Annotated in this window: 60 protein-coding genes and 1 tRNA gene (2 of these 61 running past the window's edge); 19 read left to right on the top strand and 42 right to left on the bottom strand. The window is 50.6% G+C overall.

The genetic code is table 11. The annotated features are described in order from the left end of the window. The 4 genes from FYJ51_RS02680 to FYJ51_RS02665 form a co-directional block, all read right to left on the bottom strand. Positions 1-312, bottom strand: the beginning of a protein-coding gene (locus FYJ51_RS02680) for a hypothetical protein (RefSeq protein ID WP_154502897.1). 684 nt of this gene lie to the left of the window's left edge; the window shows 312 of its 996 coding nt (coding positions 1-312); the start codon lies at positions 310-312; its stop codon lies off the left edge, out of view. Continuing rightward, positions 312-1,046 (bottom strand): class B sortase, encoded by a 735-nt coding sequence (locus tag FYJ51_RS02675; RefSeq protein WP_154502894.1) that lies wholly within the window; start codon positions 1,044-1,046, stop codon positions 312-314. Before FYJ51_RS02675 ends, FYJ51_RS02680 begins: the two co-directional genes overlap by 1 nt. Next, on the bottom strand, positions 1,043-6,862 hold the full coding sequence (locus tag FYJ51_RS02670) for a Cys-Gln thioester bond-forming surface protein (RefSeq protein WP_154502891.1): 5,820 nt from the start codon (positions 6,860-6,862) through the stop codon (positions 1,043-1,045). Before FYJ51_RS02670 ends, FYJ51_RS02675 begins: the two co-directional genes overlap by 4 nt. A 130-nt stretch (positions 6,863-6,992) precedes the next feature. Then, entirely contained in the window at positions 6,993-7,670 is a 678-nt protein-coding gene (locus tag FYJ51_RS02665; RefSeq protein WP_135358162.1) for a membrane lipoprotein lipid attachment site-containing protein, read from the bottom strand. 97 nt (positions 7,671-7,767) lie between these two features. On the opposite strand from FYJ51_RS02665, the gene FYJ51_RS02660 reads away from it, so the two are divergent. Then, positions 7,768-8,331 (top strand): TetR/AcrR family transcriptional regulator, encoded by a 564-nt coding sequence (locus FYJ51_RS02660; RefSeq protein WP_205946136.1) that lies wholly within the window; start codon positions 7,768-7,770, stop codon positions 8,329-8,331. Positions 8,332-8,816: 485 nt separating this feature from the next. On the opposite strand, the gene FYJ51_RS02655 is transcribed toward FYJ51_RS02660, so the two are convergent. From FYJ51_RS02655 to FYJ51_RS02640, 4 genes are all read right to left on the bottom strand, one after another. Further along, the gene (locus FYJ51_RS02655; RefSeq protein WP_105303146.1) at positions 8,817-9,038 is read right to left on the bottom strand and encodes a hypothetical protein; all 222 of its coding nucleotides are present in this window, start codon (positions 9,036-9,038) and stop codon (positions 8,817-8,819) included. 923 nt (positions 9,039-9,961) lie between these two features. Continuing rightward, positions 9,962-10,831: a hypothetical protein gene (locus tag FYJ51_RS13680; protein ID WP_154502885.1), complete on the bottom strand. Its 870-nt coding sequence runs from the start codon at positions 10,829-10,831 to the stop codon at positions 9,962-9,964. A 33-nt stretch (positions 10,832-10,864) separates the two neighbouring features. Next, complete coding sequence (locus FYJ51_RS02645) at positions 10,865-11,326, bottom strand: hypothetical protein (protein WP_154502882.1); 462 nt, start codon at positions 11,324-11,326, stop codon at positions 10,865-10,867. After that, entirely contained in the window at positions 11,308-11,796 is a 489-nt protein-coding gene (locus tag FYJ51_RS02640; RefSeq protein ID WP_154502879.1) for a DEAD/DEAH box helicase family protein, read from the bottom strand. The genes FYJ51_RS02645 and FYJ51_RS02640 overlap by 19 nt, the downstream gene beginning before the upstream one ends. A 40-nt stretch (positions 11,797-11,836) precedes the next feature. On the opposite strand from FYJ51_RS02640, the gene FYJ51_RS02635 reads away from it, so the two are divergent. The 5 genes from FYJ51_RS02635 (at position 11,837) to FYJ51_RS02620 (ending at position 17,278) form a co-directional block, all read left to right on the top strand. After that, entirely contained in the window at positions 11,837-13,132 is a 1,296-nt protein-coding gene (locus FYJ51_RS02635) for a YfcC family protein (protein WP_205946134.1), read from the top strand. Between the two features lie 176 nt (positions 13,133-13,308). Further along, positions 13,309-13,728 carry a cupin domain-containing protein gene (locus tag FYJ51_RS13460; RefSeq protein ID WP_205946133.1) on the top strand — a complete coding sequence of 140 codons (420 nt, stop codon included), beginning with the start codon at positions 13,309-13,311 and terminating at the stop codon, positions 13,726-13,728. Beyond that, positions 13,671-14,630, top strand: a complete 960-nt coding sequence (locus FYJ51_RS02630) for a helix-turn-helix domain-containing protein (RefSeq protein ID WP_205946132.1) — start codon at positions 13,671-13,673, stop codon at positions 14,628-14,630. The genes FYJ51_RS13460 and FYJ51_RS02630 overlap by 58 nt, the downstream gene beginning before the upstream one ends. 25 nt (positions 14,631-14,655) lie before the next feature. Then, a complete protein-coding gene (locus FYJ51_RS02625) occupies positions 14,656-16,569 on the top strand; it encodes a phenylalanine--tRNA ligase beta subunit-related protein (protein ID WP_154502876.1) in 1,914 nt (637 codons plus the stop codon). 7 nt (positions 16,570-16,576) lie between these two features. Continuing rightward, positions 16,577-17,278, top strand: a complete 702-nt coding sequence (locus FYJ51_RS02620; protein WP_235897201.1) for a B3/B4 domain-containing protein — start codon at positions 16,577-16,579, stop codon at positions 17,276-17,278. Here the strand turns inward: FYJ51_RS02620 and FYJ51_RS13915 are convergent. The 12 genes from FYJ51_RS13915 to FYJ51_RS02560 all read right to left on the bottom strand — a co-directional run bounded on the left by FYJ51_RS13915 (position 17,197) and on the right by FYJ51_RS02560 (position 27,297). After that, entirely contained in the window at positions 17,197-17,808 is a 612-nt protein-coding gene (locus FYJ51_RS13915; RefSeq protein WP_154502873.1) for a helix-turn-helix domain-containing protein, read from the bottom strand. The genes FYJ51_RS02620 and FYJ51_RS13915 overlap by 82 nt on opposite strands. Positions 17,809-18,058: 250 nt before the next feature. Next, positions 18,059-18,466, bottom strand: a complete 408-nt coding sequence (gene rpsI / locus FYJ51_RS02610; RefSeq protein ID WP_105303138.1) for a 30S ribosomal protein S9 — start codon at positions 18,464-18,466, stop codon at positions 18,059-18,061. Positions 18,467-18,483: 17 nt separating this feature from the next. Then, a complete protein-coding gene (rplM, locus tag FYJ51_RS02605) occupies positions 18,484-18,921 on the bottom strand; it encodes a 50S ribosomal protein L13 (RefSeq protein WP_105304866.1) in 438 nt (145 codons plus the stop codon). 185 nt (positions 18,922-19,106) lie between these two features. Continuing rightward, positions 19,107-19,700, bottom strand: coding sequence for a hypothetical protein (locus FYJ51_RS02600; RefSeq protein WP_105303137.1), 594 nt, complete (start codon positions 19,698-19,700; stop codon positions 19,107-19,109). After that, the gene (truA, locus tag FYJ51_RS02595; RefSeq protein WP_154502870.1) at positions 19,669-20,673 is read right to left on the bottom strand and encodes a tRNA pseudouridine(38-40) synthase TruA; all 1,005 of its coding nucleotides are present in this window, start codon (positions 20,671-20,673) and stop codon (positions 19,669-19,671) included. Before truA ends, FYJ51_RS02600 begins: the two co-directional genes overlap by 32 nt. Continuing rightward, the gene (locus FYJ51_RS02590; protein ID WP_105303135.1) at positions 20,670-21,470 is read right to left on the bottom strand and encodes an energy-coupling factor transporter transmembrane component T family protein; all 801 of its coding nucleotides are present in this window, start codon (positions 21,468-21,470) and stop codon (positions 20,670-20,672) included. The genes truA and FYJ51_RS02590 overlap by 4 nt, the downstream gene beginning before the upstream one ends. After that, complete coding sequence (locus FYJ51_RS02585; RefSeq protein ID WP_277084517.1) at positions 21,463-22,323, bottom strand: energy-coupling factor transporter ATPase; 861 nt, start codon at positions 22,321-22,323, stop codon at positions 21,463-21,465. The genes FYJ51_RS02590 and FYJ51_RS02585 overlap by 8 nt, the downstream gene beginning before the upstream one ends. Then, positions 22,299-23,126, bottom strand: coding sequence for an energy-coupling factor transporter ATPase (locus FYJ51_RS02580; protein ID WP_154502867.1), 828 nt, complete (start codon positions 23,124-23,126; stop codon positions 22,299-22,301). Before FYJ51_RS02580 ends, FYJ51_RS02585 begins: the two co-directional genes overlap by 25 nt. Positions 23,127-23,224: 98 nt before the next feature. Further along, positions 23,225-23,767: a hypothetical protein gene (locus FYJ51_RS02575; RefSeq protein WP_154502864.1), complete on the bottom strand. Its 543-nt coding sequence runs from the start codon at positions 23,765-23,767 to the stop codon at positions 23,225-23,227. Positions 23,768-23,834: 67 nt separating this feature from the next. Then, positions 23,835-24,818, bottom strand: coding sequence for an aspartate-semialdehyde dehydrogenase (locus FYJ51_RS02570; protein WP_154502861.1), 984 nt, complete (start codon positions 24,816-24,818; stop codon positions 23,835-23,837). Then, a complete protein-coding gene (locus tag FYJ51_RS02565) occupies positions 24,818-26,152 on the bottom strand; it encodes an aspartate kinase (RefSeq protein WP_105303130.1) in 1,335 nt (444 codons plus the stop codon). Before FYJ51_RS02565 ends, FYJ51_RS02570 begins: the two co-directional genes overlap by 1 nt. After that, the gene (locus FYJ51_RS02560; RefSeq protein WP_205946130.1) at positions 26,149-27,297 is read right to left on the bottom strand and encodes a homoserine dehydrogenase; all 1,149 of its coding nucleotides are present in this window, start codon (positions 27,295-27,297) and stop codon (positions 26,149-26,151) included. Before FYJ51_RS02560 ends, FYJ51_RS02565 begins: the two co-directional genes overlap by 4 nt. 104 nt (positions 27,298-27,401) lie before the next feature. Here FYJ51_RS02560 and thrC point away from each other — a divergent pair, with 104 nt between their 5' ends. The 4 genes from thrC to FYJ51_RS02540 are packed head-to-tail and all read left to right on the top strand — an operon-like array spanning position 27,402 to position 30,692. Next, positions 27,402-28,883 carry a threonine synthase gene (thrC, locus tag FYJ51_RS02555; RefSeq protein WP_154502855.1) on the top strand — a complete coding sequence of 494 codons (1,482 nt, stop codon included), beginning with the start codon at positions 27,402-27,404 and terminating at the stop codon, positions 28,881-28,883. Continuing rightward, positions 28,876-29,754, top strand: a complete 879-nt coding sequence (gene thrB / locus FYJ51_RS02550; protein WP_105303127.1) for a homoserine kinase — start codon at positions 28,876-28,878, stop codon at positions 29,752-29,754. The genes thrC and thrB overlap by 8 nt, the downstream gene beginning before the upstream one ends. Beyond that, on the top strand, positions 29,736-30,176 hold the full coding sequence (locus FYJ51_RS02545) for an ACT domain-containing protein (RefSeq protein ID WP_154502852.1): 441 nt from the start codon (positions 29,736-29,738) through the stop codon (positions 30,174-30,176). The genes thrB and FYJ51_RS02545 overlap by 19 nt, the downstream gene beginning before the upstream one ends. Before the next feature lie 42 nt (positions 30,177-30,218). Further along, a complete protein-coding gene (locus tag FYJ51_RS02540) occupies positions 30,219-30,692 on the top strand; it encodes a peptidylprolyl isomerase (protein WP_154502849.1) in 474 nt (157 codons plus the stop codon). Positions 30,693-30,795: 103 nt separating this feature from the next. On the opposite strand, the gene FYJ51_RS02535 is transcribed toward FYJ51_RS02540, so the two are convergent. The 7 genes from FYJ51_RS02535 to FYJ51_RS02505 all read right to left on the bottom strand — a co-directional run bounded on the left by FYJ51_RS02535 (position 30,796) and on the right by FYJ51_RS02505 (position 39,548). Further along, positions 30,796-32,463: an ABC transporter permease gene (locus FYJ51_RS02535; RefSeq protein WP_235897200.1), complete on the bottom strand. Its 1,668-nt coding sequence runs from the start codon at positions 32,461-32,463 to the stop codon at positions 30,796-30,798. Between the two features lie 5 nt (positions 32,464-32,468). Beyond that, positions 32,469-33,599 carry an ABC transporter ATP-binding protein gene (locus tag FYJ51_RS02530; RefSeq protein WP_105303124.1) on the bottom strand — a complete coding sequence of 377 codons (1,131 nt, stop codon included), beginning with the start codon at positions 33,597-33,599 and terminating at the stop codon, positions 32,469-32,471. 31 nt (positions 33,600-33,630) lie between these two features. Continuing rightward, complete coding sequence (locus tag FYJ51_RS02525; RefSeq protein ID WP_154502846.1) at positions 33,631-34,710, bottom strand: extracellular solute-binding protein; 1,080 nt, start codon at positions 34,708-34,710, stop codon at positions 33,631-33,633. A 182-nt stretch (positions 34,711-34,892) separates the two neighbouring features. Then, positions 34,893-36,239: an NADP-specific glutamate dehydrogenase gene (gene gdhA, locus FYJ51_RS02520; RefSeq protein ID WP_154502843.1), complete on the bottom strand. Its 1,347-nt coding sequence runs from the start codon at positions 36,237-36,239 to the stop codon at positions 34,893-34,895. Positions 36,240-36,242: 3 nt separating this feature from the next. Beyond that, complete coding sequence (locus FYJ51_RS02515; protein WP_154502840.1) at positions 36,243-36,623, bottom strand: DUF4186 domain-containing protein; 381 nt, start codon at positions 36,621-36,623, stop codon at positions 36,243-36,245. Beyond that, positions 36,607-38,283: an acyl-CoA dehydratase activase gene (locus FYJ51_RS02510; protein WP_154502837.1), complete on the bottom strand. Its 1,677-nt coding sequence runs from the start codon at positions 38,281-38,283 to the stop codon at positions 36,607-36,609. Before FYJ51_RS02510 ends, FYJ51_RS02515 begins: the two co-directional genes overlap by 17 nt. Continuing rightward, entirely contained in the window at positions 38,280-39,548 is a 1,269-nt protein-coding gene (locus FYJ51_RS02505) for a 2-hydroxyacyl-CoA dehydratase subunit D (protein WP_154502834.1), read from the bottom strand. Before FYJ51_RS02505 ends, FYJ51_RS02510 begins: the two co-directional genes overlap by 4 nt. A 105-nt stretch (positions 39,549-39,653) precedes the next feature. Between FYJ51_RS02505 and FYJ51_RS02500 the strand changes: the two genes are divergently transcribed. Continuing rightward, positions 39,654-40,139, top strand: coding sequence for a hypothetical protein (locus FYJ51_RS02500; RefSeq protein ID WP_154502831.1), 486 nt, complete (start codon positions 39,654-39,656; stop codon positions 40,137-40,139). Positions 40,140-40,141: 2 nt separating this feature from the next. After that, positions 40,142-40,573 (top strand): TM2 domain-containing protein, encoded by a 432-nt coding sequence (locus tag FYJ51_RS02495; protein ID WP_154502828.1) that lies wholly within the window; start codon positions 40,142-40,144, stop codon positions 40,571-40,573. Positions 40,574-40,606: 33 nt separating this feature from the next. On the opposite strand, the gene FYJ51_RS02490 is transcribed toward FYJ51_RS02495, so the two are convergent. Genes FYJ51_RS02490 through FYJ51_RS02480 form a run of 3 tightly spaced genes read right to left on the bottom strand, consistent with a single transcriptional unit; the run spans position 40,607 to position 42,103 of the window. Beyond that, positions 40,607-41,095: a CinA family protein gene (locus FYJ51_RS02490; RefSeq protein WP_205946129.1), complete on the bottom strand. Its 489-nt coding sequence runs from the start codon at positions 41,093-41,095 to the stop codon at positions 40,607-40,609. 5 nt (positions 41,096-41,100) lie between these two features. After that, positions 41,101-41,691 carry a hypothetical protein gene (locus FYJ51_RS02485; protein ID WP_154502822.1) on the bottom strand — a complete coding sequence of 197 codons (591 nt, stop codon included), beginning with the start codon at positions 41,689-41,691 and terminating at the stop codon, positions 41,101-41,103. Between the two features lies 1 nt (position 41,692). Beyond that, a complete protein-coding gene (locus tag FYJ51_RS02480) occupies positions 41,693-42,103 on the bottom strand; it encodes a hypothetical protein (RefSeq protein ID WP_154502819.1) in 411 nt (136 codons plus the stop codon). A 116-nt stretch (positions 42,104-42,219) separates the two neighbouring features. Here FYJ51_RS02480 and FYJ51_RS02475 point away from each other — a divergent pair. After that, positions 42,220-42,293: transfer RNA gene (locus FYJ51_RS02475), tRNA-His, on the top strand. Between the two features lie 97 nt (positions 42,294-42,390). On the opposite strand, the gene FYJ51_RS02470 is transcribed toward FYJ51_RS02475, so the two are convergent. From FYJ51_RS02470 to cpaB, 3 genes are all read right to left on the bottom strand, one after another. Continuing rightward, on the bottom strand, positions 42,391-43,557 hold the full coding sequence (locus FYJ51_RS02470; protein WP_154502816.1) for a phosphoglycerate dehydrogenase: 1,167 nt from the start codon (positions 43,555-43,557) through the stop codon (positions 42,391-42,393). Between the two features lie 81 nt (positions 43,558-43,638). After that, positions 43,639-44,724, bottom strand: a complete 1,086-nt coding sequence (gene serC, locus FYJ51_RS02465) for a 3-phosphoserine/phosphohydroxythreonine transaminase (RefSeq protein WP_154502813.1) — start codon at positions 44,722-44,724, stop codon at positions 43,639-43,641. Positions 44,725-44,787: 63 nt separating this feature from the next. Further along, positions 44,788-45,552 (bottom strand): Flp pilus assembly protein CpaB, encoded by a 765-nt coding sequence (gene cpaB, locus FYJ51_RS02460; RefSeq protein WP_154502810.1) that lies wholly within the window; start codon positions 45,550-45,552, stop codon positions 44,788-44,790. A 194-nt stretch (positions 45,553-45,746) separates the two neighbouring features. Here cpaB and FYJ51_RS02455 point away from each other — a divergent pair, with 194 nt between their 5' ends. Further along, on the top strand, positions 45,747-46,076 hold the full coding sequence (locus FYJ51_RS02455) for a nitroreductase family protein (protein WP_154502807.1): 330 nt from the start codon (positions 45,747-45,749) through the stop codon (positions 46,074-46,076). A 373-nt stretch (positions 46,077-46,449) separates the two neighbouring features. On the opposite strand, the gene FYJ51_RS02445 is transcribed toward FYJ51_RS02455, so the two are convergent. The 7 genes from FYJ51_RS02445 to FYJ51_RS02415 are packed head-to-tail and all read right to left on the bottom strand — an operon-like array spanning position 46,450 to position 51,530. Continuing rightward, positions 46,450-46,731: an RnfABCDGE type electron transport complex subunit B gene (locus FYJ51_RS02445; protein ID WP_105303062.1), complete on the bottom strand. Its 282-nt coding sequence runs from the start codon at positions 46,729-46,731 to the stop codon at positions 46,450-46,452. Between the two features lie 2 nt (positions 46,732-46,733). Further along, positions 46,734-46,919 (bottom strand): hypothetical protein, encoded by a 186-nt coding sequence (locus FYJ51_RS02440; protein WP_154502804.1) that lies wholly within the window; start codon positions 46,917-46,919, stop codon positions 46,734-46,736. Between the two features lie 5 nt (positions 46,920-46,924). After that, positions 46,925-47,497, bottom strand: a complete 573-nt coding sequence (locus FYJ51_RS02435; RefSeq protein ID WP_105303060.1) for an electron transport complex protein RnfA — start codon at positions 47,495-47,497, stop codon at positions 46,925-46,927. A gap of 1 nt (position 47,498) precedes the next feature. Continuing rightward, entirely contained in the window at positions 47,499-48,209 is a 711-nt protein-coding gene (gene rsxE / locus FYJ51_RS02430) for an electron transport complex subunit RsxE (RefSeq protein WP_105303059.1), read from the bottom strand. 10 nt (positions 48,210-48,219) lie between these two features. Further along, complete coding sequence (locus FYJ51_RS02425) at positions 48,220-48,732, bottom strand: FMN-binding protein (RefSeq protein WP_105303058.1); 513 nt, start codon at positions 48,730-48,732, stop codon at positions 48,220-48,222. Positions 48,733-48,746: 14 nt separating this feature from the next. Then, a complete protein-coding gene (locus FYJ51_RS02420) occupies positions 48,747-50,246 on the bottom strand; it encodes an RnfABCDGE type electron transport complex subunit D (RefSeq protein ID WP_154502801.1) in 1,500 nt (499 codons plus the stop codon). 15 nt (positions 50,247-50,261) lie between these two features. Continuing rightward, positions 50,262-51,530 carry an RnfABCDGE type electron transport complex subunit C gene (locus tag FYJ51_RS02415; RefSeq protein WP_235897199.1) on the bottom strand — a complete coding sequence of 423 codons (1,269 nt, stop codon included), beginning with the start codon at positions 51,528-51,530 and terminating at the stop codon, positions 50,262-50,264. A 137-nt stretch (positions 51,531-51,667) separates the two neighbouring features. Here FYJ51_RS02415 and FYJ51_RS02410 point away from each other — a divergent pair, with 137 nt between their 5' ends. The 3 genes from FYJ51_RS02410 to FYJ51_RS02400 are packed head-to-tail and all read left to right on the top strand — an operon-like array spanning position 51,668 to position 54,413. Then, the gene (locus tag FYJ51_RS02410; protein ID WP_277084533.1) at positions 51,668-52,789 is read left to right on the top strand and encodes an FAD:protein FMN transferase; all 1,122 of its coding nucleotides are present in this window, start codon (positions 51,668-51,670) and stop codon (positions 52,787-52,789) included. Further along, positions 52,780-53,613: a putative manganese transporter gene (locus FYJ51_RS02405; protein WP_154502794.1), complete on the top strand. Its 834-nt coding sequence runs from the start codon at positions 52,780-52,782 to the stop codon at positions 53,611-53,613. The genes FYJ51_RS02410 and FYJ51_RS02405 overlap by 10 nt, the downstream gene beginning before the upstream one ends. 8 nt (positions 53,614-53,621) lie before the next feature. Further along, positions 53,622-54,413, top strand: a complete 792-nt coding sequence (locus FYJ51_RS02400) for an inositol monophosphatase family protein (protein WP_105303053.1) — start codon at positions 53,622-53,624, stop codon at positions 54,411-54,413. Between the two features lie 10 nt (positions 54,414-54,423). Here FYJ51_RS02400 and FYJ51_RS02395 read toward each other — a convergent pair whose 3' ends face one another. Continuing rightward, positions 54,424-54,672, bottom strand: coding sequence for a hypothetical protein (locus FYJ51_RS02395; RefSeq protein ID WP_135358152.1), 249 nt, complete (start codon positions 54,670-54,672; stop codon positions 54,424-54,426). A 503-nt stretch (positions 54,673-55,175) separates the two neighbouring features. On the opposite strand from FYJ51_RS02395, the gene FYJ51_RS13455 reads away from it, so the two are divergent. After that, a complete protein-coding gene (locus FYJ51_RS13455; protein WP_205946128.1) occupies positions 55,176-55,988 on the top strand; it encodes a hypothetical protein in 813 nt (270 codons plus the stop codon). Further along, positions 55,933-56,526: an IS200/IS605 family accessory protein TnpB-related protein gene (locus FYJ51_RS02390; RefSeq protein ID WP_205946127.1), complete on the top strand. Its 594-nt coding sequence runs from the start codon at positions 55,933-55,935 to the stop codon at positions 56,524-56,526. Before FYJ51_RS13455 ends, FYJ51_RS02390 begins: the two co-directional genes overlap by 56 nt. Before the next feature lie 229 nt (positions 56,527-56,755). On the opposite strand, the gene FYJ51_RS02385 is transcribed toward FYJ51_RS02390, so the two are convergent. Continuing rightward, positions 56,756-57,177, bottom strand: partial view of an MATE family efflux transporter gene (locus FYJ51_RS02385; protein WP_154502788.1) — the 3' portion only. 949 nt of this gene lie beyond the right edge of the window; only the last 422 of its 1,371 coding nucleotides appear in the window; the start codon falls outside the window, past its right edge; its stop codon occupies positions 56,756-56,758.

Raw genomic sequence — 57,177 nt, 5'->3', positions numbered from 1 at the left:
ACCAGCAGACCCGATCGCTGCCAGCATCTTGAACGGAATCTTCCGTTTCTTCTTTTCAGGAATCTCAGGAATCGCATTCTCTTCATCTGCGAAGATCTCGTGCATTTCCCTTGCCGGAATCCAGCTGACCGCAGCCTTCTGAATCAGCTTGCTGTCTTTGCCCGCTTCCAGAGCCAGCCGGATCTCCTGCATCTGCAGATAGTTGAACTCATGGCGTGCATACAAGCCGATCTGTTCTTCACTGAGCCCGTCTTTCCGCCCTTTCTCGATTTCTTCCTGCTGCAGGCAGGTAAATGCACGTTCTTCGCCCATCAGTCCCTCACAGCCGCCTGCAGCACATAACGGACATCTGCTCCGTTCAGATTGCAGGTCACCAGCGTCACAATGCCAAGCCCTTCATCCATGACTCCATCCCGCTTCTGAATCAGATACGGAACGGTATTCAGGAACATCTCTTTCCGCTGTTCTTCCATCGGCATGCCGGCATCCGCCCAGCCAAGATACACAGACTCTTCATCCAGGTCATACTCTCCAAACGAGACAACCACACAGTTCTTCTTGCCTGATTCTTCCGTCAGTGTGAACTCCGGATGCCGTTCAAAGTAGTTCTGATCCGCAAACTTCTTCAGAAACGTGAAGTTCCAGTCCTTCGTCTTGGACGCATGCCCGTAGATCACGAGATTATCCGGTTCATACGTCATCGCATCCGTGAACACACTTCCCATCGTGTCATATTCACCATACAGGTTATGCTTCATCACCGATGCATCTTCCTTCACCGTCACAACCGGAATCGTCCGGACTGCCTCATCATCCCGGAACTCCAGCACATACTTCACATCCGGATTGATCTTCTGCCAGTCCCTCAGCGATTTCGGTTCTGCCTCCGCTTCCGCAGCAGTGACATATTCCTCTGCTCTGGTAACCGGAAGATTCATCGCTTCCGATACCGTTTCCTCAGCATCCGGCAGCACATTTCCTGACAGGATTCCGGCAGCGACTGCCATCACTACCTTCACCCAGGGGCGCAATGTTCTTTTCCTCATTCGGTTCCCATCTTTCTTCGCTTCAGAACCCGGCGGACCGTTGTCGTCGTCTTTGCGTTTGTACGATGATTCACCACCGTATCCTCATTCGTCTCGGAAGTAGGCACGATGACCGTACATGCATCACCGATCATGTAGCCAAGCGGAGAACGCGTCTCGCAGATCCGGATCCGATGTCCATATCTGAGATCCGCAAACGAAACCATGCCTTTTTCTACCTTCCGCAGTTCTGTTTTTCCATCTGCCTCCACCACATACGTTCCTTCTGCCAGCCCTGTGAATACAGCTCTTCCATCCGCATCGGTATATGTTCTGGCGGCAATCTTCTGCGGATCATTCTGCGGATGGACTGTCACTTCTATTCCAGCCTTTCCGCTTTCAGCATCCGTTCTCTTGTTCTCAGAAGACAGATACCAAGAATTTCCGGACTGATCAGAAAGCGTCACGCCGCTGATGACTCCGTTCTTCCGGATCACTTCTTTCACCGTCAATGTCTCTTCTGCATTCCATTCCATCGCTCCGGACGTCTCTTTCTCAATACGGAACCGCTGTCCATGCAGAGAACAGATCCCATTCTGCGGATCTTCAGCCAGCCAGGTTTCAGTCCCATACCGGAACGTCTTTCCCTTCTCTGCCTTTGCGACAATCTCATAAGACGGAAGCGGAGCCGTATGGCGGATCATCGCTCTGACGGTGCTTCCTTCTTTCAGCGACAAAAACTCCGGACGATTCATCAGCTCCTCAAACGTAACCGGAACTGTTTCTCTTTTCATCGTTCTGCGGATGACAATACCTCCGCTGATCGCCTCTCCAAGATCAATCTCGCCTCTGCTTATCTGATCCGAAGACTTTCCGATCGAGATCGGAATTGCAGCGCTGTCTCTTGGATCCGCTGCCGTCGCACGCACGATTCTGCGTCTGTTTGAAGCATTGCCGAACAGATCTTCAGCCGCTTCTGTTTCTGCAGACAGAATCCGGTAGAAGCGGAGAATGGACCGCGGCTGCTTTTCAGCAATCCGGAATACCGCACCTGTCTTCAGCTCTTCTGCCTGTCTTGTCAGATCGCTGTACAGAAATGGTGCCGAAGCCCCGACTCCCTGCTTCGGAATCACAATCGTTCCTGCCCAGGTCTCTCCCTGCTGTTCTTCCAGGATCACTTCAGTTTCCTTCACATCCCTGATCCGATAGGTATGAAGCTTTCCATCCGGTCTGGAAGGCCATACTGGAATCAGATCTCCCGCTTTCGTTTCCGGCGGAAGGTCGGCAAGCGAAAACAGACTATCTGTCTTTTCCTCTGCCCCATCTGCATACGTGATATCCGTCGCATGGAACCATGCATTATCCAGCAGTGTGCGCTGATTATCCTGATCTTCCTTGTAGACCCGGATGCTCAGTCTTCTCAGCCGATTCGTCCAGACTGAGTGCAGTTCATCTTTTTCTGAGGAAACCTCCAGATTCAGAATCTGGACCGGATCCATACTTCCGTATTCATATCCCTTCGGACACTTAGTCTCAACCGCAAGATACGTTCTGCCCCACTTGAGTCCCTCAATACGCAATCTGCCTATCATCTGCTCTGCAGGCAGTACCGTGAATGATTTCTTCTCATTCTTGAGGGACACATACCAGTAAGTCCCCGGCGCAAAGTCAGAAAGATCTGCTGCCCCGTACACATCCGTCGTCCGCTCTCCCGCCTTGTTCTTCAGATTCTCATCGCTGAAGAATTCAAGCTCCACTCCCGGAATCGGTGCCTGATGGCGGGAAGAATCCAGAATCCGCACATACTGATGTCCCGTCTTTCCGGAAAACAGCGGCAGTGCATCCAGATCCTGCTCCTCCTGATCATTGCAGAACAGAATCCGTGTTCTGCTGAGTACGGTTCCATCCTGCTTCATTGATACCAGGATCGCTGTGCCGGTTCCTTCGGAACGGATCGTCTCGTTCTCTGCATTCAGATACACATTCGTATCTGCCTGTTCCAGTTTCCACCTATCAGCAGGACCAAACTCCTTCAGCAGATAGTCTGTGCCAGCCCTGCGTACATGCATGCGTTCTGTTTCGTGAACTGTTCCTTCCTGCTTTTCCTCGATGGTATAGCTCTTATGGTTCTCCAGATCCGTGAGCCTTGCGATTCTTCCGGTTCCGTGTTTGGAAGAAATAGATACCAGCTTCATCCAGCGGCCTTTCAGCTCATAGACATCGCCAGTCACCAGTTCCAGGGGCAGCTGCTTCACTTCCTCGAGATACAGATCCTCTCCTCCCTCTTTTCCGGAAGTGATTCTTCTGGTTTCTCCTTTATCTTTGAGGACAATCTCCTGTTCTGAAATATCTGCAATCTCCCAGATCCGATCATCCAGGCAGAGATGATTTCCCTTCTGCTTTTCCTGATGCAATGCATGTTCCAGATCCTGCCAGACATACGCATCCGGTTTCTTCACACGCAGGCGGATCGGATCTTCACCATGAATACGTGCCGTCTGATTCTGATCAGAAATCACTTCAGAAAAACAATGATAAGTATGTCCCGAATCATCAGAAATCACCTGTTCGAGATTCGTTCCATTCTCTTCCGAAGAAATCGTCCACGTTTTCCCATTCACCTGAAGGCTGGTCTTTCCGATCAGATCCTCTGCCTTCATCGGCGCATCTTTCTCATAGAGATACGAAACCCGGAACGGCGCTGTCTCCTCCACCAGATAGGAAATCTCATCTTTGGCAATGACATCCCCGCTCTTCAGCATTCTCTGATAGGGAATCGAGAATGTATTACCTTCTGCAGCATTCTCCGGCTTGAGATCAGCGTAATGCAGCGGCAGAATGGATTCCTGTCCGCTTCTTGCGATCCGCCATCTTCCATTCCTTCCCTGAATCACCGCTTCCCGCTTCTTCTCATCCATCGAAAGAATGGTCCAGGCATTTCCATCTTTATCTTCAAACAAAGACCCTTTCTCAGCATGCAGCGGAAGCGCAGTCCAGATCAGGCTGCACGATTCTTCCGGGGCAATCCGGAATGGCATCCGGAACGGATCTTCGTTCCAGGAAATGTCATATTCCGCTTTCTGCATTCCATCAAGATGGAATACGACGGTCTCATCAATCCTGCGGGAGGCATGATCCGATGGAACCGATGGATGCAGATGCACCGTATAGGAAACCCCATCCGAAATCACCTGCACTTCAAGATCATTGTCTCCATGCAGAGCAGCCGGTTTCAGATTCTCGTTCCAGTGCATCGGAACTGCCGTCAATTCCGCAGATGGTTCCGGTACGCTTGATTCTGAGGGAACCGGAGAAGCAGGAGCTTCTGACGCCGCCGGCACCTCAGAAACAGATGGCTGCGGTTCTTCAGAAGGCTCTGGAGTCTCTTTGGCAGGAATCTTCTGTTCTTCCTCAGACAGAGTTCCTGCATGCACGTATGCCCAGTCGCTTTCATTCAGATCTTCCCATGCAGGTCCGGTATATGGAATGGTTTCCGTACGGGACATGGTCTTGCTGAGCTCATCTCCCTGCATGCATGATACTTCTGCATAAGAAAGATCCGTTTCCTGGCCAGCCTGCGTCCCCTCAGCTGTTTTCTTCAGCACCGTTCCGCTTTCAGAAACATGGTAGGAGTTTCCTCTGCTGTCAGAGAGGTCATATTCTGCCGGATGCACAGCCTTCACTTCAAACGTATTGCGGTCTTCAATCTCCGCAGGAAGATCGCTCTGACTGATCCAGCGAGGCTTTGTCAGAACATATTTCTTTCCATCAGTCTCCACAATGATTTCCCTGGTGCCGATGGAGGCAACCGCAAATGTCTGAACTTCATCGGAGCCGGGAATCTTCTTCGAGAACTGATCTCCGGTATGAAGCTGACGGAGATCAGGCAGATCGCTGATGCAGGGAGCAGGATCATCCAGGTCAACCCGAAAGATCCGTTCCCGATGGAGCGTCACCTGATGATCAGAAGGATTCTTCAGCGCATAAGAAATTCCATCCACGGTTACCCGCTTTCCTTCTTCCATACCAATCCCGTATGCTGCAGCACTCTCTGCAACATGCGCATAGGAAGGTTCCGTCGATTCTGCAGCCAGTATATCTTCTGATGGATCCAGATCCGATACCATCACCAGATTGCCGCTCACCCGTTCGATTCTCAGATGATACGCAGCTATTTCATCATCTTCCGGGTCAAATGTCCCATGCATGTTCACGATGCGCTTCAGATCAAACGTTTCTCCTGCTTCAAGCCTTTCGGGAAGCTGATACCTGGAAAGGATCCGTTCCTGATGTTCTTTCTGTTTCTGCGGGGATGCGTCCACGATCCATTCGGAAGGCGTTTCCTGATCGATGTCATACTGCCAGCCATTGAAGCGGAAGTTGTTCAATGTTCCCTGATCACTATGTTCCAAGAGCTGCCTCGCAGTCAGAGAAGGAGTATCTGCAGGCATCCTCTCCGTGATACCTTCCGGAATCTCCTGCCCCGAAAGATCCAGATCGCCGATTTCATAAACCGAGATTTCTGCTTCATTCAGGTTCCGTTCCGGATCTTCCTCATCCTGCTTGATGAGTTCCAGCGTTACGTCTCTTAACTGATTCACGAATACATACGAAGCAGTCGTTCCGCCCTTACCGGTCTTTACGATTGCATGTTTCCGAGCCACCTGAAAGCGATCAGAAGCAGAGCGCTCCTCGATCCAGAACTCATGTTCTGCCGGAAGATCACGGATTCTGACAACCCCATCCGGATCTGCCATGCAGATCATCACGGTACCATCCGGGTTCTTCCAGGCTTCTCCTTCGGTTCCGTCTTCCTTCATCATGCCGAAGCAGAATTCGGTTCCGGCAGTCCAGGAACCGGATCTTCCGTATTCATCTGTCTTGCGGATCTCAAGATCTGCTGTTTCTGCCGTCACCGCAAGCTGAAAACGAGGAACCGGATTTTCAGAACCAGCCGCAAACAGCCGCTGGGAATGATCAGGCCTCGTGTAGAGCAGGATCCCATTCTGCATTGCCTGCCATTCTTCCGGTTTTCTCCGGAAGGTCAGAACTGCATTGCGAAAAGATGGATCTTCGATCTTCAGCAGCAGCTGATCTGCATTGGAAACCACCGAAAGACCAGGATGCGCTTCTTCGGATTCTTCCGAGAAATGTGCCAGCATGCCATGGTCATCATTCAGTTCCAGAGGCATGGCGTAGATCATTCCGTAGGTACGGATTCCATCCTCGCTCTCCGCAAAGGAAGGAACCGTATCATAAGACTCCGCAAGATCCAGAATCCGGTTCATGATCGCATCCAGATTCTTTCTTCCTTCTGTTCCTTCACTCGTCCCAAGATCCGGACTGCTGCGGAAACTTAGTGATCGGTTGATCGCATCATAAGATTCTGAGCCAAGCACTTTCCAGATCAGCATCTGCGTTGCTGCATATGTTTCTGCATCTGAACCGGTCAGCGGATTTCCATAACCGAAATAGGCAATCCGCTTGCATAGGGTCTTTTTCTCTTCCGGCAGAAGATCCCATACTCCGGACTGATAAATCGGTCCTCTTTCTCCCTGGATCTGCACCGTCACTTCGGGCTCGATGCAGTAAGCCGGTTCCCCATCGAACTTCAGAATGGAAAGGAATTCTTTCTTTCCTTTCCGTTCTGGAGTCAGAGCATCAAAGGTTGCCGCTCTTCCTTCACAGATCAGCTGACTTCCTGCCGCAAGTTCTGCGGGTATTTCTTCTCCTGCGGCAGGAGGTTCAGAAGGCTCCGATGTTTCGGCAAACACCCTGAACCCTTCTGCAGGTACCAGCATGCATAATGCCAGCAGTACTTCAAAGATACGTCTCATGCATTTCAATCTCCTCATCTAATTCATAGAGAGAAGATTCTGCGTTCCCCGGAGACTGATTATTGATTGTTCAGAACAGAAAAGCCTGCATTTCTGCAAGCTTCTTGTGGCAGTGATGTTTTCAGAATGATCAGTCAAACATGTAGACCTGGGTGGATTCCAGTTCGTTGATCTTGAAGGTGACAGTGTATTCTGGGGCCTGGCGGTCAGCACCGGAATAGTCCACATTGAATTCTCCGTTATTGTAGGCATCATCACTATATTCGAGAGTCTTGACATCTGAAGTCTCAACATGGAGCACATAGTAGGAAGAGCCGTGGATCAGAATCGTTCCGCGGTCGCCGACATTGATCAGGTTGGAAATCGTGCGCCCATCCGTCATGACAACCGTAATGGTATCGCCATCTACTTTCCATGCATGAATCGTGGACATGGAAGGATAGCCATCCGGGCTGACACTGATGACTTCCGCAAACGTGGTGGATTCCGGTGCAGTGTAGCCTTCTGCTTCAGAATCTGCCTTCGTCGCAAGGTCATTGGACAGAGATTCAAGTTCACTGATTGCGGCATCATAATCGCTTCCGCTGAGATCCGTACGGGTCACAGAAGCAGAAGATACTGCATCTACGCTCTCTGCAGAAGCAGAAGCGGCAGGAGCAGCAGTCGCAGTTTCTTCAGTAGCTGGTTCAGAAGCTGCAGCAGCGGCAGTGGATGCCGCAGCAGAAGCAGTCGAACCGGAGGCAGTATCCGCAGAGCTGCATCCGGCAAGTGTGATCAGTGCAAGCATAACAAGTAATGTCTTTTTCATCTTCGTTCTCCTATTAATTGATGTTGCGTAAGCAATAATAGTACATTTGTACTAATTGTCAATATCGTGAAAAAACATGCCGTGTTATCATAGTGTTATGTCAGACAGATACCAGGACATCCTGAATACAGCTCTTGATCTATTCAACAAGCATGGATATGAGAACGTGACCATGCGGATGATTTCAAATGAGCTTGGAATCAGCCCCGGGAATCTGACTTATTATTTTCCGAAAAAGATTGATATTCTGACCGCATTATTAAAAGAAATCCGGACCACACCGGAAGAAGAGAATGCAGAATCTCTGGATGATCTGCGCAGATATCTTTTCAACATGGTCGAAGGCGTTCAGCGGGAGCAGTTCTTCTTCTCGATATCGGATCTGCAGCGGCTGGATCGGAAGTTCTTTGAAGAGAACCGCAATGCGGTCAATCATTTCAAAGAAGTTCTTTTCCGCATTCTGGGAGAACTTCAGCAGAGAGGTATTCTGTCGAAAGACATGAGTGATACCTGGAAGAAAGATTACATTGAGATCATCATGCTGAGCCATCTTTCTTGGGCTCGGGAAACCGGGAAACAGAGTACCTATACGAATCTCTCGCTTGAGGAATTCATAGACAGTCAGATGCGTCTGCTGGAGCCATTTGTGATGCCGAAATAATTCAGATCAGGCATACCTGTGTCCAATGATTCAGTATCAAATAATACCGATATTTCCAGTCAGCAGTAGATATTCATCTGTATGCCACAAGCTGTAACTTGTCGAGCTTAATATTTCGGATCTTCCTTAAAGGATTGCCCTGGCCATTCTGCAGCCATTTTCCCAGGCCGAAAATCATTGCGTATCTCATTACAATTTTTCAAAAATTGGCGGAAAATTTTCCACTTTATAACCATTTAGGATAAAAAACGGCTCACTATCCACTTGTTAACCGCAATCATTGCCTTTTCTTTGCATATGGCAATGATTTTATTCCGCTTTTCTCATTAGCGGCACATAGGTTTCGGACGGTGTGAACCCCACTGCCTGGAATAGTTCAATATCCTTGGTTCTTGTGTTATGAAGCTTCCACTCCTTCTTGTCTTTTACCATCCGCATGTGCCTTGCTTTCAGCAGAATATCAAATGCTGAAATGCTGGTTTTATTCAGAGACACAACACCGCTCCATTCAAGCTGGAATGAATCAGGCCAGTTACCAGGATAATGAAGTCGAAACGTTTCTGCACATCATAATCCTGCATCTTCAGCGCATTGAAGTCTGCATCGTTTTTGATGTAGTTATGATATGTCTCAATTGACCAGCGGTCTTTGTAATCTGCATATACCTGCGAAGCTGGTTCCTCGTCGTTGGTCTGCAGAACATACACACCCCACCAGTCGCAGTATTGCTGGTATCCTTCTTCTGTGTATTCGGTTTCTCCGAATGTTACGTCTCTAATATGATGTCTATTTGCAGCCCTGGTTGTCTGTCCCTGGGCTGCTCTTTATATATGAATCCATCATCATCGAAGAGGCAGTTGATGATGTCATTCACTTCGAGGATTCTGATTTCGGTGAATACCCATGCGAACACACATTCAGACGCTGGAAGTCATGGGAAGAAGAAAACAGACAGCAGATTGATGGAAACCTGAATTCCATCGCTTCACACTTTGCCTCATTCGGATCAGGCCTTCGGAATGGAGTCGTTTCATTACTCGAGCACTTCAGGAAACGCACCGGCGGATGGCTTTCAGAAATCTGCCGGGCGATCGTCAATTTCGGGTCTTCGCTGCCAAAAGGCAGCACACCTGTTCTGTCAGGATGTCCTGCCAAATCTGAACTACCCTTTTCTCACAAGGAGGAGCAGCACAATGAGCAGCCCGAAAACCGAAGATTGGCAGAATACAGAGGCACTGAGAAGATTCCAGATGATAGCCCCTCTGATGGACCAGACCCTGGACTCTGCCAAGAAAACAGCGACCCGTAGAACGATTGCCGAGGATAACGGCATATCGGTGAAGACAATCCGGAGATATGAATCCTCCTTTCGAAGTAAAGGCTTTTCAGGTCTGATGCCGAAGTCACGGAAAGGATCAATAGACCGTCGTCTTCCGGAGAATTACTCCGAGTTCGTGCAGGAAGCGATTATCTTGAAGAAAGAAGTGCCTTCAAGATCTGTCAGTCAGATCATTACCATCCTGGAGGGAGAAAGAAAAGCTCCGGAAGGCGTTCTGAAGAGATCTACGCTTCAGCGTCATCTGTACGCAGCAGGATTCGGAGAGAAGCAGATGAAGAAGTATCGCGAAGATCAGCGGAGCACGGCTGCTGTGAAGCGATTCTGCAAGCCACATCGGATGATGCTTGCACAGGCAGATATCAAGTACGGAGTAGGAATCCTGTTTTCCGCAGTATCGCTTTTATTGAGCTCTTCCTTTCGCTCTGCCTCCCGATTGCTCTGTTGAACATTGAAATCGGTAAATTTGCGTTCAACTTCAGCATCCACTGTATTGGTGATTGTGCTATTCAGACTCTTGCGATCGGACTTGTGCATATCGTCACCAAAGTGCTGCTGGGCAGTTTCAATCAGCGGCTGGACAACCTGTTCATGAATAGCTTTTTTGATCTGATCGAGCTGCTGATGCGTTTCTTCTGCATCCTGTTCGCCAGGGTTTCCAAGAGTAGAACTGACAATTTCATTAACACTGGTTCCGTACTTCTTTTCGCCGAAAATATCTGCAGCTGTCCCGATAATAAGTGATTCCTTTGGGGCTATTTCCCCGTACTCATCGAGATCCAGGCCTTCGCCCGGGTTATCTGGCAAAGGTTCCTCATTCTTCTTTGGCTCATTGGCTACAGGGAACTGATTGATGATATCCATGACTTCCTTAGGGGCACCGAAAATATTGCTTATATTCTGGAACAGGAAATTAGACATGAAGCCACGCTTCACTACTTCCTGAGAGCGGATCTTCCTCGGTACGCTTAGTACTTGCTCCGCATTCAGCTCGATCATCTCACCATTTTCATCTTCGCCAAGAACCGGGAAGAAGTTCAGCAGCTTCCGAATGTGTTCCTTCCGCTCAGAAGTGGTACCGTTACCTGACGCAGTACTGCTGTACAATCCATTCGCAAACTGCTCATAAATATCAAGAGTTCTTGCCGAATCAAAGTCAAACACATAAGCATTCTCCTTGCGAAGAAAAACACGCTTTTATTCTTTCTTTGAATACTGCATGCCCAGATACGGATTCTGCGCCCGGAAGGCTGCCTGCATATATAATGCTGATGATTCAATATTGCTTAGAATCAGTACTCCGATCCACTCAGGCACTGTAACACCGGTGGTCAATTGGCCTACCGATACAGTGATGGTTCGATCAGCAGGCGCAATACCTTTTTCGGGATTTCCATGGATTGCTTCCATGACTTTTTCAAAAGATTTCTGATTATCATCGTTTTCATCAACCCTGCCATCGCCTACTGCCGGTATAATCGTGTAATTTTCAAACACAGGATCTTCGCGCAGAAGTTTGATAAGTTCTTTCGCAGAATCTACTCGGTCTAGTAACCACAGGGTATGCTTCAACTCATTGCGCAGCTCTGGCGTAGAGAACGGGAATTTCTTTTGCGTTGTTAAGGCTTTAATGAGCTGCTTTACTGCATCCAGGTGCACAAAATGTCCGGATTCATTCGTCCGGAAAAACTCATTGAGATCAAATGCGTATTCTTCTGTCTCCCGTTGATATCTAATCCCTGTTCTATCTGATCGCGGGCAATGTCCGACATTCGGTAAGCAAACAAGTTGAGCTTTGGCATTTCCTCATAAGGATTCCGTCCCTCGCCCTGCCAGTTTTCTTTGGCTTCCTGCTCATCTGTGTAAGTCCAGTTGAAAATCTGATCCTCGGAAAATTCGTTTGATGCCAGGGCCTTGAAGGGAGTTCCAGAGAGATAAAGCATGTGATCTCTATGCACGTAGTTAAATGCAGTATCCGTTTTAAAAGTATTTACACCCTCATGTGATTCATCAATAACAAGGACGTCCCAATGCGTATCGGCAATATATTTCAGCTTGTCAAACTTTCCGCCAAAATAATTTGATCCTCTCAGATCCTGCAAAGAGACAAAAAAGAGAAGACTAGGCACATTTGGTAAATTGCTGCTTGTCCTTCTGTTCGTGGCTGTTGTGACATGGATCTGCGCAGGTAAAACCTACACGACCGCAGATGGCGAGACGGGGGTTGTCACTGTCGCTACCTTCAGCCAGATTTTAATGGCACCGATCGCAGGCTTGCATAATGCCGGCGATGTCATCGGATTCGTATTCTGCCTTGGCGCATTCCTTGCTCTGGTCAATGCGACCGGCGCTCTGGAAACGGGCATCCATCAGATGGTAAAGAAGCTGCATGGCAAGGAAACAAGACTGATCTGGATCCTCATGTTCCTGTTCTCGATCGGCGGTACCACCTATGGTATGGGTGAAGAGACCGTCGGCTTCTACATCCTTCTTGCAGCGACAATGACCGCTGCCGGAATGGATCCGATCGTTGGTGCAGCGACAGTTCTACTTGGCGCCGGCTCCGGTGCTCTGGGTTCGACAATCAACCCGTTTGCGACAGGAGCTGCAGTTGATGCGGCACGTTCCGTCGGCGTTGAAGTCAACATGGGCACCCTCTATGTGGAAGGTATCATTCTGTGGCTTAGCACATATTTAATCTCCGCTCTGTTTGTAACAAAGTATGTGAAGCATGTCATGGCGACCAAGGGCTCGATTCTGACTGCAGATCAGCTGAATACATACAAAGCAGCTTACGGCCACTCTACAGAAATCAGCACAGACGAAGCTCTGAACGGCCGTCAGAAGGGCTGCCTCTGGATCTTCGGAATCACGTTTATTGTCATGATCCTAGGCTTCATTCCGTGGGGATCGCTGAATGAAGGCGCCTACAATGCCATGGCATGGACAAGCTTCCTGACAGGCAACCAGCTGGGTGATTGGTGGTTCGATGATGCGGTTACCTGGTTTGTATTAATGGAAATTATCATCGGCCTGATTGGCATGCCGGATCGTTCTAAGCTTTCCAGCACGATCATTTCCGGTATCGGCGACATGATTGCTGTTAACCTTGTCATCGCTCTGGCACGTGCTGCGACGACTCTGATGAGTGAAACGGGTCTTGGCTCCTGGATCGTTGAGGCATCGGTCAATGCTCTGGCTACGTCAGGTATGCCTGCAGGTCTGTTTGGCTTCCTGGACTATCTGCTCCATATCGGTCTCAGCTTCCTTGTTTCTTCTTCCTCCGGTCTGGCGGCACTTTCTTCGCCGATCGTTTCCCCGATCGTTGCGGGTATGAACTGGTCTGTTGAGACATCCATTATGTGCAACGTTGCGGCAAATGGTCTCGTCAACCTCTTTACGCCGACCTGCGGATTCATCATGGGCGCCTTGCTCTGGCAAGAATTCCGTATGATGTATGGCTGAAGTGGGCGAGAAAGCTTCTTCTCATCCTTGGTGTTGCGGTCGGTGTTGTTCTTGCCGTCTGCATGATCATTCTCAGCTGAGCATCGTGGTTCAAACACGGACAGGCGGCATTCTTCGGAATTGCCGCCTGTTTTCTCTCCTTGGATCGGTTAAAATAGAAGGAGAATTTTTTTCGTATGATTAAACAGGCATCCATGCAGGACAACTCGATTTCGGATGTTGATCCATCGTCGCTTTGTTCCTTTGATTATGAAGCAATCGAGGCACCTACCAAAGCCCTGATGCACCAGGCGGCAAGGTCCCTTTATTTTAAAAACGGCAAAGGAACGATGGTTATCGACGGTACGGAGTACGAAATCAAGGAACATACCCTTGTCGCCATCAGCCCGTGGATGATCACCGACATTACAGCCGTAGAATCAACGCTGCAGCTGATCAAGATTGTCTACGATTATACCTATATCAAAAATCTGTTAAGCCATATGGTCGGCCTGGCGGATAATGGCAGTGACATGCTGGGACATCTGAATATGCAGCCGTGCTGCAGCTGGACAGTCTGCAGGCACAGGATGTTGAGAATATTCTGGATCAATTGAAAGGCGAGCTTGGCGTCGCCAGCACGCTGGAACACATTCCCAAAAAGCCGCTGGGCTTTCTGTATACAAGCAACAAGATCATTGAACTGATGATTCTGTATTACCGGTTCATCCGCCAGTCCAACGGCAGCGGCCAGACGGAGAAAAGCACCGTTCCGGGAAATGATTCAATTTTGAGCTATATCTATGCACATTCTTCAGAAAAACTGACACTTGCCAAGGTTGCGGATGTGTTCTATATGTCAGAATCTTCCCTTTCGAAGCATCTCAGGGAGCTGACCGGTACGAGCTACTCCAAGCTTCTGAATGCGATCCGGATCGAGAAAGCTTCTGATTATCTGATTTATACGGATCTGCAGTTGGAAGAGATTGCCTCGCTTCTGGGCTTTGTCGATGCCTCACATCTGTCCAAACACTTCACGTCAAAAGTCGGGGTAACACCGATCCGCTACCGGCGCATTTACAGTAAGGTGGAAACATCCTATTCCCGCGATTCCCGAAACATTGCGTTTTCCATTACCAATGATATCTACAAGAACTATAATGATGAAGATCTGGCAGCGATTCAGACCGCTTCCAAATACGGCATCTCTGTTGCGGAAATGAACCGGGCCCTGCTGTATTATTCGGAGAAAAACTTTGAGACGCTGCTGAACTTTGTCCGTATCAACAAGGCTGCGGAACTGCTCGTTTCAACAACAAACCCGGTGATTGATATTGCTGTATCGGTCGGCTACAGCAATGTGAAAACATTCAACCTCAACTTCTATAAGTTTGAGGGCATGAATCCGACGGAGTTTCGTGACAATGTCACCCTCCAGCATGAAGACGGAACAGAAGTCCATGTTCGTAAGAAACGAAAGACAAAGCCGGCAGCACCCATAACAGATCACAATCAGTAAGACACAGTAAAAAAGGAGCGATGATATGCAGAAATTTATTGTTGATGATGCCTTCTGGAAGATTTTTCCCGATGCCCGTATTGCCGTACTTTCTCTGAAAGATGTCGATGAAACGGCCCGCCTCAGTGACGAAGAAATGAAGGAAATCGCTGCCCTGCTGGACAAAGCCAACAAAGAGGCTGTGAAGTATGTCCCCAATGAGACAATTTCAGACAATCCGGTTGTTCAGGTATGGCGGCAGGCATATCAGAAGTTTCCGACGAAAAAAGGCGCAAGATGCGCGCTGGAAAATCTGTTAAAACGTGTTCTGCACGGTAACCCGGTCGGCTCGATTGTGCCGTCGGTCGATCTGACCAATGCGGTTTCACTGAAATATGCCTTCCCGATCGGCGTCGAGAATATGGATGCTTTTGCCGGTGATCTCCATCTCGGTGTTATGGACGGGACGGAAGATTTTTTGCCGATTGGCGAAGCGGTCCCGGAACCGCCGCTGAAAGGGGAAGTCGCCTATCGGGATGATGCGGGTGTCGTCTGCCGCTGCTGGAACTGGCGAGACGGTCAGCGAACGCAGGTGAACGATGATACAACCAATGAGTTTGTCGCCATGGAATGCGTGGAAGAGGACCGGCTTGAAGATCTGCAGAAGGCTCTGGACGAGCTGGCAGAGCTGCTGCCGAAGTACCTTGGCGCTCAAGTGATGGCTCGAGCAATTGTCGACCGGGACCATCCCGAGGTTGTTCTGCGCGAAGAGGTTCCACAGCAAAACAAAGCAGAGGAAAGCAGACAGGAAGTATCTCAGCTGCCCAAGGCGCAGCCGGATGATTCAGGAAGTTACGATGACTATACGCGTACAGAGTGTACAACGACCATCCGTGATGTGAAGGATGACTGGTATGCATTCAACGATACTGTATTTTATGGTGATAAAGGCGGAATGCCATCCGATTCCGGTACGATCAACGGGCAGAAGGTGGACGGCCTGAAATGGGAAGGTGAAACGCTCTGGCATCATGTGGAGGGAGCCCCTCTGCAGGATCCGATTGTCATGAAGGTTGATTTTGAACTGCGCTATGCCCATACAGTTCCGCAGACGGCTCTGCATATTCTTGACAGTTATTACCGCAGAAAGGGAATGCTGATTACTTCGACAGGCTGCTGTGAAGACAATGAATACTATGATCTCGATGTGGCTGAGATTTCGCCCCGGGACTGGCAGGAACTGCAAGACTATATCAACGAAGCCATCCGCAAAGATGCGCCGGTCCATTTCCATTATGTGAAGGGATCGGATTATCCGGATCCGGAATATCGTAAGTTTGAAACTGTGCGGATTGTGGAAATTGAAGGGCTCGATGAACAGCCGTGCGGTACGCCGCATCTGAATCATACCGGTGAGATTGGCTCCTTTGTTCTGCTTGACTGGGAACACCGTTCCAAATCAACTGTAAGAGTTTACTTTACGGCGGGCAATGTGACGCGCTGGCGGCTGGTTCAGTATTATAAACAGCTGAATCGCCTTGCCCAGATGCTTTCAACAAGTAACGAAGATCTGGAAGAGAAGGCGGCGGCCGTAACGGCAGCGAACAAAGAGTATAAGAAGCAGATCAATGATCTGACCCGTTCGCTGATGGAACATGAGGCAAAAGACTATGCCGAGAAGCCGGAGAAGGTCATTGAGCTCACCGGCGGGGACAGCGATCGTCTGCGTCCGCTCTCTCAGGCTTTGATGCGTGTCTGCACAGATACGAAAATTCTTTATGCGGCCAATGACATGATTGACTTTGCGATTGTTTCCCGGGAAGGCAGGGCAAGAGAGATCCTTGAGATCCTGAAGCCGGTCCTGAACTGTTCCGGCGGCGGCAGTCCGAAGATTGTCAGCGGGCGAACGTCGGTCGACCTGGAAACGTTTAAGAAAGCGGTGGAAGAGCTGCATCTTTGAGCGGAGCATGATGATGAAGATTTTTGTGGATGAAAACCTGGTCGGCCATGGCATCGAAAAGGTTGTTGTTGCCAAAGCGGGAAATGTACAGGTGAAGGCGCCGCTCGATCCGGAAGTGGAAGCGAAGATCAAGAATGTTGAGCAGGAAGTGCTCGATGGGAAGAAGGACTGGATTCTTAACGATCCGATTACGCAGGGGTACGAGAATCTTGTAACCTCCTGCAACCGCAGTATCAAAAAAAATCCGCCGACGGTGCCGGACTTTATTGCCAGCATCAAACGCAGAGGAAGCCTGCCGCATATTAATACAGTCGTCGATATTTATAATCTGGAGACGCTGATTTCCGGTGTTGCGATCGGCGGTCATGATGTGGATAAGATTACGGGTACGCTGCGCTTCATGATCTGCGGTCAGGAAGACAGTTTTACTTCCATCGGCGGCAATACGAAACATGTGGCTGGGACGGATTATGTCTATCGCGATGATCAGGGAATCATTACCTGGCTCGGTACCCGTGATTCAACGTTCTATAAGATCGATGATGATACGCAGAATGTTCTGTTTGTGATTGCGGGCAATGCGAATACAAGTGTTGATCTGCGTCTTGCGGCACTGGAGCGGATTCATCAGGATCTGCTTAAGTGCATGCCACAGCTGACGTTTGCCACGGTCATTGCCGAGGCGGGCAGAGAAACGGAAATCGAATGAGGATCGGGGCCTAAAAAATCCTGCAGTCTCAGGCTGCAGAATGATGCGATTCGAGTTCGAAGTGATAGCGGACAATGCCAAGATCGATGTGCGTCCATGCGCCGATGCCTTAGTTTGCGGACGGCTCCTCTGTTTCCGTGAGATAGACCTGGTTCATTGAACACTCCTGAATAGATTGCACGGTTAATTGTGACATAGCTGATTTGCATCGAAGCGTGTTCCAGCTTTAATCTGCCCTGTATTTCTTCAGGCGACCATTGATGGTTGAGAAACTTGTCTTTTACATATTCGAAGGTTTCGGGGTTCTCCAGAATTTTATGCCGCCTGCATTTCATACGGTGTTCCTGATATATTTCCTCTGCCACTGCGGGAATATATTCGCCATTGATACTGTTACGCTGCAGTTCCCTTGAAACAGTTGCCTTATTTCTGCCCAGACGCTGTGCGATTTCAGTAATAGAACAGACTATGGCACGAAACTTCAGAATCATTTCTCTCTCTACTAATGTAAGATGTTTATTGCAGCACATGGTTATCCTTTCAATGTTGTCTATGCAAACCTCATTGTAATGGATACCTTGTGCTGCTTTTATTACTCATTTCAGGTTGTTGCAGCTACAGTGTATATGCAGAGCCACTTTTCAATATTTGGCTTCGCGCAGCTATTCTTTTGAAAATTTGTGTATTGTGTGTGTATATTGCGCGTATATTACATACCGCATTTTAGACATTCAAATAATGAAAAAACTCGCAAAATATGCGAGTTTCCAAACGTTCTGATTAACGCTTGCTGTACTGCGGAGCGCGACGAGCTCCTTTGAGACCGTACTTCTTTCTCTCCTTCTCACGAGCATCACGTGTCAGGAATCCAGCCTTCTTGAGGACCGGACGATAATCAGCGCTAGCTTCGCACAGAGCACGAGCAATACCGTGGCGCATTGCTCCAGCCTGGCCAGCATAGCCGCCGCCCAGAACGTTGATCTTGATGTCGAACTGTCCCTGAGTCTCAGTGAGAACCAGCGGGCTGTTGACAATCATACGGAGAGTAGCCTGCGGCAGATATTCTTCAAGAGACTTGCCGTTGACTGTGATTGTGCCTGTGCCAGGAGTCATAAAGACACGGGCCGTAGACTTCTTACGACGTCCAGTTCCTTCGTAAGTTACTGTGTTCTTCTTTTTCGTAGCCATTTGTCCTTACCCTTTCCTTACTTTGTGATCTTCAGCTCCACAGGCTTCTGAGCTGCATGCGGATGTTCCGGTCCTTCATAGACGAACAGATGTCCGCGCATGACATCTCCCAGCTTGTTGTGCGGGAGCATGCCCTTGATAGCCTTCTCAACCCACTCAACGGTATACTGCTCACGCATTACCTTTGTGGATCTCACACGCAGTCCTCCCGGATACATGGAATGAGAATAGTAGAACTTCTTCGCATCCTGATCACCGGTAATCTTAACCTTGTCTGCATTGACAACAATTACGTAGTCACCGCAGTCAACGTTCGGTGTGTAAGTCGGCTTGTTCTTGCCTCTTAAAACAGTTGCTACCTGGGTTGCAAGACGGCCCAGTGTGCAGTCAGTCGCATCCACAACATACCAGGTACGCTTGACTTCACTTGGCTTGATCATCGTAGTCTGACGCATCATAATCAATTTCCTCCAATAGATACATGTCTTTACCGGGGACTTGTATTCATTTTGGCAGGTGCCGTATCACATTCTATTAAATACCAGTGTCAAAGTCAATTCCAAATGCAGTTTTTCGCCTATGAAATCCGCATATTTTCAGCGGCGTACCTTCACTTCCCGTAAGAGGAGTCAGACTCGTCTTACGATGCCTGATCTTCCGCGAAAATCAGCTCAGCAGACTTTGCCTGTTCGATCCAGATCATCTGCTTCTTCAGGTCTCTGCGATCGATCATCCACAGCTCTGCAGCGGTCCAGAGAGAAAATGAACCGATCACGGAAACAAGTTCCGTGAAGAATTCATATTCGGTAAGTTCAAGGAAGAAATACAGTCCCAGAAACAAAGATCCGATCAGAATCATCTTCCAGAACCGAATCAGGTTCGCATCCAGGTCCCACTGAAGCTCAAACTGCTCAACCTGATAATGTTCGCGGACCAGATTCCGGATTTCTTCCTGTTCTTCCTCAGAACATGCTCTGCCATGGAACTCAATGCGCAGCTTCACCACAGAAGGAATCAGGTCAGACTTCCGGTCGATGCAGTCGAAGATCTCCTGATTCAGTTCTTTCTGTCCGCCCATCGTCAGCGGATCCAGGACCTCATAATCCTCCGGAATCCGGATCAGAATCCGTCCTTTTCCATCGGAATCGATATATTCCTTCCGGACATAACCTGCCATCTTGGCATTTCTTGAGGCATTGCTCTCAAGATTGACTTTCGGAACTCTTCTGATCATGAATCACCAGCCTGCAGGGCTTTCCTGCAGATATCTCCAGCTGAGGAACCAGCTGTTCTGCTTCCTCAGCATGTTCTGCATCCGTTTCGAGAACTGCTTCTTCCTCCAGGATGCGGAATTCTCCGTAAAGTCTTTCCTCATGCCGATCCGCAAATGCATAGGCACCAGGAACCATCTGATCTCCATCTTCCGGAAGGAACTCCCGGACTACGGACTGATTCGTCTCCGCAATCACCTCGAAGTAATTCACTTCCATAAGGGTCAGTCCTTCCGGCTTGGCATTACGGCGAGCAACGGTCTTGGAGCGTGCCTCCAGAAGGATCTGAATCTGCTCTGGCTTCATTCTGCCTCTTCCGCATTCCAGCAGCGCTGCCGTCATCATCCGTACCATATAGCGCAGAAATCCGCGGCCCCGATACGAAATCACCAGTTCTTCTCCTTCCATGGAGAACGAGATGGACTCTATCGTCCGTACCTGATCCGGCGTCTCTTTCAGAGAATTGGAATTGAAAGACGTAAAATCATGGGTTCCGATCAGATACTGCGCTCCCTGCTTCATCGCCTCCACATTGACCGGATACGGGCACTGATAAGCCGCATCCTTGCGGAATACATTGTATTCACCCAGGTTGATTCGGTAGTCATAGCGCTTATCCCGCACGCAATAGCGGGCATGAAATAGATGAGATACTTTCTCGACCTTCCTGATATGAATATCTCCCGGCAGGAATCCATTGATAGCCCCCTGCCATTTCCGTTCACTCATATCGCGGTCAGTATCAAACTGAAATACCTGACCCCAGGCATTTACCTTTGCGTCTGTTCTGCCAGCCGCAAGAATCGGCGTATGCACTCCGATAATCAGTTCGAVAGCAGACTCAATCTGTTCCTGAACTGAATCCCCATGACGCTGAGACTGCCAGCCGCAGTACTTCGCACCGCAGTATTCAACCGTGCACTTATAGCGGATCATGCAAAATACGAAAGCCAGATCATCAGGCCAAGCACTGCCGCCGAACCGAAGAGCAGAATCCAGTCATTGCGCTGCATCTTCAGAACCTTGTAGCGCGTACGCGGCTCACCAGGAGCATAGCCTCTGGCCTCCATGGCATTTGCCAGATCTTCAGCTCTCTGGAAGGCACTGACAAACAGCGGAACAATCAGCGAAAGAATCGCCATGATCCTCTCTTTCAGCTTTCCTTCCTTCATATCAACACCGCGGCTTTCCTGGGCCTTCATGATCCGGCTGGTTTCATCAATCAGATCCGGAATAAACCGCAGCGCAATACTGATCAGCATCGCAATCTCATGCGAAGGAACTCCGAACCTCTGAAACGGCTTCAGAAGATCCTCAATTCCCAAGGTCATATCAAGCGGCTTCGTCGTCGCTGTCAGACACGTCGTGATCATGATCATCAGCAATAAGCGCACCACAATATACAGCGTCTGCGTGATCGCATCCATATACACCGAAAACCCGAACAGCGTAAACGCAACATCTCCCGTCCGCACGGCCAGGCAGTTGATGATCAGCAGAAAGATCATCATGAACATCATCGGCTTCATGGACTTCAGAATATAGCTGAAACTCAGCTTGCCGATCAGGATTACCGCACTGACCGTCACGAAGATGATCAGATAGCCCAGCCATCCCGCCGGAAAGAAAATCGCCGCCAGCATCAGCAGCATCGCACCGATCTTCGCCCGCGGATCCATCTTATGGATCGGCGAATCCAGAGGCATGTATCTTCCTAATGTGATATTACCCATGATGCTTCACCTGCTTTGCAATGCAAGCCGCAAGTGCCTCCAGCGTATCGGCAGAATCCGGAATCTCAAATCCCTGTGCTCTGAGCATGTCCCGCATGCGGATCAGCGCAGGCGGAAGAATATCCATCTCTTCACACGTTCTGCTATCCCGGAAGAACTCCTTCACCGACGTATGAATCCGCGGGGCCCCGTTTGCCATGACGATCACTTCATCAAAATAACGGAATACCTGCTCCATATCATGTGTAACGGTCAGAACCGTAATGCCCTTCTCCTGATTCAGCCGCTTGAACAGCTTCATCATGGAGATGGTTCCCTTCGGGTCAAGACCAGCCGTCGGCTCATCCAGCACCAGCACCTTCGGCTCCATCGCAAGAATTCCTGCAATCGCAACCCGGCGCTTCTGACCGCCAGAAAGCTCCAGCGGCGACCGCTGCTCAAAGCTTTCATCCAGGCCGACCAGCTTCAGAGCCATCCTCGCCTTCTTCTCCGCATCTTCCAGAGACACGCCGAAATTGCGCGGCCCGAACGCCACGTCCTTGAGCACGGTCTCTTCAAACAGCTGATACTCCGGAAACTGGAATACCAGACCGACATCCCCGCGAAGACTCTTGAGACCCTTCGGCTCTGTTCCTGCTTCAATCGTGCGATCCAGAACCCTCACCGTTCCTGCACTCGGCAGTAAAAGCGCATTGAGATGCTGCACGAGTGTGCTCTTGCCGGAACCCGTCTGGCCGATGATCGCAGTCATCTTTCCCATCGTGATATCCAGGTTCACATCCGTGAGCGCAACATACCGGTAAGGCGTTCCGTCGCTGTAGATATGACTTACATGTTCGAATGCAATCGGCACAGTTCGTCCACCAGTCCTTCCATCGTCAGCGTTCTGCCTACGTTGACGCCATCTTTCTTCAGTTCCCGAATCAGCTTGACACTGAACGGAAGATCCAGTTGAATCTCCTCCAGCTTCTTTTCCTGACGGAAAATCTCTTCCGGTGTCCCGGTCATCGCCACATGTCCTTCATGCATGGCAATAACATAATCACTGCTCACCACCTCATCAATATCATGAGTAATGGAAAGAATCGTCAGTCCTGATTCCTTATGCAGTTCCATGATCACTTTCTTGATTTCTGCTTTTCCCTGCGGATCCAGCATTGAAGTCGCTTCATCAAAGATCAGAATATCCGGATGCATTGCCAGCACGCCGGCAATCGCCACCCGCTGCTTCTGACCCCCGCTGAGATGCGTCGGCTCGCTGCCCAGATAGTCCGTCATCCCGACCTTTGCCGCATACGTATTGATCAGATCATCCATCTGTTCCTGCGGAACACAATGATTCTCCAGTCCGAAGGCTATATCATCCCTGACCGTAGAACCGATGAACTGATTATCCGGATTCTGGAAGACAATGCCGATCTTCGAACGGATGGCTCTCAGATGTTCTTCATCCAGCTCCATCCCTTCGATCTGAATATCTCCGCTCTTTCTCTCCAGCAGGCCCGTAATCAGCTTTGCCACCGTGGATTTGCCAGAGCCATTATGACCGACAATCGTCGTATAAGTCCCTTTTTCCACGGAAAAAGACACCTCTTCTACTGCATTCATTTCCTGATCATAGGAAAATGTCAGATTTCTGACGTCAACAATGCCCATTCCAAGCGTCCTTTCCCATCTGCTCAAAAGCTTACTCATTATAGCAAACGCCACAGTAAAAACCATGCAAAAGCCTGCATTTCTGCAGGCTTCCTGACTTAAGCTTCGATGTTGTACCCCTCGTAGGACCCCTTCAGGCATCCTACCTGATTCGCTACGTTGAAGATATCCGAGAGAATCGCACCATTCTGCGTGAACATCTTATGCACCGCCAGGCACTCCTTTTCGCCAAGATCCTTCGCCTCATAGCCATTCTGCTCCGCAATCGTGCGGAACTGACCCTTCAGATCCTCGCTGTCAAACAGCGCTTTATGCGAAATCGTCACCAGCGTATCTTCCGGATACTCCGTATTGAAGGCATCATTTCTCTTTAACTGCTCCTCGATGTAATCCAGGCTCAGATACGGATACAGCTCTGAGATTTCCTTCACTTCCGGGGCATATTCCTTCGCCTCTGCAGAAGACTCTTTCTTCTGCTCAGAAGAATCCTCATCATCCGAGTCAATCTCAATGAAATTGACGGAATCATCATCGTCTTCTTTCTGCTCCGGTTCTTTCTTCTTCGAAACCGTCTTCACTGCTGCTGTCACAGCGATTGCAGCACCAGTCGCAGCCGCAAGCGCCAGTAATCTACGAAACATATTATCAACCTCTCTATGGAAGACATTCTAGCACAGAGCTGTTCTGAAAAAACAGCGAATTTCCGCCTCAGTGCTTCAGCAGATAAGCCAGAATCTGAACCGCATTCGCCGCTGCTCCTTTGCGGATCTGATCCCCGCAGCAGAACAGCGAAAGCCCGCCGTCAAACACCATATCCGGCCGCAGTCTTCCGACATACACCTTATCCTGGCCAGACGTATCCAGCGGCATCGGATAGCCATCCTTCAGATACACATCTCCCTCAAACTGAGAAATCGCCTCAGCAGCAGCTTCCGCCGAAACCGGCTGCTCGCACTCCACGCTGACCGAAATCGAATGAGACCGGAATACCGGAACTCTCACACACGTGCACGTAACTTTCATTTCCGGATTGTGCAGAATCTTTCTGCCCTCATTGCGCATCTTCAGCTCTTCGCTTGTATAGCCTGCTTCTTTCTCACTGCCGATCCACGGAATGCAGTTATAAGCAATCTGCGCCGGGAAGACCGAAGGCTTCACTGCCTTTCCTTCTGCAATGTCCTTCACTTCCTGCTCCAGTTCGTCAATGCCATGCATGCCGGCACCAGATACTGCCTGATACGTAGACGCAATCACCTTGCGGATGGGGCTGATCTGATGAATCGGCGCAATTGCCATCAGCGTGATAATCGTGCTGCAGTTCGGATTTGCAATGATGCCATGGTGATTCAGCGCATCTGCTCCATTGATCTCCGGAACAACCAGCGGAATATCCTCTTCCAGGCGGAACGCACTGGAATTATCGATATAAACGGCACCGCTATTCCTGATTGCCGGCGCCCACTTTCTCGACGTATCAGCGTCGACTGCTCCGAGCACATAATCCAGTCCTTCCAGCCATGCTTCATTGACCGCATGCACCATCAGTTCTTTCCCTGCAAAAGGCAGAACCTTTCCTTCACTTCTTGGGCTGGCCAGCAATATCAGATCATCGGAGATGATCTTCTGTTCTTCCAGGCACTCCATCATCTGACGCCCGACTGCGCCGGTCGCGCCAAGTATTCCGATTCTCATTACCGCGTCCTCTCTTCCGAAATGAATCTCCGGTAGATGCACCGGATTGCTTTCTCAAAATCCCGATTCATAACACCGACCACGATGCACAGCTCATCCGAGCTCTGGCTGATCGTCTTGATATTGATCTTGTTATGGCCAAACTCTGACAATAGTCTTCCGGACATGCCCGGCTGTTCCTTCATCGCTCTGCCTACCACTGCCACCAGAGCCAGATGTTCTTCGATCCTCACATCCTCCGGATGCAGTTCTTCCTTGAGCCTTCCGACAATGTCATACAGGCAGTTCTGAACTGCTGAGGAACTGACCAATACTGAGAACGTATCGACCGTCGTCGGAACCTCTTCGATGCTGACATGATAGTCTTCAAACGCCTGCAGCATCCTTCTGAGAAAACCTACTTCTGCCGATGCATGATTCTTCACGATCGTGATCGACGTGTAATCCTTTCTGCCCGTGATGCCCGTGATCGCATGCGGCGGATCCGTCCGATCCAGCTCACTGCAGTCATTCAGAATCATCGTGCCCGGATCATCCGGCGCATTCGTATTCCGGATATTGATCGGAATATTCTTGGACTTCACCGGGAACACCGCATCATCATGCAGCACATTGGCCCCCATGTAGCTCATCTCGCGCAGCTCATTGTAATTCAGCCGCGGAATCGCAACCGGATTCTCGACAATTTTCGGATCCGTGACATAGAAGCCGCTCACATCTGTCCAGTTCTCATAGACATCCGCATTCATCACATTGGCAATCACCGAACCGGTGATATCCGAACCGCCCCGGCTCATCACCTTGATGGTGCCATTCGGCAGACTTCCATAGAAGCCCGGAATCACCATGCCCTGGCCATCCGACCGCTCTTCCAGCAGCTGTCCGGTCCGCTGCAGATCAATGTCGCCATTGTAGCGGAACGCAATCACATCCGCCGCATCGACGAACTCATAGCCAAGATACTCCGCCAGGCACTTGCTCGTCAGATACTCACCGCGGCTGACCAGATAATCTGTCGACATTCCCTTCTTCATATAGGAACGGATCGACGCAAACTCCTTCTCCAGATCAATCTGAAGACCGAGTTCTTTTTTGATTCCATAGTACTTTTCTTCAATCTGGGAGAAAATGGATTCATACGAAACCCCGAACCGTACATGCGCCTCGCAGAGATACAGCAGATCCGTGACCTTATGATCCTCCGAAGAAGACTTTCCGCAGGCACTGCTCACGATGAACTTCCGGGAAGGATCAGACAGGACAATCTGCTTCACCTTCCTGAACTGCTCTGCATTCGCAACCGAAGAACCGCCGAATTTCGCAACCTTGATCATGCCTGCACCTCCGCAAGAAAGAGATCCGGATCCGCTGCCTGATTCAGAAGCCCTTCGAGCTTCTTCCATTCCACCTGTTCCGTGATCAGACAGTTCTGATCCAGCTTCTCTGCAACCACCTCTGCAAATACTTCCGGCTGCTTCGTCCGGATATAATAGACACCCTTGCGATCTCTGCAGTTCACCGTTTTCTTCTTCAGATTGCGGGATACTTCTTTTCTTCCTTCAGATACATCAATCAGATCCTGCACCACAGCATGTGCGGTCGGAAGACTTCCTGCCCCCTGGCCCACAAAGCCAGCTTTCCCTAGCGTCCGGCTGAACGATTCAATGCCATTGAGATTGCATGGAATCCGGCTCAGGTAATCGCTGTCCTTCACGAAAACCGGCATCACCATAGCCATTACCGAATCGCCATGATCTTCTGCCCATCCGATCAGCTTGATCGTACGGTTCCTCTCTTCGGCATGAAGCAGATCTTCGCTGTGAATATTCCGGATTCCAAACGTCGGAATGTCCGAAGGATCCACCAATGCATCAAAAGCCTGCGCACAGGTAAGCGCCACCTTGTAGCGGACATCGAACCCATCGATATCATCGCCCGGATTCCGCTCCGCATAGCCAGCCGCCTGCGCGCCTTTCAGCATTTCGTCAAACTCTTTCTGCTCTTCCTTCATGGCCGAGAGAATATAGTTCGTCGTGCCATTGAAAATGCCCCGGAACGAATCAATCGGTTCAATTCTGCGGATCCGCATCAGATTCTCCATACACGGAATTCCGCCTCCGACTGCAGCCTCCATCCGAAGCATCACATGATTCTTTTCAGCAATCTCCATCAGCTCGCTGTAATACGCAGCCAGCATCTTCTTGTTGGAAGATACCACGGACTTTCCATATTCCAAGGCCGTCTTCACATACGTATGAGCAGGTTCCAGCCCGCCCATGCATTCCGCAATCACCTCAATTTCCGGATCATTCAGAATCTCTGATACTTCTGTCGTGATCCGGGCTTCCGTCACTTCCTGCCGGGTGCGTACCAGCATCTTCTCCACTCTGAGATCCTTTACTTCAGCACTTCTGCCGCTGTCGATAATCTCAGCAACTCCGCTTCCTACAACTCCATGTCCGAGCAATCCGATCTTCATAGCAATCCCCTGTATTTCTGAACTGTGCTCAATCCAAGCACAGTTGTATTCAAAACACAAACATAGTATCATACAGGAGTTATCCCTTCAAGGAGAATTCAGACATGCGATATCAGAGTACCAGAAACCACAGTATTTCCGTCACCCCGCAGGAAGCAGTCCTGCACGGCCTCGCCGAAGACGGCGGTCTGTTCGTTCCATCCGAACCCCTGCCTCTGTTAAAATCCGAAGACTATCTGAACAAGAGCTACCAGGACACTGCTCAGAACGTCCTTTCCATCCTGCTGGACGGCTATTCCAAGGATGAACTCCATCGCTCCATCACCAGCGCCTACGATACGAGATTCAATAGTACTGACATCGTTCCGCTCACCAAGGTCAGCGACGGCTGGCTTATGGAACTCTGGCATGGCCCGACCAGTGCCTTCAAGGACATCGCCCTGACCATCCTGCCCCATCTGCTTTCGGAAGCCTATGGCGAAAAAGGAAGAGACGATACGATCGCCATCCTCACCGCAACCAGCGGCGATACCGGCAAAGCAGCCCTCTCCGGCTTTGCAGATGTTCCGCATACCGCCATCACGATCTTCTATCCTTCGGATGGCGTCTCGGAAATCCAGAAGCTGCAGATGCAGACAAGCCGCGGCAATAATGTCATGGTCGTAGCAGTCAGAGGAAACTTCGACGACTGCCAGCGCATGGTCAAGGAAGCCTGCCGCAGCAAAGCAGTGCTGAACGCCTGCCATCATGTGACCATCTCCAGTGCCAATTCCATCAACATCGGCCGGCTTGCCCCGCAGGTCGTATACTATTTCACTTCCTATTCAAAGCTTGTAAGCAATGGTACGATCCAGGCAGGAGATCCGGTGAACTTCGTCGTTCCGACCGGAAACTTCGGCGATATCCTGGCCGGGTATCTTGCAAAGCAGATGGGCCTTCCAGTCAAGAGACTCATCTGTGCCAGCAACTCCAACCATGTGCTGACGGATTTTCTGAATACCGGCACGTATTCTGTCCATCGCCCATTTCATCTGACGATGTCTCCTTCGATGGACATTCTGATTTCCAGCAACCTGGAACGCCTGCTTTATTTTGAAAGCAAGGATGATTCCTTTGCTGCTTCCTGCATGGAACAGCTGAAGAACGAAGGAAGCTACACGATTCCCGAAGACATGCTGAAGAATATCCGCAGCATCTTTTCCGGATACTGGACCGATGAAGAATCCTGTCGCAAAGAGATCAGAACGCTGTTTGAGAATGAACACGTCCTGATCGATCCGCATACCGCAGTTGCCTATCATGCCATGCATGAATACCAGAAGGAAACCGGAGATCAAATTCCGTGCATCGTTCTGTCTACGGCAAGCCCGTATAAGTTTGCGAAGGATGTGCTGAGCTGCATTTCTTCCCAAGTACCTGAAGATCCGTTTGCGGCCATGCAGAAGCTGTCTTCCCTCAGCAATACGGAAATCCCGGCAGGCCTTGCCGAACTGAAAGATCTTCCGATCCGGTTCCATACCGTCATCGAGAATCAGGACGGCATCTCCTTCATCACGAAACGCATGGAGGAGCTCTCACATGATTAAGTTCCGCGTTCCTGCCACCAGCGCCAACCTCGGCCCTGGCTTTGACTGCCTCGGCCTGGCATTGAACTTATACAACACGTTTGAAATCGAACCTTCGGATGAACTGATTCTCGAGAACACGGAACCTCGTTTTGCCAATCCGGATAATCTCTTCGTCCAGGCATTCCGCAAAGCCGGCGGGAAGAATCTCCATGTCCGCTTCGACTGCGACATTCCTTCTTCCAGAGGACTTGGCTCTAGTGCCGCCATGATTGTCGGCGGCATTGCCGCAGCGAAGCTGCTCGGAATTCCTCTTACAGGGAATCAGATCTTTGAACTCTCTGCGGAGATGGAAGGACATCCTGACAACGCAGCGCCATGTATCTATGGCGGGCTGACTGCCTGCATGATCCGCAGCAACGGTCTCTACCTGACTCGGAAGCTTCCGCTTTCCGAAGTCTTTCACTTCACCGTTCTGATTCCGGACTTTGAAGTCTCCACGCATCAGGCAAGATCGATTCTCCCGGAAGCTTATCCGAGAAGCGTTGCAGCCGGAAACGGAGCGCATGCTGTTCTGCTCACCGAAGCATTCCGTACCGGTGATTTCGAGCTTCTGAAAGAAGCTTCGATCGATCAGCTTCATGAACCATACCGGAAGACCCTGATTCCTCATTTCGAGGAAGCCAGAAAGATTGCCGAATCAGATACAGATGGGAAGCTGCTGATCAGCGGTTCCGGTTCTACCTGTCTGCTCATCAGCACAAAGCCGCTCTCCGAAACTGCCGCAGCAGAGATTTCAGGACTTCCGGAAGAATGGAAGATCCTGCCGCTTCAGGCAGCTCATGAAGGAACTGAATATTTCGAGGAAGGAACATGGAAAAAGATTATCTGATCGTTTCCAGAAAGATTCTCCCGGATTACCTGGACCAGGTGATCCAGGCCAGAGATCTGCTTTCTTCCCATGAAGTTTCCAGCGTGACCGAAGCCGTGAAAAAAGCAGGCATCTCCCGCAGCACCTTCTATAAATACAAAGACTATGTCTACCGGGCCGAAGAAGATCTCGGCTCCACGCGGAAAGCTGTGTTCTCGCTTCTTTTAAGGCATGAGGCCGGAAGTCTTTCCGAAGTGCTGACCGCAGTCAGCGAGCATGGCGGCAGTGTGCTGACCATCTCGCAATCCCTGCCGGTTGCCGGCAAGGCAAGCGTCTTGCTCGCACTCGATATCAGTTCGATGTCCTGCAGTCTGGAAGAATTAATGAAGCTCTTAAAATCCATGAAGAGCGTCTGTTCCGTGCATCTTGATTCGATGGAATGAGAACCATACCTGTGATAGAATTCTGACGCAAGGAGAAATCACATGATTGTTATTGAAATGGAAAACGGGCATACCATCAAGATCGAACTTGATGAGAAGAATGCACCGATCACTGCTGCAAATTTCCGCAAGCTTGTCGAAGAGCACTTCTATGACGGACTGATCTTCCACCGGGTCATCTCCGGCTTCATGATCCAGGGCGGCGACCCGACCGGAACCGGTGCTGGCGGATCTGATGAAGAGATTCCGGGAGAATTCGCTTCCAACGGATATCCGAATCCGATCAGGCACGTGCGCGGCACGATCTCGATGGCAAGAACCATGGATCCGAACAGCGCTTCCAGCCAGTTCTTCATCATGCACCAGGACGCTCCGTATCTGGATGGCCAGTATGCTGCATTCGGACATGTCGTGGAAGGCATGGAAACCGTTGACGAGATCGCTGAAACCGACACCGACGCTTCCGATCGTCCGAAGAAGACGCAGCGCATGAAGCGGGTCTACATTGAAGACTGATCAGCAGAACAATTCATACGAATCTGAAAGGAACTGCAGCGCAGTTCCTTTTCTTCTGCTATGCATGCATATAAAAACCTCTGCCGCAGCAGAGGTCGATGATTCAGAACGAAATCTCCTTGTTCTTCGAGAACTTCATGAACAATAAGAGCGAGATGATCGTGGTTGCGGTGAGGATCGTGGCATACGCAGCAGCGACTCCATAGCTTCCTCTTGTGACGTTGATATAAACCTCCAGCGTCAGTGTGATCGTCTTCAGGTTGTAGAGGATGATGGCTGTGGAAAGCTCGGTGATGATCGTGACCCACGACAGGATCGCACCTGACAGAATGCCATTGCCCATCATCGGAACCGTGATCTGGAAGAATGCTTTCATCTTCGAAGATCCGAGCGAAATCGCAGCTTCTTCGATCGACATCGGAATCTGCTGCAGAATCGCAACCGAAGAACGGATCGTATACGGCATACGGCGGATGACCAGTGCGATGACCATGATCACGGCAGTTCCGGTCAGCACCAGCGGCTTCGAGCTGAATGCGATGACCAGCGCAATACCGATGACCGAACCAGGAATGATATACGGAACCATGGACAGCGTATCAATCACTTCATTCGTCTTGTTCTTTCTTCGAACGACGAGATACGCAATCAGAATTGCAATGATCACGGTGATTGCAAGTGCTTCAATGCCGATGATGAACGTATTCGGGATTGCCCGGTCTGCCGACGCAAAGGCGGTCCGGTAGCTGTCCAGCGAATAGCCATCCGTGAACAGCTTTCCGGAAGTCTTCTTGAAGGACGTGTACATGACATATACCTGCGGCATGAAAGCAATCAGCACGACTGCCCAGGCAAAGAAGTTCATCCAGAAGCTCTTCGCTCCGGAAGCCGGATGACGCTCAATCGGATGCAGCGCATTCATTGTGAACTGGAATTTGCTGTTGGCATAATTCTGAATCAGGAAGATCACCGTCGTGATCACGATGGCGATGACACTGACCGCAGCACCGAAGCTGTGGTTCGTTCCTACTTCGGAGAAGTATGCATTGTAGATGATGACCGGGAATGTCCGATAGCCTTCACCGATCAATAGCGGCGTACCGAAATCCGCAAATGCACGCATGAAGACAAGCAATGCACTCGCAAGAATGGTCGGCATGCATAATGGAATCACCACGGTGAAGAACCGCTTCACACTCGTGCAGCCGAGGTTTTCCGACGCCTCCAGCAGCGACTGGTCGACGTTCTTCAGACCGCCGCACACATACAGGAATACAAGCGGGAACAGCTGCAGTGCCTGCACGAGGAAGATCCCCCGGAAGCCGTAGATCGTCGGCAGCGTGATCCCGATCGACTTGAACCATCCGGTGATCAGACCGCTTCTTCCAAGCAATAGAATCCAGGAATACGCACCGATGAACGGAGCCGACATGCTGCAGAGGATGATCAGAACCTGCAGGACACGCTTGCCCTTCAGGTCATACATCGTATAGAAATAGGCCAGCGGAACTCCGATCACCAGCGAAACCAGCGTGACCATGAAGCTGACTTTCAGAGAATTCCAGATCGTCGAGGTGTAATACTTCTTCGCAAAGAACTGTCCGAAATATTCCAGGGTGAAGTGTCCGTCCACATAGACGGCACTGATCAGAAGACGGATCAGCGGATAAATCAGGAACAGGGCATAAAGAGCCAGAATGCCCCAGGAAATTCCTTTCCAGATATCAAAGGACTTCCGGGCATCTGAAGACTTCATTTCCATGGCGGTCATGAAGCTCACGCACCTTTCTTCAGAAGATCCAGGTCATTGACGACGCCGGTCATCAGACTCCTGCTTCCATCCTCATTGAACAGATTCAGTTTTTCAGTCTTCAGAAGCAGATGCACATCCGTGCCCTTCTCAATCATGGAATCAATGCTCGATTCCTGAATGATGACAGCCTTCTCTCCATCCATGAAATGCACGAAATACGTCGTATCAAGACCGAGGAATACCGCATCATCCACAACTGCTTCGACACCTTTTCCACCATCGGAAGGATCCACAACCATTTCTTCCGGACGGATCGAAGCAATCACATCCCGGTCATAAATTTCCTCCGGGCGGATCGTGTTCATCGGCACTTCAAATCCTGCCTTCAGCTGCAGATACGGAACTCCATCCCTGACAGCCAGATGCGCCTTCATCATATTCGTGCGGCCGATGAAGTTTGCGACAAACTGGTTGGCCGGACGCTGATACAGGTTCTTCGGCGTTCCTACCTGCTGAATGTCGCCATGATTCATGACCGCGATCCGGTCGCTGACCGCCATCGCTTCTTCCTGGTCGTGAGTGACATATACCGTCGTGATGCCGACACTGTGCTGAATTTCCTTGATGACCGAACGCATCTCGACACGCAGCTTCGCATCGAGGTTGGAAAGCGGCTCATCCATCAGCAGCACATCCGGCGTGATGGCCAGTGCTCTGGCCAGGGCAACACGCTGCTGCTGGCCGCCGGAAAGACGCTCTGGCATCCGGTCACGGTACTGATCAATCTGCATCAGCTTCAGGAATTTATCCGTCTTCTCCTGAATCTCTTCTTTCGGGAGCTTTCTCTGCTTCAGGCCGAAGGCAACATTCTTCTCGACGGTCATATTCGGAAACACCGCATAGTTCTGGAACACCATGCCGATGTTCCGCTTTGCCGGATCCATGTCATTGATCCGGACATCATTGAAATAGAAGTCTCCTCCTTCAATGGAATTGAAGCCGGCAATCATCCGAAGCAGCGTCGTCTTACCACATCCGGAAGGACCAAGGAGGGTGAAGAATTCACCCTCCCTGATATCCAGTGATAAGTCGGAAATGATGGTATGATCGCCGTATTTCTTCACGGCATCCTTGATCCTGATATTCACACTCATATTCGACTCTCCTGAAAAGAAATGATAAAGCTTACTCTACACTGCTCGTGAAGATATCCGTCCAGCGCTGCTGCCACTCAGCCTTGTGCTCTGCGCAGTAGTCAATGTCTTCATACGCAACGTTGATCTCAGAGAACGGCGTCATCAGATCAGTCGTATTCTGAATGCTCGTATTTGCCGGACGAGCAGTCGTTGTCGCAATTGCCTGCTGTCCTTCATCACTCAGCAGGAAGTCGATGAACTTCTTCGCATTCTCTTCGTGCGGAGCACCCTTGATGATTGCAACCCCTGCCGGCAGCCATACAGCACCCTCAGACGGATAGACCAGCTTCAGGTTCGTAGCACCATCTACCAGCAGACCAACGCACGGATCTTCATAAGAGACACCGGCAGCATACTCACCATCTGCAACTCCCTTGTAGATCTTGGAAGAAGAATCAAGCATGATGCCATCCAGGTTCTTCGCAAATTCTTCGACGAACGTCCATGCGTCCTCATCATATTCGCCAGGAGTTCCCATAACCAGCAGCATATTCGTGAGCTCTGCCCATGCACTGGAGGAGTTAGCCGGATCTCCCATCGCGATATGTCCCTTCAGTTCCGGCCACAGCAGATCTTCATACGAAGTGAAGTCATCCGGATTCAGGCCGAGCTCTGCAAAGACATCCGTATTGACTAAGAGAGCTGCCGAACCATCGAGACAGTAATGGGAAATGATACCTTTATAATTCTGATATTCCTTCGGAAGCAGCGTATCATTCGGAGACGTATATTCTTCAAAGTTATCCGGATACTTCTCCAGCTGCGAAGGATTCATTCCGCCGAACATGACATCACCCTGCGGATTCTCCTTTTCCGAATCGATACGGGTCTGCAGGTCACCGGTACCAGCAGAAATCACTTCCACCTTGATTCCGGTCGCCTGTTCAAACGCAGGGATCGTTGCATTGATCAGAGAATCCGTATTCGGCGAATAGACGACAAGGGTATTATCTCCGGAATCTGCTGCAGCAGAGCTGCCTGCAGAAGCAGTATCGGAAGACGAACCTCCGCATCCTGCCAGGCTTACAGCCATCATGAAGCCAAGAGCGACACTCAAAACGCGTTTCATTATCTTTTCCTCCCTATTTTTGAATGCAAACGCTTTCTGGTTTCATTATCACACGGTACCCTGCAAGATTCAAACATTTTGTGAATTTCAGGTAAAGATATATTTTCATCGGCCATTTCTTTACAATCCGTCAGAAAAAGACTCCTGCCGAAGCAGAAGCCTTCAGATATGTTCTTTCTGTCTCAGACAAGTCCCTGGGCGATCATCGCTTCCGCAACCTTCTCGAAGCCGGCGATATTCGCACCGACTACGAAATCGCCCGGACATCCATAGCGTTCTGCAGCCTCAGAACTCTTCAGGTAGATGCCTCTCATGATCTCCTTCAGCTTGCCATCGACTTCTTCAAACGTCCAGGAAAGACGCTCGGAGTTCTGCGACATCTCCAGTGCAGATACCGCAACCCCGCCGGCATTGGCAGCCTTGCCCGGCATATACAGGAATCCGCTGGAAACCCGTGCTGCCTCATACGCATCTACCGCATCCGCATCAGACGGCATATTTGCGCCTTCCGCGACACACCAGCATCCATGTTCAATCAGAGTCTTCGCATCCTTGCCGCTGATCTCGTTCTGAGTTGCGCACGGCAATGCGATATCGCACTTCACGCCCCATGGCTTCTGACCCTCAAAATACTGAGCTGTCGGTACCTTTTCCAGATATTCCCTGATTCTGCCGCGATGACCCTGCTTGATCTCCAGAACGACATCCAGCTGAATTCCATCCGGATCATAGATATATCCATTCGAATCAGACATCGTGACAACTTTTGCTCCAAGCTCCTGTGCCTTCCTGCATGCATACTGCGCGACATTGCCGGAACCCGAGATGACAACCGTCTTTCCAGCCAGTTCCTTTCCGGCACCTCTTACCATTTCCTCGGTGATATACACCAAGCCATAGCCAGTAGCTTCCGGTCTTGCCAGAGAACCTCCGAAGGAAAGACCCTTGCCCGTCAGAACCCCCTGATACTGGCCGGTGATCCGCTTGTACTGACCATACAGATAGCCGATTTCGCGTCCGCCTACGCCAATATCGCCTGCCGGAACATCCTGGTCCGGGCCGATATACTTATACAGCTCGGTCATGAAACTCTGGCAGAAACGCATGACTTCGGCATCTGATTTTCCTTTCGGATCAAAATCAGAACCACCCTTTCCGCCGCCGATCGGCAGTCCGGTCAGGCTGTTCTTGAACACCTGCTCAAAGCCGAGGAACTTCAGAATCGACTGATTCACGGACGGATGGAACCGCAGTCCTCCCTTGTACGGACCGATCGCAGAATTGAACTGCACCCGGTAGCCCAGATTCACATGAATCTTGCCGGAATCATCCTGCCACGGAACCCGGAATGTGATGATCCGCTCCGGTTCGGTCAGCCGCTCCAGCAATCCGTTCTTCCGGTACAGTTCCTCATTGGCATCCACGGCTGGTGCAATCGATTTCAGCACGCGCTTGGCTGCCTCCAGGAACTCCGGTTCGCCCGCATGTTTTGCGGCAAGTGAAGCATATACTTCTTCAGAATACGACATGTACTAATCCTCCCTCTTCTGAATTGGTTCTTCTTTCATTTCCCTCTCGATCCACGCCATCAGGAGATTCACGATTTTCTCCTGCTGCACCTCGCTCAGCGGCACGCCTTTCGGAACCCGGTACCACTTCTGCAAACAGCCGCGGCAGCAGCACGCACATGCATGCTGAGCCGGGAAGACCGGATGTCCATGCGTCGGCGTCTGCCGGCCATCATGAAGCGGGTATGCCGGTGCCAGCCGTTCCCGCACAAAATCCCTGCAGTGGCTCCGGATGGTATCCATTCCCTTCTTGCGGACATATTCCTTTTCTTCTGCATTCAGATGAAACGACGCCCGGAACGAAGACCTGCTCAGTTTTTCCAGAGCCTCATCGATTGTCTGCATGCACGCCGACCTGTTCCAGCGCAATCAGCGCCGCTCCGATCGAGCCGCAGAGCTGTGAATCCVGAGAGACGAAGATCTTCTCTCCGAGTTTCTCTTCCAGGCACGCGACCACCCCGGCATTCTGCGCCACTCCGCCCGTCATGATAAACGCCGGCTCCATGCCGATCCTGCCGCCAAGCAGCGCAGTTCTGGAAGCGACCGAGCGATTCAAGCCATGGATGATATCTGCGGCCGAAACATTCTGCGCTACCAGGCTGACCACTTCGGATTCCGCAAATACCGTGCACATGCTGGAGATCGTCACTTCATTCTTCCACGAAAGGCCAAGCTCAGACATCTCGGCAAGCGATAACCCGAGTGCTCTTGCCTGCATCTCCAGGAACCTTCCGGTTCCGGCTGCACACTTGTCATTCATCACGAAATTCTTCACTGACCCGTTCTCATCAATGCGGATCACCTTGCTGTCCTGGCCGCCGATATCAATGACCGTGCGGGCATCCGGATTCAGGAAGTGCGCCCCTCTTGCATGACACGTGATCTCAGTCACGGAAGCCGAACCGACACCGATCGTCTCCCGGCCGTATCCTGTCGTCACGATCGCACTCAGTTCTTCTTTCCGGATGCCTGCTTCACGCAATGCCTGTTCCAGCGCTTTCTCCGCGCCGCTGGCCGCACCTGCTCCGGTCGGCAGAATCGCTCGTCCTAGAATTCTATGATTCCGGTCCATGACTACCGCATCTGTGCTTGCGCTGCCGCTGTCGATTCCTGCAACATATACCCGATCAGGATCACTGACCCGGATCGAACTGATCTGACTCATTCCAAGCTCCTCCCGGAACGCCTCCAGCCGCGTCTTCAGCTGTCCGCTGTTCTGCCTTGTCGTATCCGTCTCGATCTTCAGAATCGGAAGATCCGGATTCTTCTTTTCTTCCATGTATTCAAAGCTGTAATAATCGCAGAACTTGATCGTATGGAAGATTTCTCCTGCCGGACGTTTCTGATACTCCGGATTCTTTCCGCCCCGGTAGCACATCCGCATGCATGCCTGATCCTGATTCAGGAGCGCATAAGCATACCAGTGAAAGAAGGAAGCTTCGCTTTCCGCTTCTCTTCTGAGATAGCGATTTCCGGTACACGTATCATCGATCAGTTCAATATCCGGAAACACTTCACCGATCTCTTCTTTCAGAACTCTTCCCCCATGAGCGCCGATCAGCCGCAGAAAGGAACCGGAAGGCTCCTTCCGGGGATTCTTCTGCTGCTTCTGATATGCGTTCACCGCTTCTGAAACCTGAAACGGTTTCCCGGAATACTCCTGATAAGCATCCTTCAGGCGGATCAGTTCCTGCTCGAACAGCTTCAGTTCTGCTTCGCCGTTCTTATGCGGAAGCGGCAGCAGATACAGGAATCTGACGGTGCCTGATGCTTTCAGCACATCATAGACTCTTCTTGTCGCATCACAGCAGTCAGTCAGAATCACGCACTCAGCAGACAGTCTTCTGATTTCTTCAATTACCGCCTTGGCATAGCTGCACATATTCGGATGAGAACATGAATCCGCACACTCAAACCCTTCCGGAGAAGGATCGAGCCGCTGGCAGGTTTCCTGGAACCCCGCCATCAGTTCCTCTGGCACATATCGGCATGAGGTATAGATCATTTCATCCCTCCCAGCATTTCCATGAACGCTCCTAACCGGGTGGAAATCTGCCCGTCTGAGGTATTGGAGCGATCCACTCCGTCCCCATTCAGAATCAGCGTCGGAAATCCCGCCGCCTCCATCTGCTGCTTGATATACGGAGAAGCACCGCACGTCTCCTTGCAGCCCCAGTGGCAGAACAGCACGACGCCATCTGCAGAAACCTTCTGAGCCATTTTCTCCGCCGCCCGGATCCGGTCAGATATCGGACCGTTATACGGATCATAGACCAGACGTTCTGCCATGAAGCGGAACGGATCATCTGTATGATAATTCTGCCAGACATCATAGCTCAGCTCGGTTGCCGCAACGTGCTGGTCAGGCCGGTAATTCAGCAGTTCCTGGGCACTCTTCTGCCAGAACGGATTCGTATGCATCCAGAGAATCCGCTTTCCCTCATCCAGAGACACATGCTCAAAATCTTTTTTCAGAAGCCGGGAATACTCCAGCGCTTCCTCGCTCCCCAGCGCATTATGCATCATCAGCGCTTCATATAATTCCGATGTCAGATCGCCTGGCAGATATCTCGTCTTCCGCAGCGGAATCGTCTTCTGAATATTCCGGATCGTTTCTGCACTGCGATCGGTATACATCTTCAATAAGCCAGGATCAAGACGTTTTCCTTCCCGCTCTTCCAGGGCAGCGGCCAGTTCCTTCAGTTCCTGCATGACATACTCCACGGAATATTCTTCCTTGCGGTATGGAACCTCCACATAAAACTGGGGTGTGCCCATCTTTTCCGACAATGCCCGGAAGGTCAGATTATTCGCATCGCAGGCAAGCGAAGTATTGATGATATAGCGAGTCGAAGGAAGCACTCCAGTCAGGGCTGCTCCCATCACGACTTTATGATAGCTGCAGTACGTATCCGCAATGCCAGCTTTCTCTGCCGCCTCTGCAAATGCCTTCTCGGCACCTGCCCCATTGAGATACGTGGAAAACATCTCCGCGCAGATCGGCGAAATACCGAACGCATGCAGCAGCTCGCATGGCATGAAGATGCTGACCATCGCTGCGTGTTCCGGATGTGAGAAACCGTCAACCATGAACTTCATGCATGCATCAGCCAGATACTGGCGGGATTTCGGCTTACGCTGATCCGGGAAATGATGCTGATACCAACCGAACAGCTTATAGGCCGCAAGGATCTCTTTCCGGATCCGTTCCGGATGTGCTTCTGCATTCTTCCCGACGTGAACGCCGAACTGATCAATGATTTTACTCATAACAGTTAAATTTTACCGTATATTGCTCCCGCACAGCACCAAAATGATTGTCTACTCAAATAAACCGAAAGAGTTTATCATAAAAATAAGAGGAGGATCACGGCAATGGAAAAGCAGACACCTGGTTTCGAACACCTGCGGCAGAATGTGTGCACCATCGCGTTATACGGCCATGACCAGCCTTATTTCTTCCGCGGAACACTGGTTCTCAGGACTTATTATACCGATACCCGCACGCACAAGATCGATGCCCTGCGCACTTCAGCCTACGCAATGGACACGATGTTCTATGAGACCAATAAAGTCATCCGTTCCGCTCACCGGGAACCGTATTCCGAAGCAAGGCACCTCGTTACCGCACCCGCAGACATGCTAGGCAATCCATATCGGATCTTATACAACCGCAGAGCGCTTCCCGGAACGATGGAAGACAATTTCATCGTGCTGCTGCGCTCACATGATCCGGAAGCCAGAGGCCTGGCGATTGTCGCCAAGCTTCAGGAAAACGGCACCTTGACATGGCTGAGAGAAGATGAAGCCCGTCAGGTCCAGAAAGTTCTTTCTGCAATGATGAATTATGAGGAGGAGTAACAATGGCATGGTATTGTCCGAACTGCGGAGCTGAAATTCGCTCCGGTGCACATTTCTGTCCGAACTGCGGGGCAAAGCTGGATGACTGGGAGCCGAACAAGAAACAGTACCAGTATCAGGAACAGCCTCAGCCCGAACCGTTCTATCAGAACACTGACAGCAGGGATTACTTCACGGACAATTCGTTCATACCGGACAGCAGATGGCCGGTCAAATCAAAAATCGCCTACGGAATCCTTGCGATTCTGCTCGGCGATATCGGCATTCAGTACTTCTATATGGGTGAAACCACAAAAGGAATCGTCAGCATCTGCTTCTGCTGGACTGGCATTCCTGCGCTGATCGGCCTGATCCAGGGCATCGTTGCCCTGTGTTCCAGCGATGAAGAGTTCATGCGCAAGCATCACGTCATCACCGATACCTGGCGCGGATGAGAAAAACTGAGTCTGATGAGAAAAAGAGACCCGTCACGGTCTCTTCTCGTTTCTGATGTCATTCAGCAGATCCTTCAATGCCTGCAGACACGCTGCTTCTCTGGTCTCCTGCCGGCTTCCGGAGAAATGATATTCTCTGACAGCGGTCTTTCCGGATACATAGGTTCCGATATAGACCAGTCCGTCTTCTTTATTCTCCATCCCGGTCGGGCCGGCATTTCCGGTGACCGACACACACGCCTCGCATCCCATGCGCTCTGCTGCTCCGGAAGCCATCACGGCAGCACATTCTTCCGAGACGGCACCGACCGTATTCAGAATCTCTTCCGGAACTCCGGCAAGGATATGTTTCTCTTTCGTCATATACGTGACTAATCCCCCTGCCAGCACCTCCGAAATTCCCGGAATGTCTCCGAGTGCTGAAGCAACCATCCCGGCTGTCATGGACTCACACGTGCACACCGACCACTTTCTCTTCAGCAGTTCTTCCTTAATCTGTTCCGCAACCAGATCTTTTTCCATCTGCATTACCCTCTCTGATAAGTAATATCCGGATTCTCCGTCTCCATCCTGCTTTTCAGCATGGCAAGCACATCTGCTTCAGAAACACCAAAGCGGGAAGGATACAGAACCCGGTACTCATGACCATCCCGATCCCGGAACGAAACGAGAAATGTATCTCCGCCATTCTGGCCGGAGATTCCATGCGTTTCCGAAGGCTTTGCAATCCGGATGGAAACAGAACTCAGTTGCTTCATCCGGATCAGGAATAAGCCTGCCTGCTCCTGAACCAGGACATACCGATTCAAGAGCAGCGCATTGCCGAACACTTCTCCATTTGCGGCATCCTGTTCCAGCTGGGAACGATCTGAAGCAGAAATCCTGTCCCATGATTCTTCTGCTCTCCGGAATTCCAGAAAATACGGAATCAATATCAGCAGAAGAACTGCAGTCACCGCAATTGCCGGAATCAGCTGCTCTCTCAGAAACAGAACCACTACGATCACAATTGCTGCGGCAGTCACATTTCTGAGCGTGCTCGAAGATTGCCATGAAGCAGCACCTTCATCCAGTTCCCCGATCCGATCTTTCAGGTTCGGATATTCATCCAGTTTCATGTCAGCTCTCCATTGCATGCTTCATCTTCTCTGCCGCCATAGAAGCAGCAGCGTCTGCCGCTTCGTCCTGCGGAAGAATCAGATTGATCTTCCTGACCGCATCTGTAAGACTGCTCAGCGTCCTCTGAAGCTCACGCTCCGATTTCAGAACTGCTTCATAGTTTCCGCTCTCAGAGATTTCCAGATACTGAGCAAGAATCTGATCCAGATACGGCAGATATCTGGCATAAAGCTTCTTCAGTTCTTTCTCCCCGCTGTCAAACAGGTACTGGGTTTCTTTCAGAGAACCAAGCACGCTGATGAGACTTCGCAGACTTGTCTGCACGTTTTCGTTTCTGATCTTCGCAGAATACTGCTCCAGCAGACGGATCTGTTCAGCTGCCTGATTCAGCCGTTCTTCTTTATCTGTCATAGCTTCCAGTTTAATAGTTCTTCAAGGTTCTGCAACCGGCAAGCTTCCGGCAAGCTCCCGAAAAAAATGGGCCTTGCGTGTATTGGCAGATTAGGTTAAAATATTACTCGCACCTGGCGGTTATGGTGAAGTTGGTTAACACACTGGATTGTGGCTCCAGCACTCATGGGTTCGAGTCCCATTAACCGCCCCTTTGATTAAGAGCTGTGTGAAAGCGCAGCTTTTCTTTTGCACTGAATGAGAAAACCGCCCGGATTTCTCCGAGCGGAGCTCTTCAGGATCATGATTCAGTTCAGTCCTCTGACCCGGATCACGTTATCGATTTCCGTGATCTCATGAAGGATTTCCTTGCTGATCTTTGCATTCACATCAAATACGGAATACGCAATCTCACCGCGGGACTTGTTGGACATGTTCTCAATATTGATCTGATCTCTGGAGAATACCGTCATGATCTTTGTCAGCATTCCCGGAACATTCTTATGAATGACGCAGACCCTGGATTCTCCGTTGCGTTCCAGATATACATTCGGCATATTCACGGAATTGCGGATATTGCCATTGCGCAGATAGTCATCCATTTCCTTGGCTGCCATCTTCGCGCAGTTGCTTTCTGCTTCGATGGTCGTTCCGCCAAGATGCGGCGTCAGAATCACATTCTTCGTATGGACCAGACGTTCCGTCGGGAAATCAGCCACATATCTTGCAACCTTGCCGGACTCCAGCGCCCGGATGATCGCATCTTCGTCCACCACTTCGCCGCGGGCATAATTGATGATGCGAACCCCGTTCTTCATCACCGAGATCGTCTTATCATTGATCAGTCCTCTTGTCTCTTCATTCAGCGGCACATGCAGAGTCAGATAATCGCACTGCTTCAGCAGTTCATCAAGGCTCGATATCCGCTGCACATGGCGGCTTACCTTCCATGCGGCATCTACGGAAAGATACGGATCATATGCCAGCACTTCCATGTTCAGATCCAGGGCGATATTCGCAACCAGGCTTCCGACATTGCCCGTTCCGATGACACCAAGAACCTTCCCGGCATATTCCGGACCTGCAAACTGCTTCTTGATCTTCTCCATTCTGGTTTCAATCGGTCCTTCGCTTCCATCATAGGAATAGACCCACTTCATGCCATCGAAGATATCGCGGCTCGCCATGCCTAATGCAAAGACAAACAGTTCCTTGACGCCATTCGCATTTCCGCCCGGCGTATTGAAGACGACGATTCCTTTCGAAGTGCATTCTTCCAGCGGGATCGTATTCACGCCGATTCCGGCTCTGCCAATGCACTTGAGCTCCGGATTGAAGGGATACCCATGCAAGTCGCTTGCCCTGACAAACAGCGCATCCGGATTCTTTTCGCTGTCACTGAGCTCATAATCAGGAGCGGACAGAATCTCGCGGCACGAAGGTGAAATGTTGTTGAGTGTTCTGATACGGTACATCTTTTCTTCCTTTCCGGCAGGGATACTCTGATCCCACCATCTTCTATGCAATGCGGCCATGAATCCTGAGGATTCAAGCCGCTAATTCTCGGCATCGAACTTCTGAATGAACTCTGCCAGTCTTTCGACGCCTTCCATCGGCATTGCGTTGTAGATCGAAGCCCGCATGCCTTTCACGAGGCGATGTCCCTTCAGATTTACCAGCCCATGTTCTGCAGCTTCGGCAACGAACTTGCTGTCGAGATCGTCATTTCCGGTACGGAATGTCACGTTCATATCTGAACGTGATCCCGGCAATGCATGGCAATGGAACAGATGAGAATCATCCAGCACCTTGTACAGAAGTTCTGCTTTCTGGTGCTTCTTCTGTTCCATGGCCTCCACACCGCCCTGGCTTTCCAGCCATTCCAGCACGAGACCGACCATATAGATGCACCAGCATGGCGGCGTGTTGTACATGCTGTCTTTCGCAATCAGCGTCTGATAATTCATCATCAGCGGCGTGATTGGCAGCGCATTGCCAGCCAGGTCTCTGCGTATGATCACAATCGTCACCCCGGCCGGGCCGACATTCTTCTGCGCACCCGCATAGATGATTCCATACTTCGAGATATCTACTCTTCTGCTCGTGATCTCGGAAGACATATCCGAAACTAGCGGAACGCTGCCAGTATCCGGCACATACTGCCACTCTGTTCCATAGATCGTATTATTTGCACAGTAATGGAAATATGAAGCTTCCGGATCCAGGTGCAGCTCCTCCTGAGCAGGAATCCGGTTATGCCCGGTATCGGCCGTCGAGCAGACAATGGAGACGCTCCCGTACTTCTCTGCTTCCTTTGCGGCAACCTCGGAGAAATGTCCGGTGATGGCATAGTCTGCCTTCCCGGTTCTTGCCATCAGGTTCAGCGGAACCATGGAGAACTCCGAAGATCCACCGCCCTGCAAGAAGAGAATCTCATAATTCTCCGGCACATGCATCAGCCTGCGGAACCGGTTCTTCGTATCCAGGAAGATTTCCTGGAACATCTTCGATCGATGGCTCATCTCCATCACAGACATTCCGATGCCATGATAGTCCGTGATCTCGCTGCCTGCTTTCTGCAGCACTTCCAGCGGCAGCTGCGAAGGCCCGGCCGCGAAATTGAATACTCGTTCTTCCGGCATATATTCCTCCCTGAACTTTNCTACCATTATACTTGCCTTTTCTGCTTCCGTGCCGCTTTCCCATCACGTATCTGCTTCCGGAGTGCTGAAAACATCTCTGTTCAAGCCATTCTGCGTACGGAGATAAGTATAGATCGGAGAATCTGTCACAAGTGAAGCCTCAGAAGCAGAATCATAACTGCGGCTGGAAGAGAACAATCTGATCTCTCCGGCCTCATCGCAGGCAGATAGCACTTCCATGTCTTCTGAGCGCACCGCCAGAATTGCCAGATACGGCGTACCAGTTCCAGATGGATCATCGAGATCAAAGCCATTATGATCCTTGATGGCAATGACCCTGACATTCTGAAACAGACATCCGGTTATCGTACTGCTGTCCCGGTTCAAGATCGTCGCAAAGAGATCCACCCGCTGCCCAGGCACAACCGTTCCGCCAAGTCTGGCCAGATCCGTTTCCAGAGAATACGCTGACTGCCCTTTCCTCAGCTGCGCAGTCGGATAGTCCGGGAGATCTTTCAGATCTTTGAGCATACTCCGGTAGAATACCGAGCCTGCGGGAATCATTCCCTGGATCTCGGTATACTTGCCGATGATCTGATCTTTATCGCATACAGCCTGATCCAGCAGATAGTCTCCCGCAATCTCTGCTTCAATCAGATCTTCCTCACTGATCCTGGTCCGCGGCGGAATATCTCTTGCGGCAATATATGTCTTCGTCAGCTTCAGCATCTGCTCTGATCGAAGTTCTACTGCCGCGAAAAACAGGATCACGAGCACAAACCCCGATACTGCAATTCCAAGAATCTTCAGAGTAATTTCTTTATTCATACCTGTCCCTTCCCTCCTATTTATCCGGTTTGCATATCTCCTCCCCAGAAACAGTGAGAAAATACGGAAAAGAAGGAATCAGGTATGAGCGAAGAAGAGATCATAAAACGCATCGAAGCAGGAAGAAATTTCGCCCGCAGTTTCATCGATGAACTTGAAGACTTCGTCAGCGATCAGGACCTGAAGAAGCCCCCATGAGCAAGGAAGCAGTATCCCTCCCCGTGAACTATGAAGATCTGAGCATCACGAATGACTTCCTGAAGGTCATCAATACTCGTTCCAGCCACCGCATATTCACCTCCGAAGGCCTCAGCCTGCTGGAACTCTCCTATCTTCTCTGGTGCTGCCAGGGCGTGAAAGGATTGTGCGGAAAGCGCTATGCAACCCTGCGTACGGTTCCTTCCGGAGGTGCCAGACATGCGTTTGAATGCTATCTGGCCATTCAGAACGTAAAGGAGGCTGAAGCCAGGCCTCTGGCACTATCTGCCAATGACGCACCAGATTGCATTTTTAAGCAGTCCTGAAAATCTGAAACAGCTCATCGGAGACAGTCTTTCCAAGCAGGTACGGGCCGAGAAAGCAGAGTGACGCTATGGGCCATATGCCCACGTACCGATGCTAATGGACAGCGGCCATGTCTTCGAGAATCCCTATCTGGCCTGCACTTCGGTCGGCCTCGGCGGCTGTGCGATTGCAGCAGTGGATGGAACGGTTGCGGATCAGGCCTTCTCCTATGGCATTGAAGAAGAAACGATCTTCTACGCGATGCCGGTCGGAGCCATATCAGAACAGGATCAGGAAGAAGAAAATAACTTCTATGCCTTCGTGAAAGAACAGAGTTTGCACCAGATTGCTAAAAAAAAGAGAATCTCGGATCTGAGATTCTCTCTTCGTTTTTTATGCAGCTTTCGGGTGATCCTTGAGGTATGCCCGGATGGCATCCTTCTTATCAGGCTTGCTAGGCTTGCAGCGATCAATGTCTGCATCGCCGTCTGCAAGTGCTGCAGCCATGCCGTCACATCCGGCAAATCCGCAGCCGCCGCAGTTATAGCCCGGCAGCATCGCGCGGATGTCTTCCACACGGTGGTCAACTTCGACTCTGAACTTGGTAGATGCAATGCCGAGAATCAGACCGCAGACTGCGCCGAGAACCAGCATGAGCAATAATGCACTGAACATGGTTACTTTTCTCCTTCTTTCGCTTCGATTTCACTGCGTATCTCACAGTTTGCAATACCGCATCCCTTGCAGTCAGGCTTCAGATTCTCACATCCCTCAGGAACCGGGGTGGCTTTATTCTTCTTCATCAGAACAACATTCAGTCCGATCAGCGCCCCCATGATCAGAATTGCGATCAGTGTGTTCATAGCGCTTATGCCAGTCCTGCAAATGCAGAGAATGCAATTGCCATGATGGCAGCCGTAACAAAGGCAATCGGATTGCCCTGGAATGGCTTCGGTACATCGTTGCCGGAAAGCCGTTCACGGATCGTTGCGAAGATGACCATGACCAGCATGAAGCCAGCCGGAACCGCGATGGAATTCACCATGGTCTCAATCAGCGTGTACTTCTGCGTGATGTTGTCCAGAGCGACATAGAGAACGCAGCAGTTCGTCGTGATCAGCGGCAGATAGATGCCGAGAGACTTGTACAGGGAAGGAGAATTCTTCTTGATGTACATCTCAACGAACTGAACGAATGCAGCAATCAGCAGGATGAAGCTGATCAGCTTCATGTACTCCAGTCCCATCGGCTGCAGTACGAAGTAGTACAGAACCCAGGACAGAACAGAAGCACCGAAGATGACGAAGATGACAGCGATGCCCATTCCGATTGCGGAGCTGAGCTTCGTGGAAACACCCATGAACGGGCACATACCGATGAACTTGGAAAGAACGATATTGTTTACCAGCAGTGCACTCAGGAACAGTGTGAACAGATTCATATTACTTCGCAGCCTCCTTTACCGGAGCAGCCGCAGCTTTCTTCGCTGCCAGTGCAGCCTTTTCAGCAGCAGCTTCCTTAGCATCATTCTTGTTCTTGTATGCAGCAACCAGAGCAGCCAGGACCGCGAAGGTCATGAATGCACCAGTCTGGGTCTGGAAGACACCTATCTCATATCCCTCCGGAATCAGACGGATCGAGAACAGCACTTCATTGGTCATCGGATTGGACAGTGACAGCATGCCGGTGCCGAGCAGCTGACGGATAATGGACATTGCTAACAGGCTGAACGTGTAGGCAAGACCCATCATCAGTCCATCTCTTGCGGACTCTGCGACACTGTGCTTGCATGCATATGCCTCAGCTCTGCCGAGGATGATGCAGTTGACAACGATCAGATCGAGGAAAGCTCCTAATGCGGTATACAGCGAAGAAGCATACGCCTGCAAGAACATGGATACGATCGTGACAAGCGTTGCGATGATGATGATGTAAACCGGGATATGAATATCATCCGGAGTAATCGGCGCAACCAGGGAAACGATGATGTTGGACAGCACGAGGACCACGATAACGGAGAGTCCCATGCCGAGCGCATTATTCAGATTCGTCGAGATTGCCAGGGTCGAGCAGATTCCGAGGAACAGTCCGAAGACCGGATTGTTGTAGATCAGCTCAGACCAGAAACCTCTCTTGTTCTTCTTCTCACTCATTGCTCACACCTCACTTTGATGCATTCCATAAGTTCCAGGCAGCAGTGATTCCATTGCGGATTGCAGTGGAAGTAAGAGTTGCACCGGAAACCATCGGAATATCATCACCGACTGAAATCGCAGTATAGTTGGCAATGCTCTCATCCGTGAAGCAGCGCTTGCCGAAACCGTCTGTTTCATTTTCAGACAGAACAACGAATCCGGAAGTTGTTCCATCATCGTTGATGCCATAGAGGAAATCGAATCCATCAGAGTTGTAGCCGACTCCATGAATGGAATATACGGTTCCCTTTCCTTCTGCAGTATAGACTGCAGTGATATAGCCGGAATCATCTGTGAAATCCGTGACCTCTGCAAAATCAGCACCCGGATAAATCTGTTCCAGGCTGCTCTTCACTGTCGCAAGATTTGCTTCAGCGATAACCGGAGCAGTAATGGAATTCACCGCGCCGAGCAGAAGACCGCAGATTGCACTCATGACGGCCAGAAGGATCACTTTGTACTGAACAGAATCCTTATTCATATTCGATACCCTCCTCAGTTGCCGGCTGCCATCTTCAGGGCAGCAGACGCCATGCTTGCAATCGAATCGGAAGTGAACGTTGCTCCGCTGACGGAATCAACACTGTCATCCAGTGTCTTGCCCGCATACTGTGCCAGAGCACTGTCACTTACAGCCGCATCGCCGACTCCGGCCGTATCGCCGAAGTTCGTGACGGTGATAGAAACGATGCTGTTATTCGAAGGATCAACTTCAATGTCAGCTTCATTCTCGGAATAGGAACCGCCCATGTTGTTGATCAGGCCGAAACCCTTAGCCGTGCAATGATAGACATTGTCGCCAGTCAGTTCGCAGCTTGCTTCGTTATCGGCAAAGTCACCATTCAGCGCAATGCCCGAAGCAGAGGAGCTTCCGGAAGAAGCACTGTCCGAAGAAGCAGCTGCTTCTGTTGCTGCTGCCGGAGCTGCTGCTGTAGAATCTTCCTCTTCTGCAGAAGTCTTCAGAGAAGCACCGACACCGAGCGTTACCGCGAAGAAGCATACGCAGGTGATCAGAACATTCTTGCGGAACTTTGCAGCATCCTTGATCTGGTTGCCGTCGAACAGCTTATCAATTGCCGGTGTCAGCATATTCATGAGCAGGATGCCGAACAGAACGCCATCTGCGAAGTTGGACTTCCAGCGGATGATCATTGCCAGGCTTGCTGCACCGAATGCGAAGACGACACGGCCAGGCATCGATACCGGAGAAGTAACAGGATCGGTTGCCATGAAGACAGCCCCGAACATCACGCCGCCAGCCAGCACGTTGTAAACAGCTGCCTGAGCACCGCTGCCGGTGATTGCGCCGACAATCAGCGACTCGACGAATACGGTGACGATGTAGGTCACCGGAACCTGCCAGTCAATGTCCTTGCGCCAGATCAGGAACACGCAGCACAGCAGAATCAGCAGTGCAGACGTAGAACCGATCGTGCTTGCATACTGGCCGAGGAACATATTTCCGAAACCGCCGTACTGGGAAGCGAATTCTCCGACCCAGCCGGATGCCTTGGCAACCGTCGTCGGCGTAGCGGAAGTAACGAAGTCTTCACTGTAGCTGCCAGCGAAGTTTGCCATGATGACTGCTTCACCGAACGCAGCCGGGTTGAAGATATTCTGACCGAAGCCGCCGAACACAAGCTTGCCGAAGAATACTGCAATCACCGTGCATACGATCATTCCGTAGTAGGAAACACTCACTCTGGAGATCAGCGTCAGAATCAGCGCTGTCACCCAGGAATAGGAAGTCAGGATGCCCTGTCTGATATCCTGCTTCGTTGCCTTGAAGTAAACTGCATCCGTGCAGAGTGCAGCAATCACCGAACAAGCAGTCAGAAGGACAATGCGCAGGCCATAGGAAGCACCATAGGCACCGCAGTAATAGATGACTGCAAATACCAGAACCGCGAGCAGGCATTCCGTGAGATCCTTCATGATTCCGGAAGTGCTCTGGGAAGTACGGTAGTTCGGGGATGGATTAAACGTGAACTTCATCTTCGTCTTTCCCCCTTATTTCTTGACCAGAGCCATATATCTCTTGGCTCTGCGGATTCCTTCCGTGACATCCAGCTTGGACGGGCATACATATGTGCAGAGACCGCACTCGATGCAGTCCATGACACTGAGCTTCTTCAGGGAATCAATATCCTTGATCTTCTCGCAGTTATTGATCCGCACCGGCTCAAGTCCGGACGGGCAGCTCTCCGTGCACTTGCCGCAGCGCAGGCACTTCACAGAAAGCTCTTTCTCCGTCTTCAGAACTGTCAGACCATTGTTGGCAATGCCGATCACGAACTGTTCGTTCGGAATCGTGCGTCCCATCATCGGTCCGCCGGCAATCAGCTTCACGTCTTCCGCAGTATATCCGCCGCATGCCTTGATCAGCTCAGAAGCAGGTGTTCCGACTGCAGCTTCGACATTCTTCGGCTCCTTGACGCCATCGCCGGAAACCGTCACCATCTTGCGGGTGATCGGCATGCCGTTCTGGATCGCATTGCCTACTGCAATCGCCGTAGAGACATTGTCCAGAATGCAGCCAGCCTCAGCCGGCAGCTTGTCATAGCGCTTGCCGGTCATCTGATAGACCAGCGTACGCTCCCAGCCCATCGGATACAGATCCGGAACCGGAGCGACTTCAATCTTCGTCCCCTCGAAGAGCTTCTTCAGCATTTCGACTTCTTCAGTCCAGTGGCTCTTGATGCAGACGACTCCCTTCGGCGCATTGCTGAGCTTGAACAGCGCCAGCGTGCCGATCTTCAGAAGTTCCTGATTTGCCGAGAGATTGGCAAGATCTGCCGTCAGATACGGTTCGCACTCCACTGCATTGATAATCAGAAGATCAATGTTCTCCGGCTTGGTGTACTTGTTGAATGTCGGGAATCCAGCTCCGCCAAGACCGGCAATACCGGCATTCTTGACGAAATCCAGAAGCTGCTCCCTCGTTGCAGCATCTGCGTCGATCGGCTCAAAAGCCCGTACAGCAGTATTCTTGTGATCATTTCTGATATGCAGATGATCCGTCGGCTTCAGTGCTGCAGACATGCGTTTCTCAACGCCTACCACAGTACCGGAAACAGGCGAGAAGACAGGTACATACCAGAAACCGTTGGTCGGTTCCCCGATCTTCTGACCAACCTTGACTTCATCTCCCGCCTTGACTAACGGCGTGCATTCAGCTCTTCCGTTAACCAGCGGAACATAAAGGTCATCAGGGTCATTCAGATTCAGAACTTCCTTGTGTGCAGTCAGTTCCTTGTGACCGTCCAGATGTTGATGCATAGGTCCGGTTAAAAATGACATATACGTTTTCCCTTCCTCTTAAAAACAGAAGCATTATATCATCATTTATAAGTGCAAAACAGCTTCGAATCCCGCTATTATGCTATAATTCTCCCGCTATGAAAAAAAAGAATATTGTGAAAACATTAGTTTGTCTGACGCTGCTCTCCGGATGCGCATCCGGCACCTCAGCAAGCCCCTCTGCCTCTGCAGAAGACGAAGTGAAGAACTACAGCAATGCCAGCATTGATGATGGATTCGATACCGTCATTCAATTTCAGGAAACGACGACCAAGGAAATCTTCGACTCTCATTTCAATGATGCCCTTTCTCTGTTCCGCCGCTATAACGATCTGTTTGATATCTACAACACCTACGATGGCATGAACAACCTCAAGACGATCAACGACAATGCCGGCATCCAGCCGGTTGAAGTGGACCCGGAGATCATCAGCCTGCTTCAGGAAGCGAAGGAATACTATGATCTCTCCGGCGGAGAATTCGACATCACGATCGGATCCGTGCTGAATATCTGGCATAACTACCGCGAAGACGGCATCACGAAGAATGAAGCTGGCGAGAAAGGCGATCTGCCTTCTGATGAAGAACTGCAGGAAGCAGCCAAGCATACCGGCTGGGATTATGTCGAGATTGATGCTGAAAACAGCACAGTCTATATCACCGATCCTGATGTCTCTCTGGATGTCGGCGGCATTGCCAAAGGCTACGCCACTGAGAAAATTGCCCAGGCCCTCGAGCAGGAAGGCGTGGAGCACGGCGCTCTGAACGCCGGCGGCAACACGAGAACCATCGGCGAGAAATACAACGGCACTCCCTGGAACATCGGCATTCAGAATCCAGGCGGAAGCGGCAGCCTGCTGGCCGTCGCCCAGTCCGGAACCATGTCCTTTGTCACCTCCGGAGACTATGAGCGTTATTACATCGCTTCCGATGGCAGGAGCTACTGCCATATCATCGATCCTGAGTCTCTTTACCCCGCTACCCGCTACCACAGCGTCACGATCATCACACCGGATTCTTCCGCAGCCGACTGCCTGAGCACCACGCTGTTCACCCTCTCCTTTGAAGAAGGAAACAAAGTCCTCGAGGAATATCGTTCCGCTCACCCGGACACCACGATTGAAGCAATCTGGATTATGGATAAGGATAAAGCCGTCGACAGCGAATACAGCCACGAGACCGGCGACTACTACATTGCCTATACCGCAGGATTGGAAGGAGCGATTACATGGCAGTAATTCAGGAAGTACTTCTCGACACGATCACCGATACCGCCAAAATTCTTCCGTTCCTGTTTCTGACTTACCTGCTGATGGAGTGGATGGAACACGAGACCGGAAACAAGATGATCCGCTTCCTGGAAAACCACCGGAAGACTGCTCCGCTTGCCGGAGCCCTCTTCGGGCTTGTACCGGAATGCGGCTTCTCCTCCGCTGCCAGCAGCCTCTACACCACCGGCGTCATCTCCGGCGGAACGCTGGCTTCCGTCTATCTCAGCACGAGCGATGAGATGCTGCCGCTGCTGCTTTCTTCCGGAGCCGGAGCAGGCGTGATCCTGCCGATCCTGGCCGTGAAATTCATCGTCGCATTAATTGCCGGATTTGCTGCAGACCACTTTGCAGAGCATAAGAAAACCGATATCGAATCATTCTGCGAACGCGAGCACTGCGATTGCGAAGACGGAATCCTGAAGTCTGCCGTCATGCATACGCTGAAGATCACCGTATGGCTCTTGGCGGTCACCTTCCTGATCAACCTGATCATGGACAGCAGCGGCAATGAAGTGATGCGCACGCTGATTGTCGGCCATCCGGCAGTCTCTGTTCTGACCTGCACGCTGCTCGGCATGATTCCTAGCTGTGCATCTTCGATTCTGCTCACGACGCTCTATATGGAGAAGGTCATCTCCTTTGCGGCAGTGTGTGCGGGACTCCTTGCCAATGCCGGCGTCGGCATGATGGTGCTCTTCCGGGTCAATCCGAACATGAAGCACAATATCAAGATCGTCATGTATGTCTGGGCAGTGTCCTTTGTCACCGGCCTGATTCTGAATCTGTTCTGAGGTATCTTATGAAACCTGATATGGAGACCATCAGCGGACTGATCCGGGAAGCATCGAGTTTCTTCCGCATCGATCCGGAATCTTCTGCCGAAGCCAAAGGCTACGGCAACTATGTCACTGCCGCAGACCGCGGCATTGAATCTTTTCTGAAAGAAGAACTGAAGAAACGATATCCGGAAGTTCAGCTCCTCGGCGAAGAGCAGGATAACTCTGATCTAGATCTTTCCGGCTCTGTCTGGATCCTTGATCCGGTCGATGGCACGATGAACTTCATCCGCGACTATGCCCACAGCGCAATCTCCCTTGCCTATGCAGAACACGGAACTATCATGCAGGCCTGGGTTCTCGATCCGTACCGGAACGAACTGTTTACCGCAGAGCGCGGCCATGGCGCCTTCTGCAATGGCAAGCCTATTCATGTCAGCGATAAACTGCACCTGAAAGACGCCATCGTCTTCTGCGGCACCAGCCCCTATCATCGAGAACTCTCCACCTGGTATTTCGACACCATGCATGCAGTGTTCGATTCCTGCGAGGATATCCGCCGCACGGCCAGCGCGGTACTCGACTTAGCATGGACCGCCTGCGGAAGAGCAGATGCCTACTTCGAGCATGTCTATTCCTGGGACCGGGCAGCCGGAATGCTGCTGGTCGAAGAAGCCGGAGGAAAAGTCACTGACTTCCATGGCAATCAGGCAGAAGTCTTCGGCTTTCGTGAGGTTGCGGCCGGAACACCAGGGGTCCTTGATGATCTGCTGCCGATCCTTCAGAAGGAACCATGTCCCCGGATCATTCTCTGATCCTGGAGCCTCAGTCTTCTTCAGCTTCTCCTTTCCTTTTGCCGTAATACCGGATGAGATTCTGAAAGACCGCTTCCTGCAGAGAAATCCAGATATCCGGATGATCTTCAAAATGAATGAAGGCGATTCCATGCTTCACTTTCCGGATCAATCCGATTCCGAATTCTGAATGAATGACATAGACTCCTTTATGGAGTCTTTTCTCTGCAGCCGAAGCAGAAGATTTCTGTTCGTAGCAATGCCTCCTCTCACGAAACATTTCTGCTAATTCCCGGATCTCATATTCACCCTTCTGATTTTGCAGAAGCAGTTTTTTTCCGCATAGTACAGTAATCCGATACGTCTGCTGATCAGAGGAATAATACTGTTTTTCAATCAGATTTTTATTCAGAAAAGAGTACACGTCTGAACAGGAAATTACTTCTTCAGGGAGGCCTTCCTTTCTTGGATGAGGCAACTTCCCCATCTCTTTATTGAGCCAATAACAAGTATGCGGGATGATCCTCGAACACACAAGTTAATGGAGGGCTTTTACATATTGTCTATAGCAGTGCAAGCTGTTTAGGCGGGGTTAGCCGCCTTTCTTCTGCCCGCATGACGTCGATAGCCTTCGTTATCGCGTTTTCCCTGTTCCTGGATGTAAATTCTCACCGCTTCCATTGTGCTCTGTTTCGTCCCGGTGATTGTATGATTCCATATTTCTGATTCCTTATGCTAAAACACTCTTCCGAATCTGCTATCCTGTCTGCAGGGCGAATATCTATGCAGGTTGTAAGCAGTTATGGCGTACACATTCGGGACAGCTATGAGGCGCTGAAAAGAACAGCGGATCTCTTTTCATATGCCGTTGCCTGTCTGGTGCAGACAGCTCTTGCAAACTGGAACAGTCTTTCTGATACAGACAGTTCGTTTGCACGCCTGAGGATGATGGAATGCATGGTTCATTCTGCTAATGGGTTCTCTTCATTCGACTCCTTTGATCAGAAGTTTCCGAAGTTCCCGTCCTATTATCGGAGAGCTGCTATCATGCAGGCTCTTGGCATCGTTTCTGCTTATCACTCAGCCATGAAGAGCTGGAAAGCATCTGGCTGTAAAGGCGAAGCACCGAAGCTGGATTCCTGCAGGCATCGGATGCCTGCACTGTATCGCGGCAATACCTATAAGCCAGTAATAGACAAAGAGACTGGCGAAGTGCTGCCCTACCTGGCACAGATTAAAGTGTTCCGCAATAACGACTGGGTATGGGATACCGTTCGTCTTTCAAAAACGGATGCGGACTATCTCGAAAAGAGAAGCAGAAATGCAGAGATCTCAGCTCCGGTACTGGAGAAGAAACACGGATGCTGGAAACTGAGATTTGCAGTGACGGAAACAGTGAAATTGTCCAAGAAGCCGGTATCGGAGCAGAAGATCTGCGCTGTCGATCTGGGTGTTAATACAGATGCGGTATGCAGTGTCATGGACTCAAGGGGTACTGTCCTGGCGCGTAAGTTCATTATGCGCGGAAGAGAAAGACTCCTTGAGCAATGCCCTGCATCGGGTATCTGTATTTCAGTCTCTGCATGGATCACATGACTCCGGAAGGCTCTGGAATATTGCAAAGCGGAGAAATAAGAACCTTGCGCATCAGGTCGCACGAGAGATCATGAACTTTGCCATTGCAAACGAATGCGATGTCATTGTCATGGAGTATCTTGACACCAGGGGAAAGAAACGCGGCAGTAAGAAGCAGAAGCTTACGATGTGGAAGCACACTGATATTCAGAATACTGCAGAAAGCCTTGCCCATCATTACGGAATCCGTGTTTCACATGTCAATGCGCGGGGAACCAGCCGCCTTGCGTATGACGGAAGCGGACGTGTGAAACGAGGAAGAGAAGTATCCGAAGATACGCCCTATGACGTCTGCGTATTCAAAAGCGGAAAGACTTATAACTGCGATCTTTCCGCCAGTTACAACATCGGTGCCCGTTATCTGATTCGCGTGCTGTTTATGGAATCACCCGATCTTATGACAAAAGTCTCTGGGATCGGGAGTGGAACCCAAAGGACGTTAGCTGACCTGTGGAAGATCAACAGGGCTATGTGCTCTCTTCTTCCTGCAGCAGTCTGACGATCCTGACATCAGTCTGAGAAACGTTAGTGCAGATGGGTCCATAAGCTTCGGCTTGTGTGCTGTGCTGTCACCGAATCGTTTAGCAGACGGAAGTCTGAGGGCACACAAGCCCTTGGAAGCCCCGTCTGTAGTGCATCAGCACTTAGGCGGGGAGGTTCACTCCGCGGCAATATCTGCTGATAAATTCTTCGTCTCTCATTCTCCTTAAGATACCTTTTTCTGAAGATCAGCTATATTCACAGCCATCCGGCGGCAGATGATGGAAGAATGACCACACGAATGGCAAGGTAATCAGCGAAGAGATTGCTTCCGAAACTGCCTGGGCCATTTCCAGACCGCTCAATCCGAAACAGCTTGTGAAGATGATAATGACTGGTATCAGAACAATTCCGCTGCGCAGAGATGCCAGGAAGGTTGCTGTCTTTGAAATGCCAATCGACTGGAACAGCATATTCCCGTACATGGACATCGGCATGAACCAGAGCGACAAGCATTGCCATCTGAGTGCTACTCTTCCGATCGCAGTCACTTCCGGATCATCCCGGAAAATGCGGACCAGCGGTTCTGCATTCAGATAGCCGAGTACTCCGAGCCCCAGCATGATCACAAAGCCGGATTTCAGCGCATAGTCGAATCCCGCTTTCACTC

The sequence above is a fragment of the Stecheria intestinalis genome (genome assembly GCF_009696165.1).
GTDB classification, from domain to species: Bacteria; Bacillota_I; Bacilli_A; order Erysipelotrichales; family Erysipelotrichaceae; genus Bulleidia; species Bulleidia intestinalis.
Note: the sequence above shows the minus strand (reverse complement) of the source record. Positions and strands in the feature narration are given on the sequence as shown.

Coding starts and splice junctions, on each gene's coding strand:
- FYJ51_RS02675 (WP_154502894.1), bottom strand. CDS start 1,046: ATGAGGAAAAGAACATTGCGCCCCTGGGTGAAGGTAGTGATGGCAGTC.
- FYJ51_RS02670 (WP_154502891.1), bottom strand. CDS start 6,862: ATGAGACGTATCTTTGAAGTACTGCTGGCATTATGCATGCTGGTACCT.
- FYJ51_RS02665 (WP_135358162.1), bottom strand. CDS start 7,670: ATGAAAAAGACATTACTTGTTATGCTTGCACTGATCACACTTGCCGGA.
- FYJ51_RS02660 (WP_205946136.1), top strand. CDS start 7,768: ATGTCAGACAGATACCAGGACATCCTGAATACAGCTCTTGATCTATTC.
- FYJ51_RS13460 (WP_205946133.1), top strand. CDS start 13,309: ATGATTAAACAGGCATCCATGCAGGACAACTCGATTTCGGATGTTGAT.
- FYJ51_RS02625 (WP_154502876.1), top strand. CDS start 14,656: ATGCAGAAATTTATTGTTGATGATGCCTTCTGGAAGATTTTTCCCGAT.
- FYJ51_RS02620 (WP_235897201.1), top strand. CDS start 16,577: ATGATGATGAAGATTTTTGTGGATGAAAACCTGGTCGGCCATGGCATC.
- FYJ51_RS13915 (WP_154502873.1), bottom strand. CDS start 17,808: ATGTGCTGCAATAAACATCTTACATTAGTAGAGAGAGAAATGATTCTG.
- rpsI (WP_105303138.1), bottom strand. CDS start 18,466: ATGGCTACGAAAAAGAAGAACACAGTAACTTACGAAGGAACTGGACGT.
- rplM (WP_105304866.1), bottom strand. CDS start 18,921: ATGCGTCAGACTACGATGATCAAGCCAAGTGAAGTCAAGCGTACCTGG.
- FYJ51_RS02600 (WP_105303137.1), bottom strand. CDS start 19,700: ATGATCAGAAGAGTTCCGAAAGTCAATCTTGAGAGCAATGCCTCAAGA.
- FYJ51_RS02590 (WP_105303135.1), bottom strand. CDS start 21,470: ATGGGTAATATCACATTAGGAAGATACATGCCTCTGGATTCGCCGATC.
- FYJ51_RS02580 (WP_154502867.1), bottom strand. CDS start 23,126: ATGGGCATTGTTGACGTCAGAAATCTGACATTTTCCTATGATCAGGAA.
- FYJ51_RS02575 (WP_154502864.1), bottom strand. CDS start 23,767: ATGTTTCGTAGATTACTGGCGCTTGCGGCTGCGACTGGTGCTGCAATC.
- FYJ51_RS02570 (WP_154502861.1), bottom strand. CDS start 24,818: ATGAGAATCGGAATACTTGGCGCGACCGGCGCAGTCGGGCGTCAGATG.
- FYJ51_RS02565 (WP_105303130.1), bottom strand. CDS start 26,152: ATGATCAAGGTTGCGAAATTCGGCGGTTCTTCGGTTGCGAATGCAGAG.
- FYJ51_RS02560 (WP_205946130.1), bottom strand. CDS start 27,297: ATGAAGATCGGATTGCTCGGACATGGAGTTGTAGGAAGCGGAGTTGCT.
- thrC (WP_154502855.1), top strand. CDS start 27,402: ATGCGATATCAGAGTACCAGAAACCACAGTATTTCCGTCACCCCGCAG.
- thrB (WP_105303127.1), top strand. CDS start 28,876: ATGATTAAGTTCCGCGTTCCTGCCACCAGCGCCAACCTCGGCCCTGGC.
- FYJ51_RS02545 (WP_154502852.1), top strand. CDS start 29,736: ATGGAAAAAGATTATCTGATCGTTTCCAGAAAGATTCTCCCGGATTAC.
- FYJ51_RS02540 (WP_154502849.1), top strand. CDS start 30,219: ATGATTGTTATTGAAATGGAAAACGGGCATACCATCAAGATCGAACTT.
- FYJ51_RS02535 (WP_235897200.1), bottom strand. CDS start 32,463: ATGACCGCCATGGAAATGAAGTCTTCAGATGCCCGGAAGTCCTTTGAT.
- FYJ51_RS02530 (WP_105303124.1), bottom strand. CDS start 33,599: ATGAGTGTGAATATCAGGATCAAGGATGCCGTGAAGAAATACGGCGAT.
- FYJ51_RS02525 (WP_154502846.1), bottom strand. CDS start 34,710: ATGAAACGCGTTTTGAGTGTCGCTCTTGGCTTCATGATGGCTGTAAGC.
- gdhA (WP_154502843.1), bottom strand. CDS start 36,239: ATGTCGTATTCTGAAGAAGTATATGCTTCACTTGCCGCAAAACATGCG.
- FYJ51_RS02515 (WP_154502840.1), bottom strand. CDS start 36,623: ATGCAGACAATCGATGAGGCTCTGGAAAAACTGAGCAGGTCTTCGTTC.
- FYJ51_RS02505 (WP_154502834.1), bottom strand. CDS start 39,548: ATGAGTAAAATCATTGATCAGTTCGGCGTTCACGTCGGGAAGAATGCA.
- FYJ51_RS02500 (WP_154502831.1), top strand. CDS start 39,654: ATGGAAAAGCAGACACCTGGTTTCGAACACCTGCGGCAGAATGTGTGC.
- FYJ51_RS02495 (WP_154502828.1), top strand. CDS start 40,142: ATGGCATGGTATTGTCCGAACTGCGGAGCTGAAATTCGCTCCGGTGCA.
- FYJ51_RS02490 (WP_205946129.1), bottom strand. CDS start 41,095: ATGGAAAAAGATCTGGTTGCGGAACAGATTAAGGAAGAACTGCTGAAG.
- FYJ51_RS02485 (WP_154502822.1), bottom strand. CDS start 41,691: ATGAAACTGGATGAATATCCGAACCTGAAAGATCGGATCGGGGAACTG.
- FYJ51_RS02480 (WP_154502819.1), bottom strand. CDS start 42,103: ATGACAGATAAAGAAGAACGGCTGAATCAGGCAGCTGAACAGATCCGT.
- FYJ51_RS02470 (WP_154502816.1), bottom strand. CDS start 43,557: ATGTACCGTATCAGAACACTCAACAACATTTCACCTTCGTGCCGCGAG.
- serC (WP_154502813.1), bottom strand. CDS start 44,724: ATGCCGGAAGAACGAGTATTCAATTTCGCGGCCGGGCCTTCGCAGCTG.
- cpaB (WP_154502810.1), bottom strand. CDS start 45,552: ATGAATAAAGAAATTACTCTGAAGATTCTTGGAATTGCAGTATCGGGG.
- FYJ51_RS02455 (WP_154502807.1), top strand. CDS start 45,747: ATGAGCAAGGAAGCAGTATCCCTCCCCGTGAACTATGAAGATCTGAGC.
- FYJ51_RS02445 (WP_105303062.1), bottom strand. CDS start 46,731: ATGTTCAGTGCATTATTGCTCATGCTGGTTCTCGGCGCAGTCTGCGGT.
- FYJ51_RS02440 (WP_154502804.1), bottom strand. CDS start 46,919: ATGAACACACTGATCGCAATTCTGATCATGGGGGCGCTGATCGGACTG.
- FYJ51_RS02435 (WP_105303060.1), bottom strand. CDS start 47,497: ATGAATCTGTTCACACTGTTCCTGAGTGCACTGCTGGTAAACAATATC.
- rsxE (WP_105303059.1), bottom strand. CDS start 48,209: ATGAGTGAGAAGAAGAACAAGAGAGGTTTCTGGTCTGAGCTGATCTAC.
- FYJ51_RS02425 (WP_105303058.1), bottom strand. CDS start 48,732: ATGAATAAGGATTCTGTTCAGTACAAAGTGATCCTTCTGGCCGTCATG.
- FYJ51_RS02420 (WP_154502801.1), bottom strand. CDS start 50,246: ATGAAGTTCACGTTTAATCCATCCCCGAACTACCGTACTTCCCAGAGC.
- FYJ51_RS02415 (WP_235897199.1), bottom strand. CDS start 51,530: ATGCATCAACATCTGGACGGTCACAAGGAACTGACTGCACACAAGGAA.
- FYJ51_RS02405 (WP_154502794.1), top strand. CDS start 52,780: ATGGCAGTAATTCAGGAAGTACTTCTCGACACGATCACCGATACCGCC.
- FYJ51_RS02400 (WP_105303053.1), top strand. CDS start 53,622: ATGAAACCTGATATGGAGACCATCAGCGGACTGATCCGGGAAGCATCG.
- FYJ51_RS02395 (WP_135358152.1), bottom strand. CDS start 54,672: ATGTTTCGTGAGAGGAGGCATTGCTACGAACAGAAATCTTCTGCTTCG.
- FYJ51_RS13455 (WP_205946128.1), top strand. CDS start 55,176: ATGCAGGTTGTAAGCAGTTATGGCGTACACATTCGGGACAGCTATGAG.